The sequence below is a fragment of the Ferrovibrio sp. genome, assembly GCF_029255545.1.
Classification (GTDB): Bacteria; Pseudomonadota; Alphaproteobacteria; order Ferrovibrionales; family Ferrovibrionaceae; genus Ferrovibrio.
On record NZ_JANLJJ010000016.1, the window covers coordinates 30,313 to 78,929 of the forward strand.

Genomic DNA, 48,617 nt, shown 5'->3' on the forward strand with positions numbered 1-48,617 from the left:
TCAGTTCACCATCGACCGGCAATGGCTTATAGACTTCCAGCCACTGCTCGCCATGCAGGACCTTCTTCCAATCGATGCCTGTGCGTGGGTCGCGCAGCCAGAAACCGGGATAGCCAAGTGTCACGGCCATCGACGGAACGGCCATCAGCCCGTCTTCGTAGACATAGGCGAGTTCCTTTTCGTCCAGGGGATCCTCGCCAAAGCCCAGAGCGAGCGCATATAGCATGGTATCGCGCTTGGTAAGGGTCTGCCTGACGTCTTCGAATTTCCAGTTCGCGAGAGCCTCATAATTGAGCGGCATCGCCTTGCCTTCCCTGTCGTTTCATAACGTGTTCTCCGAGCCCAGAATCGCGGTGATCTGGCTCGATAGCGTGCCGCCGTTGCCATGGGCGAGCGCCAGATCGACATTTGCGATCTGAAGCCCCGGCGCATCGCCCCGGATCTGGCGGGCGGCCTCGATAACCGTGAAGATGCCGTACATGCCCGGATGGACGCAGGACAGTCCACCGCCATTGGTGTTGACCGGCAAGTCACCCCCTGGCGCGATCCGCCCGCCCTCCGCGAATGCCCCGCCCTCGCCCTTCTTGCAAAAACCCAGGTCCTCCAGAAAAAGGATCGTATTAATGGTGAAAGCATCGTAAAGCTCGACCACGTCGATGTCGGACGGAGATACCCCTGCTGCGGCGAAGGCGCGCGCACCCGATTCCCTGGCCGCGGTGACGGTGAAATCCGGCATCTGGGAAATCTGTCGATGCGTACTCTCGGCGCCGCAACCCAGGACGTAAACGGGCGGTTTGGGGAAATCCCGCGCCCGCTCGGACCGCACCATCACGAGCGCCCCGCCACCATCGGTGACGAGGCAGCAATCGCACACAGTCAGTGGATCGCTAACCATGCGGGAGGCGAGCACATCCTCACGTGTCAGATCGCCGCGCGCGAAAGCCTCGGGATTGTGCTGCGCCCAGGCCCGCGCGGCGACCGCCACGTCGGCGAGCTGCTGGCGCGTGGTCCCGAATTCGTGCATGTGCCGCGCCGCCGCAAGAGCATAGGCGGAGATCGGATAGCGCGGCTGATACACCTGTTCATAAGGCGGCGGTCGCGAAGCCGTAACGAGCTTGCCCGACCCACTGCGCTGGTTCGAGCCGTAGACGATCAGCGCCACATCGCACAGCCTCGCCTCGAGCGCCATCGTCGCTGCGGCAACGTAGTTGACGAAGGAAGAGCCGCCGGTCATCGTGCCCTCGACGAAACGCGGGCGGATGCCAAGATATTCCGCCGCCATCAGCGCCGGCATGCTATCTTCCATCATCGTGCAGAAGAGCCCGTCCACATCGGACAGTTTCAGCTCCGCGTCCGCCAGTGCCGCCAGGCCCGCCTGTGCCATGATGTCGTAGGCAGTCAGTCCAGGCGCCTCGCCGAAGCCGGCGTGTCCGGTGCCAACGATCGCCGATTTGCCGCGCAGCCGGTTCTCCATATCTTTAACTCCCTTCCGGCCTGCACAGCACGGCGGGTGTGCCGTCGATCTCTCCCGCGTAGGCGATCACCGGCATGGCGATTTCCACGTCAGGAGGCGGAACGCCCTCAACGCGGCTCATCATCCGAACCCCTTCCTCCAGTTCGACAATGCAGACGTTGTAATCGCCACCCTGATTGGTCGAGCGCCGGACCACGGTTGTGGTATGGATCTCGCCCTTGCCGGAAGCCTCGCGCCACGTGAACAAGGTTCCGTAACAATGCGGGCAGACTACGCGCGGGAAAAAGTGGAAGCGCCTGCAAGCGTCGCACTTAGGAAGAACGATTCGCCCTTCTGACAGACCCTTTCGAAACGCTAGATCCGGGCCTTCATGCATCCTGAACTACCTCGCCTCGCTTCGGCACCCGGCGATATTTCTAACAGATGTTCGATTTTCAGCAAGCCCGAATTCGAGCGTCGAGGAGAATACGACTGCGGCAAAAAGGGTCTACTGCGAGACTGCTTGGCTGGAACCGGCGGTCACCGTGCCATTTTGCGCGTCGGCCGTCCAAACGGGGAGGCCCGGGTTATCAAGATGGAGCACAATGAATTTGCTCGCCGCACCGATAAGCTCCGGGAGCGATCACGCGCCGTTAGCTGCTGCTGGCGGTTCTTCGCAAGGCTTTAGAACGATACCGAAACTGCGCCTCAGAGCTTCTCAATCAGCTCGGGCACGGCCTTGAACAGATCGGCTACGAGGCCGTAATCCGCGATCTGGAAGATCGGGGCGTCCGGATCCTTGTTGATCGCGACAATGATCTTGGAATCCTTCATACCTGCAAGGTGCTGGATCGCCCCGGAGATGCCCACGGCAAGGTAGAGTTCGGGCGCTACGACTTTGCCTGTCTGGCCGACCTGCCAGTCGTTCGGCGCAAAGCCAGCGTCGACTGCGGCCCGAGAGGCGCCCACTGCCGCGCCGAGCTTGTCGGCCAAGTTTACGACCAACGCGAAATCTTCTTCCGAGCCGACACCGCGCCCGCCAGAGACGACGATGCCCGCCGAGGTCAGTTCGGGGCGGTTGCTTTCGGCCACCATGTCCTCAACCCATTCCGATAGGCCCGGATCGCCAGCAATTTCTACCGCCTCCACTTTAGCCGAACCACCCATGGCCGCAGCCTTAAAAGCCGAGGTTCGAAGGGTTACGATCTTCTTGGCGTCTTTTGATCTCACCGTCTGGATAGCATTACCAGCATAGATCGGGCGCTCGAACGTATCCGTATCGATAATGCCCGAGACGTCGGATATCACCATCACGTCAAGTAGCGCGGCCACCCGAGGCATCACGTTCTTGGCCTCTGAAGTGGCCGGAGCCATGATATGCGAATAGCCAGCAGCAAGGCTAGCGATCAAAGCCGCAGTCGGTTCGGCAAGGCGATGGCTCAGCGCCGGGTGCTCGGCCACCAGAACCTTCGCCACGCCCTCAATGTTCGCGGCGGTCGCACCGGCAGTCGCAGCCGAAGCCCCGGCGCAGAGCACGGTGACCTCGCCGAGCGCCTTGGCGGCATTCACCGCCTTGGCGGTGGGATCCAGTACCAGTTCGCCGTCATTCATTTCGCCCAGCAGAAGAACAGACATCACACCGCCCCCCTCTCTTTGAGTTTCGCAACGAGCGTATCGACATCGGGCACGACTTCTCCGGCCCGCCGAGCTTCCGGTTCGGCCGTCTTCACCAGTTCAAGCCGAGGGCTAACATCGATGCCGTAGTCCGCTGCTGTTTTCTGGTCGAGCGGCTTCTTCTTGGCCTTCATGATGTTCGGCAGCGAAGCGTAGCGGGGTTCATTGAGGCGCAGATCGACAGTCACGATCGCCGGAAGTTTGACCTTGATTGTCTGCAGCCCGCTGTCGATCTCGCGGGTGACGACCGCATGGTCGCCTTTTATCTCCAGCTTGGAGGCGAACGTCGCCTGGCTCCAGCCCAGCAGCGCCGAAAGCATCTGCCCAGTAGCATTCATATCGTTGTCAATCGCCTGCTTTCCGGCGAGCACCAGGTTGGGCTCCTCCTCCTCGATCACCGCTTTCAGAATCTTCGCGACCGCCAGAGGCTCGATGTCCTGATGCACATCTGCGGTCGCCACAATCAATATTGCCCGGTCCGCCCCCATGGCCAGGGCGGTCTGCAGCGTTTCCTGCGCCTGCTTAACTCCGATCGAAACGGCTACGACTTCGTCCGCCGCACCCGCTTCCTTCAGGCGAATCGCCTGCTCAACCGCAATTTCGTCGAAAGGGTTCATCGACATCTTCACATTCGAGAGATCGACACCGCTGCCGTCCGCCTTCACGCGAACCTTCACGTTATAGTCGACCACGCGTTTGACGGGCACGAGCACCTTCACAGGCGTTTCTCCTATCGCTGTTTGGCGGGTTGTTTTGCCGGATTCAGCAGTCCTTGAACCGAGGCGGCCGCTTTTCCTGGAAAGCCGTCATCGCCTCGGGAAAGTCGTGGGCGCAAAGGAGCACAGTCTGCGAGTCGCGCTCAATCTCCAGCGCCTGAAGGTAGGAGCATCCGGCAGCAGCCCGCATGACGCGCTTGGCAGTCTGAATACCGAATGCGGGGTGGGCGGCAACCTCTCGCGCGATCTCAATGGCCCGGTTCTCGACCTCGCCGGGCGGCACGCATTCCTCCACAATACGGAGCTCGCGGGCCGCGCGACCGTCGATCTCTCGGCCGGTAAGCACCAACATCCGGGCTATCCCGGCGCCGGCGCGCTGCTGCAGGAGCCAACTCGAACCGGTATCCGGACATCCGCCTATCCTGGCAAAGACCTCGCACAGGCGGGCATCCTCAGCTGCGACGATAATATCGGCAGATAGTGCAAGGCTCAGCCCCGCGCCATAGGCGATTCCACACACCGCGGCGATCAGCGGTTTTCTGAATTGATAAGCGGCACGACCGCCTTCGTGGACCATGTCGACCATCTGCAATGTGGTACGGGCGCCCTTGGCGATCTCGGCGCGGAAGCCGATAAGATCACCGCCGCTGCTGAAATGCTCGCCACCGGTCATCACCACGGCACGAATCGCTTCGTCCTTCTCGGCCAGCCGCAGATTGGCGACAAGGGCCTCCACGAAGGCGAGGCTGTAGGGGTTGCGCCGTTCTGGGCAAAGAAAACGGAGAACGGCAACCGGCCCGTCAAGGTCGAGCCGCATCAAATCGCCCATTCCTGTCTCTCCCTTACCGACCTCGCCAGACGGGCGCTCGTTTTTCAGCAAAGGCCCGCGGGCCTTCGATGGCGTCCTGGCTGGCATAGACAAACTGATGCAGGCGCTTACCCTCTTCCAGCCCGCCGGCGCAGCCCAGATTCATAGTTGCGCGCACGCTGCCCTTCGCCGCGAGTACCGAAAGCGGTGCGGCAGTGGCGATCCGACGTGCGAGATCGCGGGCCCGTTCGCGAACCAGGTCGGGCGTGTCTTCAAGATAATTGGTGAAACCGAAATCGTGCAGCCGCTCGATCGACATGAGATCGCCGGTCAGAACGATTTCCATCAGGATCGGCTGCGGCAGCATCCACAGCGCCGGCGCGACCCAGGGCGAGCCGCGCCCAAGCTTAACTTCGGTGATCCCTACCTTGGTTCCCTTAAGGCCAACCCGCAGATCGCAGTTCAACGCCAGCATCATCCCGCCAGCCATCAGCGAGCCGGTCATCGCGGCAATGATCGGTTTGCGACAGCCGCGCATCGTTTCGTTAAAGGGATCGCGCATTTTGCCCAGGATGTCCTCGCCGTCGGTTCGCGCGATTTCGGCCGCTTCCTTCAGATCGAGCCCGGCGCTGAATATGCCGCAGTCGGCCGAGGTCAAGATCGAAACCCTGACCGTTTCGTCGGCCTCGATCCGCTCCCATGCATCGACCAATCCGTTAGCGGCGGCGACCGACAGCGCGTTCTTGCGTTCGGGCCGATTGATAAACACAGTGGCCACACCAGCGTCGACGGACACTTCGATCGGGCTGCTTTCCATTGTTCGATCCCCTGGAGAATGCCCTTGCATACTGATGGAACGGTTCATGCCTGCGGGTCAGAGTGACCCGCAGGCGCGCCGTCAAGTTACTTGACAGTGAATTTAGACGAGCTTTCCTTGATCACCTTCCATACCACGTCAGTATAGTCAGCGCTCCAATCCGTAAGCGGCACCCAAGTCGAGCCATTCCACTGCTCGACACGGGTTTTTCCGCCTCCGCCATGGTCCTCAGGAGTAACGGTCACCGGGGCCATAAGGCCATTGGCATCGAAGTCCTTAATCGATTCAAAGCCAGTTTTCATGCTTTCGGGGGTTAGCGGCGAGCCGTTCTTCTTGATAGCGAGGCGGGCGGCCTCTATTCCCACCGAATAGATCGCCAAGCCGGTATTGTAATAGACATCGCGGACAAGCGATTCCGGTCCGCTGCCTTTGCCCTTCGCGTAGAAGGTCTCGAGCATGGTCTTGACGAGAGGCACTTGCTGGCCGCCGGCCACGTTGGTGCCACGCAGGATTCCCTTGGCCGCCTGTGCACCGATATTGTTGATATCGACCTCGTTCAGCCAGTTGACCGCCAGATAGCGATCGATCGGAAAGCCGTTGCGCTTCATCTCCTTCGAGGCCACGACGTGACCGCCGGCCAGAATCCAACTGATCACATAATCCGGTTTGTCCCGGCGGATCTGGGTCCAAGCACTTGCTTGGTCGCTTCCGGGAAGCGGCACTGGATAGAGCTTGAGTTCAAAACCCTCCTTCTCAGAGAGTGTCTTCAGGATCTCGATCGGCTCCTGACCGAAAGGATAGTCGAGATAGATGAAGCCAATCTTGGCTTTGCCAAGATTGCCCCCCATCTTCTTCTTAATGAAAGCAACGTCATTGGCGGCCTGCTGCCAGTAGGTTGGACCAACCGGGAAAATCCAGTCGAATACCTTGCCGTCGACCGCGTCGCCCCGGCCGACGAAGGATTGCAGCACGATGTTGCCATCTTTCATGGCGCGTGGCAGAACGGCGTTCGTTACAGGCGTCGAAAGGAAATTGAACAGGAAAACGCCCTCGCGTTTTAGCTGTTCGTAGCATTCGACACCGCGCTGGGGCTCGTTGCCGTGGTCGCGCACGATCACCTCGACTGGATTGCCTGCTATCCCGCCGTTGTCGTTTGTGTATTTGGCAAGATCCTGCGCAGCCTGCGCGACCTGCGGCGAGATGAAGGTGTAAGATTTACTCAGGTCAAAGCAAAGGCCGAAGCGGATCGGCTTTTTGTCCTGTGCAGCGGCCATTTGCGTTGCCAGCCCCAGCACCGCGACCAGTACAGCGGGAATCACTCTATTGAAGATAGTCATGTTGAACCTCCTGTTGCATATCGCTTCCTTATCGATGGCCATTTCGCCGGCCTGGGCATCTAAGCCGCTGATGCGGCCCCCCATCTCCTCGCTTTACTTACCGTCGAACTTCGAGGAGCTCTGCTTCACAACCTTCCAGACAACATCCTGATAGGCCGCGATCCAGTCTGTCTGCGGTACCCATGTGGCCCCGTCCCACATCTCTATGCGCGTGCGACCGCCGCCGCCATGGTCACTCGCCGTCACGGTGATCGGCGCCATGAGACCGTTTGCGTCGAAATTCATGATCGCTTCCAGCCCGGCCTTGTAGGTCTCAGCGGTGATCGGATGGCCATGCAACGAAACCGCCTGACGGGCCGCTTCAAACACGATCGAGTACATCGCAAGGCCGGTGTTATAGAAAACGTCCCGCGTCTTCTCGACCGGGCCACTGCCTTGGCCCTTCTGGTAAAGTTCGGCCACGATCTCCTTGTAGAGTGGAATGTCCTGGCCGCCGACGACATTCGTGCCGCGCTTGATTCCCTTCGCTGCATCCGCGCCGATGTTGGAGATATCCACCTCGTTGAGCCAGTTGACCGAAATGTATTTCTCCACCGGAATGCCGTTGCGCTTCATTTCCTTTGATGCGACCACATGCGCACCGCCGAGCATCCAGCTGATGATGTGGTCGGGTTTGTCCCGGCGCACTTTGGACCAGGCGCTCGCCTGGTCGCTGCCAGGGAGTGGAACCGGATAGAGGATCAGTTCAAACCCTTCCTTCTCCGAAAGCGTCTTGAGAATCTCAATGGGCTCCTGCCCGAAGGGGTAATCGAAGTAGACAAAGCCAACCTTCACATCCGAGAGATTTCCGCCATGCAGTTTCTTGATATAGGCAATGTCGTTGGCTGCCTGGCCCCAATAGGTCGGTCCAACCGGATAGATCCAGCTGAACACTGTGCCGTCAACGGCGTCGCCTCGCCCAACAAGCGATTGCATCAGAATTCGCTTATCCTTCAAGGCGCGCGGTAAGATCGCCAGCGAAACAGGCGTGGAAAGCGTGTCGAAAACGAACACGCCGTCGCGGCTGAGCTTGCTGTAGCATTCGACGCCGCGCTGCGGCTCATTGCCGTGGTCGCGAACGATCACTTCCACCTGCGTCCCACCGATCCCACCTTTCATATTGACGAGGGCGGCAAGATCCAGCGCCGCTTGCGACACCTGCGGCGTAGCGAAGGTGTATGCTTTGCTTAGATCGTAGCAAACGCCAACCCTGAATGGCTTGGGATCTGCCGCCTTGGCAGATGCCGAGAGGAGGCCTGCGGCGAGCAAGGCAAAAGATAATGCCCTTCCAATCGGTCGCATTTTATCCTCCCAGTCTCATTAAATATCGGTCAGCTCAGCCAGCGTTTCCGCCGACTGTAGTGTTTGATCTCGTGGAAATTGGTGGCGGAGCCTCCTCCGAGGTAGAACTCCTGAATGTCGGAGTTCGACTTGAGCGCTTGCGCCGTGTCGTGCATGACGACGCGGCCATTCTCGATCAAATATCCATCGGACACGATCTCCAATGCCGCCAGGGCATTCTGCTCGACCAGTAAAACCGACAATCCCTGTTCCTTATTGATCCTCCTGATGATGCCGAATATTTCGGTGACCAGGAAAGGGGCCAAGCCGAGACTCGGTTCATCGAGCATCAGAAGACGGGGCTGTGTCATCAGTGCGCGACCGATCGCCAGCATCTGCTGCTCGCCACCTGAGAGATAGCCCGCCTGGGAGTTCTTCCGTTCAGCGAGGCGCGGGAAGTACTCGTAGATCCTCTGCTTTTCGGCTTTCAGCGTGGCCCGGTTCATCGAAACCGGCGCGGCCGCTTCCAGGTTCTCGTCTGGGGTCAGGTGTTCGAAGACACGACGACCTTCGATCACATGGCAAATCCCCATCTCTACGCGCTGCTGCGCTGGCAGACCGGTGATCACCGAGCCGTCGAAGCTGATCTCGCCGCGACTGATGCGACCCCGCTCGACCTTCAGAAGGCCGCTGATTGCCTTCAACGTCGTGCTCTTCCCGGCTCCGTTCGACCCGAGTAGCGCCACCATTCCTCCTCTTGGAACCTGAATGGAAACCCCTTTAATTGCCAGCATGACATTGTCGTAGAGGACCTCGATACTGTTCATCGACAGGATGCTAGCTGCTTCTTTTTCCAGAGCCGGGGTCATCTGCGGCCTACCTCTTCAGTTGATCAAAGGGCCACACCATCAGGTAGTCGCGGATGTTGCCATAGAGCTTGCCGAGACCTAGAGGTTCGACCATCAGAATGATGATGATGAGCGCTCCATAGGTGGCCGTTGGAATGTGGGCCAGCGTTTCGACATTCAGCTGAAGCCCTAGTGCTATCGCGCCTTTCGCCACGATTCCGTTGACGACACCGGGGGCCAGCAGGATGAGCGCTACCCCAAAAAAGGTGCCGATTGTGCTGCCGAGGCCGCCAACGATGACCATCGCCAGAACCTGAATCGACACGGTGACGGAAAACTGCTCGGGTGCGGCTAGAAAGAAGAATGTAGCAACGAGGACCGCTCCGCTAACTCCGCCGATAAAGGAGGAGGTCGCGAAGGCAACAATCTTGTAGTAGAAGCTATTCACTCCGAGAATGGCTGCTGCGTAATCCTTCTCACGAACGGCGACTAGCGCACGACCGAGGCCGGTACGGCGCAGGTTCAACATGAAAACAGTTACCAGGAGGCACCAGGAGAAGGCGATATAGTACAGGCCGATGTCCGACGTGATTGGCTGGCCCAGAAGAGCAAATGTAGGCGCCTGCAGCGAAGCATGCGAGCCGCCCGAGATCGCGGGGGAATGGGTCAGCACCCAATCCATGACAAACTGCATGGCCAGCGTGGTCAAAGCCAGATACAGGCCCTTCACCCGCAGGGCCGCGAAGGCAAACAGGCTGCCGACAACGGAGGCGGAGATTCCACCGATAAGGAGCGCAAACTCCCAGGGGATTCCGAACTTGGCCGCGTGAACGGCCGAATATGCACCCACGGCCATCACCGCCGCATAGCCAAGGTGCAGTTGGCCAGCCCAACCCGTCACTAGGTTGAGGCCGAGCGCCGCTGCCGTCCAGACAAGCCAGGGTAACAAATAGCTGTTGAGGTACAGCGACCCGACAAGGAGCGGTGCTACGAGGCCAAGCGCGAGAAAGAAGAGCGCAAGATTTCTGTCGGCTGGAATCCTGTAGAGCCGACTTTCGGATACGTAGCTGTTATGATGAACCCCGGATAGCCTGTAGAACATCGCGTCAAACCCTTTCGATGTCAGTACGGCCAAACAGGCCATGGGGCCGAAGCATGACGGTGAGGATCAGCACCGCTGCCATGATCAGGTCGCGGCTGCCACCGCCCACGAACGGGTCCAGATAAGCGGACCCTACATTCTCGATGATTCCGAGAATGATCCCCGCGAGCACCGCGCCAAATATGCTGTCCAGGCCCCCAAGGACCGCTACGGTCAGACCTTTGAGCAGCAGGAGCGACAGCGATTGGTCGACGCCCTGGATTTCGCCCCATATGATGCCTGCTGACACCGCAACGATCGAAGCCAGTCCCCACGACAGGCCAACGCCCCGTTCGACGGATATGCCGACGGACCATGAGGCCATGTAATCGTCGGCTATCGCGCGCAGACGGATACCCAGCCGGGTGCGGAAGAATAGGACGAAAACCACAAACAACAGGATGGCCACCGCAGCGCCAAGCAAATGGATGCGGCTGACCAATATGTCGCCTACGAAGAGTGGTTCATAACTCACGCCCAGGTCGACCGACCGGGAGGTGCCCCCCCAGATCGCTAATGTCGTGCCGCGCAGAAAGATGTCGATCCCCAGCGTCATCATGAGGATCATCACGACCGGCCTGCCAGCGAGCCGGCGCAGCGCAACCCGCTCGATCCCCATACCGAAAACGAACATGACGACCGCTGCCAGCGGGATCGCGACCCATAGCGGAAGCCCCATATCGTGAGCCAGGGCCAATACCACGTAGGCTCCCGCCATGGTGAGCCCGCCTTGCGATAGGTTTGGCACGGAAGAGGCCTTGTAGATCAGTACTAGGCCGATCGCGAACAGCGAATAGAGCAACCCGGTGAGAACTCCGTTCACCGCTAGTTCGGCCAGGAGAATCAAATCCATCTAAACCTCCCTTATTGGGAGGGTGCGGTCGACCCTTCCCGTATCGCCCGTTTCGTAAGTCACCACAGCGCTGACATGGACGTGCTTTGAGCCGTCATAAAGTGCCGCAATCACCTTCTCGTAGCGGTCTTCGACCACCTTTCGACGCAGTTTGCGGGTGCGCGTGATCTCACCATCGTCGGGGTCGAATTCCTTGTGCAGGCTAACGAACCTCTTGAGCTGTAGAGGTTCCGGGAGGGTTTTGTTGAGTCGCCGAAAAGCCTCTCGCAGGAGCGTAGCCACTTCTTCTCGCTGCGACAGATCGGCATAGGAAACATAGGGCACTCCATTCACTTCGGCCCAGTGGCCCACGGCATCTATATCGATGCAAACCATCGCCGTCAGCTCGTCGCGGTCGGACCCGATCACCGCAGCGTCTTTAATGTATGGGCTGAACTTCAGCCGGTTCTCGATATAATTGGGTACATAGCGTTCACCGGCTTTTGTGTGCATAACTTCTGAGACGCGGCCGAGCACTACGAGATGACCATCGTCTTCGAGATAGCCGGCATCACCGGTATGCAGCCAGCCGTCGATAAGCGTCTCGGCCGAAGCAGCGGGATTTCGATAGTATCCTGCGAAAACGCTGTCCGCCTTCAGGAGAATTTCGCCCTTATCGGCAATTTTCACCTCGACGCCAGGGGCGGGCTTGCCTACGGTGTGGAGGCGCACCTCATCGGGTGCTTGGATCGCGTTGATGGCGCTGTTCTCCGTCTGACCGTAGAGTTGGCGCAGCTTGATCCCGAGCGCTCGATAAAATACGAATGTGTCCTCTCCGATCGCCTCGCCTCCGGTGAAGGCGTTCGTAAGACGACTCATGCCGAACTGATCCTTGATCGGGCCGAAGACGAGCAATTCTCCAAGGAATCGTCCGAGCCACTCGAGAGCGCCGCGGTTCTTGCCGTCGAGCTTCCGCCGCTCGGCAGCGATGGCCCAGTCCATGAAGAAGTGATAGAGGCGCTTCTTCAGCGGCCTGGAATTCTCGATGCCCACTTGAATGGTGGTCAGAATGTTGTCCCAGCTGCGCGGCGCGGCCAGGTAGAAAGTCGGTGCGATTTCGCGCAGATCCCGCAGCACAGTTTCTTGTCGTTCGGGCACATTGACGGTAAAGCGCAACAAAAGCGCGGCGGCTACCGAGATTGCGTAATCGCCTACCCAGGCCATCGGAAGATAGGCCAAAATCTCCTCTTCGAAATCGAAGGCGCCGGCGGCATGGCCGTTCCGTGCCGCCGCTAGGACGTTCTTCTGGCTCAGCACAACGCCCTTGGGCTTGCCAGTCGTGCCCGACGAATGCAGGAACACCGCCGGATCGTCGGGCTTCGCTCGACCAATCAGGTCCTCGCGCAAACCCGGCTCACCATTGAAACGGCGGCTGCCGATCTCGATGAGATCTTCCCAGGACATGAGCCCGGGTAGCTCGGAAAAGCCGAGGCCACGGACATCGTCATAGACGATGTGTTTCAACTGCGTGGCTCCGGCACTACGCAGTTCCAAGATCTTGTCCACCTGCTCCTGGTCCTCGGCAAGAGCGGCCACGACGCTCGTCTCGTCCACGAAAAGCTGGAGCTCTTCCAGCGTGGTGCCCGGAAAGGCCGGCATTGCGTGGACCCCGAGCATGGCCAGTGCCAGCATACCGCAATAGAGGCGAACGCGATTATCGCCGAGAATGAGCACCGCGTCACCCCGCTTCAAGCCGAGCCCATCTAGACCGGCCGCGCAGGTCAGCACTTCTTCGGCATATTGAGACCAGGTGGTTGCCTTCCAGATCCCGCGCTCTTTTTCGCGCAACGCGATGTCGTTGGGGTGCTCGGACGCATTCCTCATTAAAACCGAAGCAATGGTTTCTCCCGCGATCGTCCGGCTTTTTGAGTTCTCAGCCATGCGCGCCCCCGATATACGCGTCAACGACACGGGGATCCTTGACGACCTCCTTGGGAAGCCCACTGGCGATCATCTCGCCATAATTGAGCGCCAGCATCCGGTCACAGATTCCGGTAATGACATCCATGTGGTGTTCGATCAGCAGGACGCTGATGCCCCGTTCGGCTCTCGCATCGAGAATAAAACGGGCCATGTACCCCTTCTCCTCCTGGTTCATGCCCGCCATGGGCTCGTCGAGAATGAGAAGATGAGGTTCGGCGACCAGCGCTCGCGCGAGTTCCACCCGCTTCTTGAGACCGATCGGGATGCCATCCACGAGTTCGTTGCGGATGCTCTCCAGTTGGAGGAACTCGATCACTTCCTCGACGACTTCCCGATTCCTCATCTCTTCTGGTCGCGCCAACCACCAGTACAGTGCGGTGGGAAAAACACCGGGCTTCATGTGGATGTGACGCCCCAAAAGAATGTTCTCAAGAACGCTCATGCCGTTGAACAGAGCGAGGTTCTGGAAAGTTCGGGCAACCCCAAGCGTAGCAACCTTGTGAGGCGCGGTGCCTGTGATGTCCTTGCCATCGAGATATATCGAGCCTTTGTTCGGTGGATAGAATCCGGTGATCGCATTGGTCACCGTCGTCTTTCCGCTCCCGTTTGGGCCGACAAGTCCGAATATCTCGCCTCTGCGAATACTGAGGTCAACACCGGTAACGGCAACGATACCGCCGAACCGACGTTCGATCCCGCAGCACTCCAATACAGGAGGTACTTTGGCGTCTGCTTGACGCCGGTTGTAATTGTTATCCATTTCTTTCATATCGCCGTCGAAGCTCTTGTTAGTATCACGCGACACGGAAATAGTCGGGCCGACCTGTCGGCCAGGGGTCGCCCCATAGCTGCTGGCCCCCGTCCACCGTCAACACTTCGCCAGTAATGAACTTGCCGGAGGGCGCAGCCAAATAGACCACTGCTTCGGCGACATCCCATTCGTCGCCGGCGTGGCGCATCGGGTTCGACTCCTCAAATGTCGCAGCCCCCTCCCTGGGATATCGCGCGAACCCGGTGCTTTCACAGCATCCCGGCGCCACGCAGTTGACACGAATGGTGTGCGGCGCCCACTCAACAGCCACCGATTTCGACAGGTAGATGACGCCCGCGCGCGCGGCGCAGCTATGTGCGATACCGGGCATCCCGCGCCAGATATCGGCGACAATGCTCACGATGGCGCCAGGGCGCCCGGCTTTGACCCAGTTCCGAGCCGCGGACTGCATCATCCACCAGGTCCCATTGAGGTTTGTATCGATAACGGCGTTCCAGCCCTTCGGCGTGTAGTCAAGGGCGGGCTGCGGAAACTGTCCGCCGGCATTGTTCACCAGAATGTCGAACCCGCCGAACTGATCGCTCACAGTATCGATGAAATTCTGCACCTGCTCGGGGTTCCGGATCGTCATGGGATGAGCGAGCACCTGCCCGCCAAAGCCACGCAGGAATTTCGCGGCTTCTGCGAGCTTTTCCTCATTCCGTCCGTTGATGGCAAGATTGGCCCCGAGACGTGCGAATAAGGTGGCGATTGCCAGACCCAGACCGCCCCCCGCGCCGGTCACGACAATGGTTTTTCCCGAAAACAACCCGTTGGCAAACACCGTTTGGTGATTGCGCAGTCGTTCACGGGAAAACCCGTAACCGGCTTCCGGCATGATGCCCCTCCCAAATGCGGACCGGACTGTTGTCCTTGATCTGGCCGAACCTAACGCATGTTAGAAAAACAAGCAACCCCCAATTACAAACGGCCTCGCTCCGGGGTTTTAGGTTTCGTGGACGAAAGGCGGCCATTGTATGATGGCCGCGATTGAGACGGAGACGAGGAAAGAATCCGCCGATTTGTCGTATCAGGTGGCGACGCGGCGCCAGTTCTTCAGCTTGTTGAACATGCGTTCGATGCTGTTGTGCTCTTTGGCGGTCTCGCGGTCGAGGTCGACAGACTGCCTGCGATTGCGGCCTGCCGGAATCACCGGCTCGATCCCGGCTTTGTGCAGTTCCTCGCGGATCGCATCGCTGTCGTATCCCTTGTCGCCACCGCGCGCTTGGATGCGGTCGTCGATCATCCGCAGCAGCGTCATAAAACCCTGCGTATCGTGCGCCTGGCCCGGCGTGAGCGCGAAGCCGAACGGGCAGCCGGGCGTCGCAGCGGACGTGGATTTTGGTCGAGAAGCCACTGCGAGAGCGGCCAAGCGCTTCCTGATTTTGAGTCCCCTTTTTATACCGACCGCGCAGTGATGTGCCCGGATCACGGTGCTGTCCACCCTGTCAGCACGTCGGTCCCGGCTCGCCAGGTCGGTCCGCTTTTCCAGGATGACATCGAACACCCCGGTTATCACCCAGCGGCGGAAGCGACAGAACACACTGTTCCATTTGCTGTACTCATCCGGCAGGGGTCGCCAATGCGAACCGGTCCGGGCCACCCACAGGATGCCCTCGAAAAGCGCTCCAGATATCGGCCCATCCAGTCCGCCGCCGCGCCCGGTCATCAGAATTTTGCGTCCCATGCGGGGCGTGCGCTCGAAGACGCTGACGGCGATGCCGGCGCCGGCGATCAGCTCGGCGGCCATCAGACCGGCCGGGCCGCCGCCGATGATGGCAACATGGCGATCGTTCAGGATTGTGACGATCATGACGTCCGGACAGGGCAGAAAGCGGGAGGGTTATCGCATGGATGACCCTCCGGTGCACCAGCCGGGAAAAACCCGTGTTGCGGCTTAATCCTGCGAGATCACGCCAGCCGCCCGCAGCCGGGCAATGCAGTCCGGCGCGATGTCGAATTCAGACAGCACTTCCGCCGTATGTTCGCCCAGCCGGGGTGCCGGCCGCCGACGTTCGGGCTGCGAATGCGACCATTCGGTGGAAATGCCGGACTCGTAGAGCATGCCCTCGGAGGGATGCTCGTAGCGGCGCACGAAGCCGGTGGCGACTAGATGCTCGTCGGTCAGCAGATCGTCGATGGAATTCATCCGCGCCGCCGGAATGTCGGCATCTTGGAACAGCGCCAGCCATTCGGCCGTAGTGCGGGTCTCGATCAGCTTCACCAGATAGCCGTAGACCTCGTCGATATGTTCAAGCCGCGCGCCCTGCGACGAGAAACGGGCATCGGCGGAGAACTTCCCTGGCTCGCCGACGGCATCGAACAGGCTGCGCCACTGCTTGTCGTTATAGACCATGACGCAGATATAGCCGTCGCTGGTTCGGTAGGGCCGGCGTTCGGCCGACAGGCTGCGCTTGTAGCCGGCCGTGCCGAGCGGCGGATCGAACAGGCGGCCGGAGAGATGCTCGCCCATGGTGATCGAGGCGAGCCCTTCGAACATCGGCACGTCGATGCGCTGGCCTTCGCCGGTGCGCTCGCGGTGATACAGCGCACTGGTGATGGCATTGGCCACCTGCAGGCCGATGATGCGGTCGGCCAGGATCATCGGGGCATAGCGCGGCAGATCCGCGCCGCCCTGCTGCACCAGCCAGGGAATGCCGGCCATGCCCTGGATCAGGTCGTCATAAGCCGGTCGCGCCGCATAGGGGCCGCGCTGGCTGAACCCCATGGCGCCGGCATAGATGATCTTAGGATTGACGGCGCGGATCTCGTCATAGCCAAGACCCAGCCGGCTCATCGCCTGCGGGCGGATGTTGTAGACCAGCACATCGGCGCGCGTGGCCATATGCAGCAGTGTGGCACGGCCTTCCGCCAGCTTGAGGTCTATGACGGCGGAGCGCTTGCTGCTGTTGGTGCTGAGATAAAGATGCCCCATGCGCGGATTGCGCATGGGGCCGGCTAGCCGCATCACATCGCCATCGGGCGGTTCGATCTTGATCACATCGGCGCCATAGTCGCCCAGGATCTGGGTGGCATAGGGGCCCATGACCACGCTGGTCAGGTCGAGGACGCGGATACCCTGTAGCGGACCACTCAAGCGTTATTCCTTCTCGATCTTCGCCGCTTCGATGACCTTGCCCCATTTCTGGTAATCGGTCTTCACGAAATCGGCGAACGCCTTTGGCGGCAGGGTCCATTTGTCATAGGACTGGGTGCGCAGGCGCGCCTCGATCTCCGGCGAGTTCATCGCCTTCACCACGGCGGCGTGCAGCCGGCCGGCGATATCGTCCGGCAGATTCGGCGGCGCGAAGATGCCGAACCAGAGGTCGTTGCCGGCCTGCTCATAGCCCTGCACGCCGGCCTCGCTCATGGTCGGGATATTCGGCGCATAGGGACTGCGCTTCGAGCTGGTGACGGCGAGCGCCCGCACCTTGCCGCTTTCGATTTGCGGCATGGCGGTGACCAGAATATCGAACATGAAGGTCACGTGGCCGGCGATCAGGTCGATCATGGCCGGGCCGCTGCCGCGATAGGGCACATGCACCATCGGCGCATTGGTGATGACCCTCAGCAGTTCCGCCGAAAGCTGGTTCGATGTGCCCTTGCCGCCCGAGGCGAAGGTCACGGTGGTCGGATTGGACTTGGCATAGGCCACCAGTTCGCCCACGGTCTTGACTGGCACGTTGCTGTTGACGACCAGCACATTGACATAGGAGACGATCGGGCTGATCGGCGTGAAGTCCTTGGTCACGTCATAGGGGATGGCGAGCTGGATATGCGGATTGACCGCATGGGTGCCGGTGCCGCCCAGGCCGATGGTGTAACCGTCCGGCGCCGCTTTGACCACCGCCATCATGGCGATGTTGCCGCCGGCGCCGGTGCGGTTCTCGATGACCACCGGCACGCCGAGCTCGTCGGAGAGCTTCGGTGCGATCGCACGCACCAGCGCATCCGACGGTCCGCCGGCCGCATAGGGCAGGATCCAGTGGATCGGCTTGTCCGGCCATTTCTGCGCCTGGACGGGCAGGGCCATCAGGGCCGCGCAGGCGGCTATGCACAAACTCAGTATTTTCATTGTTTCCTCCCGGGTTTCTGCCTTACACGGCAGCGCTTCAACTTGCCTGCTTCAACATCTCCTTGGCGATGACCAGTTGCTGGATCTGGCTGGTGCCTTCAAAAATCCTCAGAAGCCGTGCATCCCGGAACAGACGCTCGACCGGATATTCCTTGATGTAGCCGTAGCCGCCATGGATCTGCAGCACGCGGTCGGCGATGCGGCCGAGCGCTTCGGTGGCGAAATACTTGCAGCAGGCGGATTCCTTGGAGACATGGCGGCCGGCGCTGTATTCCGTCGCCACCTTCTCCACCATGGCCCGTGCTGCCAGCGCTTCTGCCGCGCAGTCGGCCAGCATGGCCTGGATCAACTGGAACTGGCCGATGGTCCTGCCGAACTGCTTGCGCTCGCCGGCATAACGCACGCCCTCATGGATCAGGCGCTCGCACATGCCGACGGCCACGGCGGACATATGCAGACGGGCATGGTCCAGAGACTGCATGGCGGCGATGAAGCCGGTGCCTTCGCTGCCGCCCAGCAGGCTGGAGGCCGGCACGCGCACATCCTCGAAGATCACATCGGCGGTATGCGAACCGCGGAAACCCATCTTGCGATAGGGCTTGGCGACGGTGATGCCGGGCGTGCCGCGCTCGACCAGGAAGGCGGAGATGCCGCGGGATCTCGTTTCGGCCGGCGCGGTGCGGGCAAAGACGGTGAAGATGCCGGCATGCGGCGAATTGGTGGTGAAACGCTTGGTGCCGTTGATGATGTAATGGTCGCCGTCGCGCACCGCCTTGGTGGTCAGGGCCGCGGCATCCGATCCGGCATCGGGCTCGGTCAGGCAGAAGGAGGCGATCAGATCGCCTTTGGCTATGCGCGGCAGATAGCGCCGCCGCTGTTCCTCCGTGCCATGCGAGATGATGCCCAGCGTGCCGACGCCGTTGCTGGTGCCAAAGTAAGAGCGGAAGACCGGCGAAGCATAGGCGACCTCGAAGACGATGCTGACTTCTTCGAACAGCGACAGGCCCAGTCCGCCATATTCCTCCGGGATGGTCATGCCGAAGAGGCCGAGCGATTTGAGCTGCTGGATGATCGGCTCCGGAATCCTGTCATGCTCCTCGACATCTTCTTCCGCCGGAATCAGATCGTCGCGCACGAAGCGCCGTACAGTTTGTTTTAAGAGTTCAAGCGTTTCCAACCGATCAGACATTTCTTCCCTTTACTTGCACTATTTCGGAACCAGTTTCTCATCCTTGCCAAGGCTGCGCGCCAAGGCGGATTCGATGTAATGACGATGCAGCCGCTTCAGATGCCGCTCCATTTCCGTCACGGCGGCATCGGCATCGCGCGCTTTCATATGCTGCAGCAGCCGCGTGCGGGAGCGGATCACATCCATGGCCATGACCGAGCCGATCTGGATGACGAAGGCCTGCAGCACATCCATCAGTGCCTTCATCATCATGACCAGCACCGGATTGTCGGTGGCCTTGGCCAGCAGGATGTGGAATTCGATATTGACCTGGGTCTTCTCGACCATCTTGCCGGCCTTGGTCAGCGCGGCGGCCTGGGCGACATTCTCTTCCATATGGGCCAGGGCTGCGGCATCGGCGCTCAGGCAGGCTTCGCGTACCACCACGGCCTCGATCCACAGCCGGGCCTCGGTGAGCTGCGTCAGCGATATATCGCCGACTTGGAACATGTCGCGCACCACGCTGGCCACCGCATAATGCTGGGCATCGGTGACGAAGGCGCCGCCCTTGGAGCCTTTTTTCAGCCGCACGACGCCACGGCTTTCCAAGTTGCGTAGCGCCTCGCGCACGGCATGGCGGCTGATCTGGAAATGGGCGGCCAGGTCGCGCTCGTTCGGCAGTCGGTCGCCCACCCGCAATGCGCCGCTCTGCATCTGGGCGTGGATCTGGTCCGCGACGACTTCGAACACCCGCCGGGTCTTAACCGGGGCGAAGTCCTTGGTCGGGGCTTCCACTATTGGTCCAATCATTGTGCCATCCTACGAAGAGTGAAACACTAGCGCAAGCGCGATCTGCGCCAGCATTGAAAACAATGGAAATACTAAAGGATATCAGGGGTTAATGTGAGGTTCCGCCCGGCGGAAGTGGCAGAGGCGTGTCATATACCATAATATGCGGCACGCCTCTGGGTGATCTGGGCAGGGAGGACGGGTATTTTAGCGGCGCGGCATAGAATTTTGCCGTGCCGGTCGTGCCATGGCTGCGCGTTTCGGTGCTGGCCGTAATGAGTTGCATCTGCCGTACTTCACCCGTTTCATCGCTTCAGCCATCACGCCGGTCTCCGGAGGCCCACTGATAGACGAAGTCATTGTGAACGGCGCGGCCAGCCGCTCGTCGATATACTTGTCGGCCGCTGCGCGCGTCGGGGCCTGCTTCTGCTTCGCCAGTGTGCCGCTAGCCGGTGGCGAAGATCAGGTTGGCGATCTCCGTGACTTCGGCTGGCTGGTGTAATTGCCGTCATATAGTCCGGATCGTTTTTCACCGTTTCGGCCAGCAGGCGGGGCATCATCCAGTTGCGGCTCGACATCTCGGTCGGCTGCGATGCCATCGGCACCAGCACATCCATCATGTCCAGGTATTTCACGCCCTAGTGGATTGGTTCCAACGTTTGGAACCCTCGGTTTCGGCCCATCCTGCCCGTAGCCCGCAATATGACCAGATCGGCGTTCCATTCATTTAGAACCTCCGGCCCAATCCCCGCCCGGTCGAGCACGCTGGAGCGGAAATTCTCCACCAGAACATCAGCATTTTCAATCAGCTTTGCGAGGACCTCGCGCCCCGCGTTGGTTTTCCAATCGAGCGTGAGAATTCGTTTGTTCCGGGCAAGCGTCTTCCAACAGACACCAATCCCGTCCCGCCCCTTAGGCCCCAGATCGCGCAACATATCGCCTCGGTCGGGGGCTTTGACCTTGATCACCTCGGCACCGAAATCCGAGAGAAGTGCTGCTGCCAGCGGCCCCACGATCACATCGCCAAGTTCAACGATCCGCACATCACATAGCGGCATCGCCATGGCTGATCCTCCCCGACTATTCACGACTGCCAGAGTTTATTCTAACATTTGTTAGATTGACAAAAAGGGGTCTGAGCGAAGGCCGCACGAAGAATCGCCAAGCGGGCATGTAGCACCGCGCGTTTCCTCCACGGGTCAGTTCGCCGGCAGGATGAAGCCCTTGTGCCAGCATTCGGTCACATGGTCACGAGCCGAAAGCCGTTCTCCTTGGCGAACATCGCTTACGATGTCCACGTCGCTCGCGAGCAAGAAGAAGCAACTCGTTATTTCTTACTGGTCTCTTTTCCCGAGACATGGCCGAATCGTGGAAGGATCACGGATCCGGCAATATAGAGCAGACCGGCAATCGTCGATTTGAGCAGGTCACCCAACAGAAATGGATATAACCCGGTCGAGAGAAGACCCTCGCCATAGCCGGTGAAAACACCCAGCCACGCAAGCCCTGGAACGTAGATCATCACACTTGCGGCAATGGCAATGGTGACAGCCCCAAAGATTGACTTCGCATATCCTCTTCTTGCCAGCCATCCCGCCACATAGGCCGATATCGCAAAGCCCGCAAGATAGCCGCCCGTCGGGCCGGCAACATATGCCAGCCCTGAAGGCGTCGGCGGTGTGCCCGCGAAGACCGGAAAGCCCGCCAGCCCCTGCAGGATATAGGCAATGATCACGCCGGAACCGCGGACAGGCCCGAGGAACAGGCCAAGCGCGACAACGACCAGGGTCTGCGTCGTCATCGGAACCGGATAGTACGGAACCTGTACTTTCGCTGATGCCGTCAGAAGCATCGTACCAGCAAGCAGTATAAGTGCCTCGCCGAACAACGTCGCGAAGGCATTGCGCTCCAAGAATGCCCTTTTGATGTACATCCTTTCCGCTCCAGTCATGCGTTTGGTTGGCATTTTTATAGATCTTTTCAGCAGTGGGACTCAACATTCCCATTCACATGCGTTTGGCGACTTCCTCCAGCATCACCTCGGTCGCCCCTCCGCCGATTGCCTGCACCCGAGCATCCCGCGACATGCGCTCGACCGGATTTTCGCGCATGTAACCCATGCCGCCCTGGAACTGGACGCAATCGTAGAGCACGCTGTTGACCAGTTCGCCGCAATACGCCTTCACCATCGAGACCTCGCGGACGCAGTCAACACCAGCGGCGTCGAGGCGCGTCGCGTGGTACACGAGCTGCCGACCCGCCTCGATCCGCGTCAGGCAGCCCGCAAGTCGCTGGCGAACGGCTTGGTTGTTCCATAACACGCCGCCAAATGCGCTGCGCTGCTTGACATAGGCTATGGTCATGTCGAGCGCAGTCTGCGCCTCGGCGCAGGCCAGCGCGCCCAGAACGATGCGTTCGTTCTGGAAGTTTTTCATCACCGCATAGAAGCCCCTGTTGACTTCGCCAAGCACGTTCTCAGCCGGCACCCGCACCTCGTCGAAAATCAGCTCAGCTGTGTCGGAGCAGAGCCAGCCGGTCTTGCTCAACGCGCGGCCCACCGAAAGGCCCTTTGTCCCCTTCTCGACCGCGAAGATAGTGATCCCGCGCGAGCCCTTGGCGTCAGGATCGGTCCTGGCGGCGACGAAGTAGAGATCGGCATGGACGCCGTTAGTGATGAACATCTTAGTGCCGTTCAGCTTCCAGTCGGAGCCATCCCGTGTTGCGCGGGTGCGCATGCCGGCCACATCCGAGCCAGCGCCAGGTTCGGTCACGGCGACGGCAGTGATCGTCTCGCCCGAGGTGATGGCAGGCATCCAGCGCGCCTTCTGCTCGGGTGTACCGGCGTTCTCCAGATGCGGCGAGGCCATGTCGGTATGCACCAGCACCGTGGCTGAAAAACCACCGAAGGTGGACCGGCCGACTTCCTCGGCCAGCATCACACTCGACGTGACGCCCAGTCCGGCGCCGCCATACTGTTCGTCATAGCGCATGCCGAGAAACCCGAGCGCGCCCATTTTACGCAGCACCTCGCGGGGTACCACGCCCTTCTCTTCCCAGGCTTCGCCCATGGGCTTCACCTCGGCCTCAATGAAGCGCCGCAGCTGGGCTCGGATTATTCGAATATCCTCGCCGAACGGGCCTGTGGCCGCGTCGATGGTCTCGTGTCTGGTCATGTCCTGTCCTCCGGATCGAGTCTCATCAGGGGTGCGCCGCCGGCTACCGTGTCGCCCGGCGCGCAGTAGATTTCGGCCACCAAGCCCGCGACCGGCGCGGACAGACTCTGCAAGAGTTTCATTGCCTCCAGCACAACGAGCGTTTCACCCTTGCTCACCTGCTCGCCCGGCGCCACGCGAACCTCGACCACCGCGCCGGGCATTGGGGCGGTAAGCGTGTCGGCGCCGCTGGCGGCGCCCGAAGCACGCTGCAGGTGCCGGCCCTTGAGCGTACAAAGCGACACGATCACCATGCCATCTGGCGCAGAAACATGCACCTGCCATCGCTCGCCGTGCCGCAGAACGTGCACGCGGCGAGCGAAGGGTGCTTCGTTCATCCAACCTGTCAGGCTTTCTGCGGACAGGCGCGCGCCTTCGACGCCAAGATCAGGACCGTCGGGCAATATCACCTTGACGCGCGCGCCCCGCCCCACGACCCTGATCGGCGCATCGGCGTCATCGCTCCAGTAGCAGGCTGCGCCCGGCTGCCCCGCAGCCTCCGTTAGCCGCCAAGCGCCAAGACTGTGCCAAGGAGTATTCGGCATGGGCGAAAGGTGCAGATGCAGGCAGAGCGCGGCCAGGGCGCGGGATTCGCCGTCGGGTACGGGGGCGGTCCAGCCGCACGGGAACATCTCGGCCAGCCCCCCGGTGTGGTGGTTCAGGGAGGCAAAGTCAGAATGGGTGAGAAGCGCCCGTTGATACGCGAGATTGACGCGGACTCCGCCCACTGCGAAGGAATCGAGGGCCTTGACCGTCCTCCGGATGGCCTCTGCGCGACCCGGGGCATGGACGATGAGTTTGGCGAGCATCGAATCGTAGAAATGCCCCACCACCGACCCTTCTTCCACTCCGCTGTCGAGCCGCACAGTTCGCGGTGGCGCCCATAACGTGATCGTGCCGGTTTCGGGGCGGAAATTCTCGGCCGGGTTCTCCGCGGCGACGCGGACCTCTATGGCGTGGCCACCAAGCGTAACGTCCTCCTGCGCAAACCCCAGTGCCTCGCCACGCGCGATGCGCAACTGCCACTCAACCAGGTCGATACCGGTGATGGCTTCGGTCACGGGATGCTCTACCTGAAGTCTGGTGTTCATCTCCAAGAAATAGAATTCGGCCCGCGCGGGATCGTACAGATATTCCACCGTTCCCGCCGAGCGGTAGCAAATGGCCCGCGCCAGTTGGACGGCAGCGCCATGCATGGCTGAGCGCAAAGCGTCGGGGATGCCTGGGGCGGGCGCTTCCTCGATCAGCTTCTGATGGTTGCGCTGAAGCGAACAGTCGCGATCGCCCAAATGCAGCACATTGCCATACGCGTCGCCCAGGACCTGCACCTCGATGTGGCGCACGCGCGGTGCATAGCGCTCCAAGAATATGGCCGGATCGCCAAAGACGCTTTTTGCCTCGGCTCGTGCTGAGGCGATGGCCTCGCCTGCCGCACGCATACTGGTGACGAGCCGCATTCCCCGCCCGCCGCCGCCGGCGCTGGCCTTGACCATGAAGGGCACGCCGAGCGTCTGTGCCTCCATGAAAAGCCGGTCATCGGACTGGTCCGCGCCGCTGTAGCCAGGCAGCACCGGTACGCCGGCCGCCTGGGCTGCGGCCTTGGCGTCTATCTTCGAGCCCATGCGCGCGATCGCCTGGGGTGAAGGTCCAATGAACGCCAATCCCGCTTCTTCCACGCGCGTCGCGAATTCGGCGTTTTCGGACAGGAAGCCGTAGCCTGGGTGAATCGCGGCCGCGCCGGTGCCCCGCGCCGCCCCAAGGATAGCGTCGATGTTCAGATAGCTTTCCGCTGCGGCAGCCGGACCGATGCAAACGGCGTGATCGGCCTCGGCCACGAAGGGCGCGTCTCGGTCAACTTCGGAGAAAACAGCCACGCTTTCCAGCCCCAGCTTCCGGCAGGCGCGCTGGATCCGGCGGGCGATCTCGCCCCGGTTGGCGATAAGGACGCGGGCGAAGCTCAAGTCACCCGCCATGAGGGCGTACCCTTGTTCAGGAAGCTATTGATCCCCTCAATGCCTTCTTCGGTTTCCCAAGCGTCGGCCAAGCGGTCCGCGGTATAGATCATGCTGTCTTCGATCCCATGGCCTGCTACATAGGCGATCAGCCGCTTGGTATCGGCAACTGCTCCGGGCGCGGCCTGCAGATGGGCGCTGACAACGCGTTCCACCGCAGCGTCCAGCGCATCCGGCGCGGCCACCTCCGTCAGCAATCCGATCCGCTCGGCCCGCTCGGTGCCGAACAGTGCACCGGAGAGCATCGTCTCGCGTGATGCAGCCTCGCCGATGCGCGCCACCACGTAAGGCGAGATGTTGGCGGGCAGGAGGCCGAGCCGCACCTCAGTCAGGCCGAACGTTGCGCCTTCGGCGCCGATGGCGTAGTCGCACACCGATATCAGGCCTACGCCGCCGCCATAGGCCGCCCCGTTGATTCTTCCGATCAGCGGCTTGGGCAATGTGTCGAGCCGGCGCAAGAGCCGAGCGAGCGTAGCACTCTGTTCCACCCGTTCCGCGCGGCTCTTTTGCACGTTCGAGGCGAACCAGTTGAAGTCGCCCCCAGCGCAGAAGCTCTTGCCGGCGCCGGTCAGCACCACGAGGCGCACCGCCTTGTCCTCAGCAAGCGCCGCCGCCGTTGCGCCGAGTTCCGAGATCAGCGCCGCGTTGAGCGAGTTGTGCTTGTCGGGACGATTGAGGATGACGGTGGCGACGCCGCGTGAGTCCACGTCGACCTGCAACGTTTCATGGCGATCATAAACCATTGTCTGTCCTTACATTCTGAAAACGGGTGTATGACGCCCCGTATCCGGAACCGAGGTCACTATCGCCAGGCACAGGCCCAGGATGTCGCGGGTCTGGCCAGGCTCGATCAGGCCGTCGTCCCACAGCCTCGAGGTCGCGTAATAGGGGTCGGACTGTTTGGCATATTGCGTACGCACCTCGGCCTCGATCCGTGCCAGATCGGCCTGCATATTAGCAGGGTCTCCGCCCTTCCCGCGCCGCAGCTCCAACATGACATTCGAGGCAATGTCGGCCGACATGGTTGCCAACTCCGCTGTGGGCCAGGCGAAGAGAAAGCATGGCGCGAACCCTCGGCCGCACATGCCGTAGTTGCCGGCGCCGTAGGAGCCGCCCACAATTACCGACAGCCGGGGCACCTTAGCCACGGACATGGCGTAGACCAGCTTGGCGCTATTCTTGGCGATGCCGCCGCGCTCGGCCTCGGTGCCGACCATGAAGCCGGAAATGTTGTGCAGGAATAGAAGCGGAATGTCGCGCTGGTCGCACATCGACACGAACTGCGCACCTTTCAGCGAGCTGTCGGAGAGCAGCGCGCCGTTGTTGCCGAGGATTCCGACGCGATAGCCGTGGATGCGGGCGGTTCCGCAGACGAGCGTCTCGCCCCAGCTCGGCTTGAATTCGCGGAACTCGCCTGCGTCGATCATGCGCAGCAGAAGCTCTCGTACATCATAGGGCTGCTTGCGATCGGCGCTGATAATCCCTAACAGCTCTTCGGGATCGTGCAGGGGTGCGGCGGTGGGTATATCCGGCGCCATCGGCCGCGTGAGGCCCAGGCTGGCCACAATGTCGCGCATCAGCGCCAGCGCGTGATATTCGTCTTCAGCCAGATGGTCGCTGACCCCCGAGACGCGGGTATGCATCTCTGCGCCGCCCAGCGTTTCGCCGTCCACCTCCTCATTGATCGCCACCTTGACGATCGAGGGCCCCCCAAGATGGATGCGCGCATTGCCGCGCACCATGATGACCTCGTCCGAGAGCGCCGGAATGTAGGCGCCTCCCGCCGTGCAACCGCCGAACACCGCCGAAATCTGCGGCAGACCGGATGCCGACATGTTGGTCTGGCGGAAGAAAGAATTGCCGAAATGCCGGGCATCGGGGAAGACCCGGTCCTGCTCGGGCAAGTAGGCTCCGCCGCAATCAACGAGGTAAAGACAGGGCAGACGGTTTTCCGCCGCGATCTCCTGCGCACGAATATGCTTCTTAACGGTTTCGTGGTAAAATGAACCACCTTTGACCGTGGCATCGTTGGCGATAACCATACAGGGCAGTCCGTGCACGATGCCAACGCCCGTCACTATCCCGGCGCCGGGCACATCTCCGCCGTATTGTCCGTAGGCCGCCAGCGAAGAAAGCTCCATGAACGCGGCACCGGGATCCACCAGCAGGTCGATTCGTTCGCGGACCAGAAGCTTGCCGCGGCTGCGGTGGCGTTCGACCATGTCGGCGCGACCGCCTGCGGTCGCTACGGCGATCCGCCCACGCAGTGTCTCGACACGCGCTTTTTGTGCTACGTGATTGCACCTGAAGGTTTCCGAGCCGATCAATACGGCCGATGTGAGTTCAACCATGAATTAAGCTTCTCGCTGTTCGAGCATTCCATTGAGAAGGATGTCGGCATATGCCGCGGCCAGCGTCTCGACGCTGCCGCGTTCGGGGTCGAACCATTCCAAGGTTGCATTCAGCGCGCCAATAAGCATCAGACGCAGACGACGGATATCGACGTTGCGCCGCACGGCTCCGACCTTCTGAAGGCGGGTCAGCAAGGCGTCCCACTCGGCCTCGTAGGCCCGGCGCGTAGGCAGATTGGCATCGCGGACGGATTGCGGCACCTGCCCGAAAATCCGCACATTGGCCGATGAGTAGTCACTGACGTCCAACAACGCGCGCAGGTGCGCCCTTATCGCTGCCCGAAGAATGGCGGCAGCGGGGCCGTCGGGATGTGTTAAAACAGCTCGGCGCATCTTCTCGTGGACGGCTAAGATACCCGCATCCAGAATGGCCACGACGATCTCGTCCTTTGAGCCGAAATGATAATAGATGCTCCCTGCCTTGATCCCCGCCGCCTCGGCGATCTTCCTCAGCGATACCGGGCCATAGCCCTGTTCGCGGAAAAGCCGCGCCGCAACATTCAGTATGCCGTCGCGCCCGACTGGGTTGCGAGTGGTAGCGGCTAACACTTTTTTCGCGACCACGGAGGTATCCAGCAGAGGCTCGTTGCATAACTAACATTTGTTAGCTTGGTTCCGCCGAAATGTCAACTATGCTTCAGCGGGTTTCACGCTTTAGGGATCGACCGGTTGCCTACCGCCGGTACCCAGACCCTTAAGGGCTCGCGACCGCATGGGTCAGATGGTGAAGCCACCTCCGCAGATCACGTATTGGCCCGAGATGAAGTTCGATTCGGGCAGGCAGAAAAGATAGACGGCACCAGCCGCCTCTTCGGGCGTGCCGACGCGTCCCAGCGGGATCATCCGCTCCATCTGGCTCAGCAGGTCTGGGTTGACTCCGACTTTGATCTCTCTGTTCCCGACGGTGATCTTGTTTGCGCCGCCGGCGCTGCCCTCGGTCAGACGGGTGCGGATCGGTCCAAAAGCCACGGCGTTTACGTTCACTTTGTAGCGCCCCCATTCCTTCGCCATGGTCCGAGTCAGGCCCAGGATTCCGGCCTTGGCGGCAGAATAGTTGATCTGGCCGGCATTGCCTCCGGTGCCGGCAATCGAAGAGATGTTCACTACTTTTCGGAATACCTCCTTACCGGCAGCAGCCTCTTCCTTGGCCCTGGCTGCGATCACCGGCTGTGCAGCGCGCAGGATCTTGAATGGGGCGGTCAGGTGCACGTCAATGATCGCCTGCCACTGCTCGTCTGTCATCTTCTGGACCACACTGTCCCAAGTGTAGCCCGCGTTATTCACGATGATGTCGAGCCCACCGAAGCTGTCGACTCCGGTCTGCACGAAACGTTCAGCGAAGCCCGTCTCTGTCACGCTGCCCGCGCAAACAACCGCCCGGCCACCGCTGGCGCGGATTGCGTCAGCGGTTTCGCTGGCCGGGTCGACGTCAAGATCGTTCACCACGACCCGCGCGCCTTCCGACGCCAGCTTCAGCGCGATCTCGCGCCCGATGCCACGGCCCGAACCCGAAACCAGAGCCACGCGGCCTTCAAGTTTCCCCGCCATGTCGTCTCCTCCGTTCGCCCGCCTCAGGCTTTCTCGTAAAGGGTTACCACACAAGCACCACCCAGTCCCAGATTGTGTTGAAGCGCCAGACGTGCGCCCTCGACTTGGCGCGCCCCGCTCGTTCCACGCAACTGCTGCACGAGTTCCGCACACTGCGCCAGGCCTGTCGCACCCAGCGGATGGCCCTTTGAGAGAAGCCCGCCTGAGGGGTTGGTGACATACTTGCCGCCATAGGTGTTATCGCCATCCTCAACGAGCTTCGCCGCCTCGCCGCGATTGCAGAGCCCAAGCGCCTCATATGTAATGAGCTCGTTGTGGGCGAAACAATCGTGCAGCTCGATTACATCCAGATCGCCGGGGCCGAAGCCGGCTGCCTCGTAGACCTGTTCAGCGGCCCGCCGCGCCATAGACCAACCGACGACCTCCCGCATGTCATGGGCGCTGAAGGTTTCGGGGCCGTCGGTCGTCATTGCCTGTGCGGCGATTCGCACAGATCTGTCGAGGCCGTTCTTTTCCGCAAATTCCTTCGAGCAGATTATCGCGGCCGCCGCGCCGCAGGTGGGCGGGCAGGCCATCAGCTTCGTCATGACGCCCGGCCAGACCACTTGCGCCTGCAGTACCTCTTCGGGCGTCACCTCCTGACGAAACAGCGCAACCGGGTTCTTCGCCGCGTGACGGCTGGCCTTGGCACGGATCCTGGCAAAGGTCTCAAGTGTTGTCCCGAATTCATCCATATGTGCCTTGCCCGCACCCCCGAAATACCGCAGCGCGAGGGGTACCTCAGCATTTCCGACTAGCCTGTCGGTCTCCGCGTCGAACGACACGAAAGGGCTGACGCGGTCGGTGAACATCGCGCCGATCGCGCCGGGCTTCATCTGCTCGAAGCCCACAGCGAGAGCACAATCGACAGCGCCGCTTTCCACCGCTTGGCGCGCGAGGAATAGTGCAGTCGAGCCTGTCGAGCAGTTGTTATTGACGTTGACCACCGGGATGCCGGTCATCCCCACTTGGTATAGCGCGCGCTGGCCGCAGGTACTGTCGCCGTAGACATAACCTGCGTAGGCCTGCTGTACCTTGTTATAGTCGAGGCCCGCGTCTTCCAGCGCGATGCGCGTGGCTGTACCGGCCATCACGTCGTAGCTCTCAGACTTCCCGGGCTTCTGAAACGGCACCATTCCGACACCTACGACATAGGCGTTGTCTTTCATTTAACGTTCTCCCATAATTGATTGTCGGGCTGAGCAACAATTTCCAGCAACGGAAGCGAGAGACAGCTTCCTTCGGCGTTCCGGGGCCTTTGCGGTCGCACCGTTACATCCTGAAAACGCCGTAATGAGGATCGCCGATCGGGGCGTTGAGGGCCGCAGAGATCGATATCGCCAAAGCGTTTCGGGTATCGACTGGATCGAGAATGCCGTCATCCCATATCTCTGAGGTCGAGGTATAGGCCTCTACGTCGCGCTTGTAGCGCTCCAGCACCGGGTCTCGGATCGCGGCGATCTCCGCGTCGGTGAGTTCTTTGCCCTCTCGCTGCAACTGGCGAATCTTCACGTCAGCCATAGTATTGGCCGCCTGTTCGGCGCCCATGACGCCGATCTCCGCCTGCGGCCACATGAACAGCGTCCGCCCGTCCCAGGCCCGGCCGCACATGCCGTAATTGCCGGCCCCGTAAGAAGCGTTGGCGATCACCGTGAACTTGGGCACCGCCGAGCCGCCTTGCGCCATCAGCATTTTCGCTCCGTCCTTGGTGATCCCGCGTTCCTCGTATTGACGGCCGACCATGAAGCCGGTGATGTTCTGGAAGAAGACCAGCGGGGTACGGTTCTGATTACAAAGCTGGATGAAATGCGCTGCCTTGAGCGAACTATCGTTGAACAGCACCCCATTGTTGGCGAGAATCCCGACCTTGAAACCCCAAATGTGGGCGAAACCGCAGACCAGGCTAGTGCCGTAATCGGGCTGGTATTCGTGGAATCGGGATCCGTCCACAATGCGCGCGATCACCTCACGCATGTCAAACTGGGTTTTGCGGTCCTTCGGAATGATGCCATAAAGCTCTCGAGGGTCGTAGAAAGGCTCTTCGATCGGCGCAGTCGCGATCACCGCTTTTTGAGGCTGCTTCCACTGACTCACGACTTCGCGAGCGAGCGCGAAGGCATGTGTCTCGCTGGCAGCGCGGTAATCGCCGGTGCCCGACACACTGGTGTGCATGATCGCGCCGCCCAGTTCCTGGACGCCAACTTCCTCTCCGGTCGCCGCCTTCACGAGAGGCGGACCGCCGAGAAAGATCGCACCACTGCCTTCGATGATAATGTTGTAGTCGCTCAATGCCGGGACATAAGCACCGCCGGCCGTACAATGCCCGCCGACGATGGCCAGTTGAGGCACGTTCATTCGGCTGAGGATCGTCTGATTGCGGAATACCCGCCCGCCGAGATAGCGGTCGGGAAAGACGCCATGCTGGAGCGGCAGAAATCCGCCCGCGCTATCACAGATGTGCACGACCGGCAGGCGGTTCTCGATGGCGATATCCAGAAGCCGCACGATCTTCTTGACGGTCAGCGGATACCAGGCCCCACCCTTGACACTTGCGTCATTGGCGTGGATAGCGACCTCGCGCCCCTGCACAATTCCGATGCCCGTCACAACACCAGCACCTGGTACCGTGCGGTCATATGCCCGGCATGCGGCGAGAGTGGAAAACTCCAGAAATGGTGTCCCGGGGTCGAGCAGCAACTCGAGCCGCTCGCGTACGGATAGCTTGTTCTGCCGCGCCAGACGGTCGAGGTCGCGCCGCGGGCGTTCGTAGCGGGCAGCGTGCTGGTGCGCATGAAATTCTTTCAGGCGTCTGGTCATGGCGACGTAATTTTCCCTGTACTCGCCGGCCGTGACATCGATACGGCTCTGGATCTGGCGCATCTTATTCCTCCTCGGGCGCAAGGCGCGCCAGAACGTCCTTGAGGCCGAAGCCCTCGCCGGGAGCAAACGGAACTTCGGCTACCACGCCGTCGCGGGGCGCGCTTAGCGTGGTTTCGAGTTTCATGCTCTCGATCACGAGGATCGTCTGGCCCTTTCCGACCCGGTCGCCGGGTCCAGCCGCGACCGAGACAACGACCCCCGGCATCGGGGCCAGGATCTTGTCCTGACCGGTACCTGTGCCACCTTCAACCTGCTGGTCGGCCGGATCGGTGCGCCCTATCTCGTAGGCACGCCCATACAGGTGGATGAATGTCGCCGTCTTGCTCACCGTTAGACGCAGCGGGATGCTCCGCCCATCGAGTTCCAGCAAGAAAGCGCCCTTGCCATGCGAGCGGGTCAGGGAACAGTGCACGGCCCGACCCCGTGCGTGCACGACATATCCCTTGCCGGTATGGGCCAGCCAGATTGGAAATTCCTCGCCGCGAATCTCGAGTAACCGCCGCATCAGTTTCTCCACGCACCCATCAGCCGGTGCATCTCCGGTATCTCGTCGACTGCTCGGACAAGCCGGACGTCTGACAGAGCCGCCGCGGCCAGCAGTATATCAGTCACGTCGTCACCGGGGGCGGTCAGCACCGGCGCCTCCTCGGCGAGAAACCCCGTTGAGACGTCGCCTGCGAGGAAGCGCGGATGTGCCAAAATTGCATCGAGGTAGCCGGTGTTCGTGGTAACACCCAGGATGACGTAATCCTGTACCGCAGCCCGCGCACGCGCGATCGCAGCGGCGCGGTCAGGGCCATGAACAATGAGCTTGGCAAGCATCGGATCGAAATCGGTCGTCACCTTGCTGCCTTCCAGAATGCCGCTATCCACCCGAACGCCCGGGCCCTGCGGCTCTTCCATCAGAAGCACCTCGCCAATGGCCGGCCGGAAATCGGCGGACGCATCCTCCGCACAGATGCGCAACTCGATGGCGTGACCGGTCTGCCGAATTTCGGCTTGGGCGTGGCTAAGTCCTCCACCGGCAGCGATGCGTAGCTGTTCAGCCACCAGGTCTATGCCGGTCACCATTTCCGTCACCGGATGTTCGACCTGCAATCGTGTATTCATCTCAAGAAAATAGAATGCCCCGTCGGGCGCATAGATGAACTCCACCGTACCTGCGCCGCGATAGTTCACCGCGCGCGCGATACCGGCAGCGGTCTTGCAAATTTCCGCCCGCTGCTCAGGATTCAGTGCCGGCGAGGGTGTTTCCTCGATGATCTTCTGGAACCGGCGCTGTATCGAGCATTCGCGCTCCCAGCAGTGGACGACATTGCCGCGGCCGTCACCCACCACTTGCACTTCAATGTGCCGCGGACGCTCGATATAGCGCTCGGCGAACAGCCGTCCATCGCCGAAATACCGCTTTCCCTCGCGCCTTGCGGTCTCGATCTCCGCCTCCAGTGACGCGTCCTCGCGCACCACACGCATTCCTTTGCCGCCGCCGCCGGCGGAGGGCTTGATCAGGAGCGGGAAGCCGACAACACGGGCGCGCTCGACGAAATTTGTAGGATCGTCGTCCTCGATCGCTGCAGGCGCGACCGGAAAACCGCGTTCCGCGACGAAGGCGCGGGCGCGCACCTTGTCGCCCATCAGGTCGATGACGTCCTCGGTGGGCCCGACAAACATGATGCCGGCGGCGTCCAAGGCACGCACAAAGGCGGCGTTTTCGGCGAGAAAGCCATAGCCGGGATGCACGGCATCCGCACAGACCCGTCGGGCTGCCGCAACGATCTGATCGATATCGAGATAGGCTGCGACCGGGGTGGGCCCTTCGACCTCAACCACTTCGTCGGCGATCAAATGCGCGCTACCTGTCAGTTCGTTCCGGTGCCGCAACACCGCGACAGCCAAACCCCGCGCCCGGGCAGTGCGCACGATGCGTGCCGCGATTTCCCCCCGGTTTGCCACGAGAAGCTTATGGATCGGCATGGCTGGTTCGCACCTCATGCCGCGTACTGCGCCGACAAGCCGTCGCGCGCGGCAAGCTCGGCCGGAACGGACACTCCGATATCCAGCAGGATCTGACCGTAACCCTTGCCTTGTGGATCGATGCGGACGGAGGCGATTCCACCGCCACCGAGGGAGTCGTGCAGCATGAAGTTCAATGCGTGGATTCCGGGCAGTTCGTATCCCTCAACGGGCCCCTCGCAGACATGCGCGAAATAGTTCCTCACCCGCTCTTCGGTGAGCGCAGTGCGGATATAGGGCAGATATTCGGGCTTCCGCGCGATCACCCCGATGTTGGCGATGTTGCCCTTGTCGCCCGAGCGCGCCCAGGCCAACGCAACCAGCGGTACCGTCACGGCGTCCGCGCCCGGATCGCCCGCTTCGCCGCGATACGGCTTGGGCACGGGAAGGGTCACCGCCTCCCCCGCTACCTGAACCGGCGCCGGCTTGCCGCCCACCTCCACCGTGACGGGTGTATCGGTCTTCGGGTGCAGGAACGAGAAAAGCCGCACGACCGGCTGCACCTTCGGCCGCCCTGCGAAGAAGCCGGTCAGCCCTTGCGCCGAGGAAACCGCCATCGGCGCGATCTCGCCGGCGAAGATATTCAGTGCGTCGCGATCGTCATGAACCGCGCCGATCTTCAGAACCACCTCACGGGTCCGGGCGCGGGCGTTCGCCCCATAGGCGGCCTCCGCGCCCAGCACTTCCACACTGACCTGCCGGAAGTCGCCGAGATTGCGCCCGCGAAAAATGCGGCGGCAGCGCGTGAGGATCGCCTCGGCCACGCGTTCCGCCTTGGCCGGCGCATCAATCGCGGCCAGCGTCAGCGTGGTGACCGCCCGCCAGCTATCAGCATAAGTGGCCGAAACCTTGTAGCTGTCGGTGCGCCCCAGTCCCCGCGCGCCCTTCACCAGCACCCGGTTGGACCCCACCTGCTCCAACCTCACCTGCGACCATTCGCAGATCACGTCGGGAAGTATATAGCGCTGTGGATCGCCAATCTCGTAGAGCATTTGCTCGCCGACCGAGGCCGGCGCCACCAGCCCTCCCGTACCGGCCGTCTTGGTCATGATGAAGCCGCCATCAGCGGAGACCTCGACGATCGGCATTCCCATATCGTCCCAGCCGGGCACCTCCCGCCAGTCGGTGAAGTTGCCGCCTGTGCCCTGCGGGCCACATTCAATCAGATGGCCCGCGAGCGAACCCTGGGAGAGCCGGTCCCAGTCCTCGTCGCCCCAGCCGAACTCATGCATCAGCGGCCCAAGCGCCACGGCGCTATCAGCGCAACGGCCAGTCACCACGATATCGGCACCCGCGTCGAGGGCGGCCGCAATCGGTCGTGCACCGAGATACGCGTTCATGCTCATCAGCTTGCCGGGAAAGGGCGCGCTCGAAAACATCTCGGTAACGCCACGATCGCGCAGTTCGTCCGACCTGTCCAGCAGGTCATCGCCCAGTACCGCCCCGATGCTGATGTTGACCCCGGCCGTCTCCGCCGCCTTGGCCAGGGCATCACGGCAGCCGCGCGGATTGACCCCACCGGCGTTGGCGACAACCTTGATCCCCCTGCGCTTGAGCTCAGGCAAGAAGGGCGCAACTGCCTGGACAAAGTCTGGGGCATAGCCCGCTTCCGGCGACTTCGTCCGCGCCCGAGCAAGCAGCGACATCGTGATCTCGGCAAGATAGTCGAAAACAAGATAATTGATGCGGCCCCTCGTCACCAATTGGCCGATCGCCTCGGGCGTGTCGCCCCAGAATCCCGAGGCGCAGCCGATGCGCACAGTTCGACCAGTCATCGCAACCTCCCCTGTCGACCGTTGGATCGGGCCGACGCCGATGGAAAGCTTCTGCCTTTCCTCCAAGCCTGTGCCTAAAACCAAGCATGCAGCTCGACACTACTTGAAACGTTTTCTAACATATGTTTGATTCCAATCAATAGGCAAGTCGCCCAGTCATTGGGAGGATCAAAGATGAATGTCCAGGCCGGGCCAGACATAGCCGCGCTCGAGGCCATAAAGGCCAACTATTCGCTTACGCCCGAACAACGGCAGATCGTTGACCACGTGGATCGGGTTGCGCGCGAGATTCTTCATCCTTTGCAAGGTAAAATGGATGCGGAAGAATGGTGGCCCGACGATTTGTTTCGGCAGATGGGCGAGATCGGACTGCTCGGCATTACTGCGCCCGAGGAGCTGGGCGGCAGCGGCCAGAATGAATTTACCCAGGCCCTAGTGTCAGAGACCATCTCGAAATGGAACCCGGCCGTCGGACTTTCGCACGGCGCGCACGACAACTTGTGCCTTAACAATATCCTCAGGAACGGCTCGGAAGAGCAGGTGCAGAAATACGTTCCCGGCCTGTGCTCGGGGAAGCTGGTCGGCGCACTCGGGCTCACCGAACCCGGCGCGGGCTCGGATGCGCTGGGCTCGATGGCCACGAGGGCCGTACGCGACGGCAACGACTATGTGATTAACGGCTCCAAAATCTACATTACCAATGGTCCGATTGCGGATGTCATCCTGGTTTATGCAAAGACTGATAAATCAAAGGGCGCCAAGGGAATATCCGCCTTTATCGTCGAGACCGACAATCCTGGCTTCAAGGTGGCGCAGAAACTCGACAAGATGGGATTCCGCGGCTCACCCACAGGCGAGCTGGTCTTCGAGGATTGCCGCGTGCCCGCGTCGGCCATGATCGGGGTCGAGAACAGCGGCGTATCGGTAGTGATGAGCGGGCTCGACTTGGAGCGCGCGATGGTCGCTTCGATTTGCGTAGGGATGGCCGAAAGGGCCCTGGAGCTTGCGCTCGATTACGCCAAGATCCGCGAACAGTTCGGCAGACCGATCTCCAGCTTCCAGATGGTTCAGTCAAAGCTCGCGGAAATCTATATTGAAGTCGAAACGGCACGCGCCTTCGGCTATCGGGCGCTCGCGGCCTGCGTCGGCCTGCCTAAAGGCGCCGGCGGACGCGGCGAGATCCATAAGCTTACCGCCGCCGCCTGCCTATACGCGGGTGAAGCTTTCAACAAGGCTGTCACCGAAGCGTGCCATATCCATGGCGGTTCGGGCTACATGCAGGATACCGAGATCAACCGGCTGTTCCGTGCCAACAAGCTGCTGGAAATCGGTGCGGGCACCAGCGAGGTGCGAAAGATCATCATTGCCGAAGAACTTCTGCGCGTCTGAAAAACGGGATAAACATGAGCCAGCAATTGCGCAATGCCCCCGGCCTTCCCACCTACTTCCTGAGCGACGAGCAGCAGGCGCTGGCCGATCAGGCATCTCGCTTTTTCTTTTCCGAGTTTCACCACCTGAACGCCGAGATGGACGACACCGACGACCTGTCGCCCTCCGTCTTTCCCAAGCTGGGGGAGATGGGCTATTTGGGACTGAACGTCTCGCCGGAATATGGCGGCGCAGGGCTCGACTTCACGTCGGCCTGCGTCATCACCGAAGAGCTGTCGCGCGCCTCGGCGGCGATCGGTCTGAGCCATGTTGCCCACGACAATCTTTGCGTCAACAACATCTACCGCAACGCCAATGAGGATCTGCGGCGAAAGTATCTGCCGGGCCTCTGCGATGGCTCGCTGATTGGCGCCCTGGGCCTGACCGAACCCGGCGCAGGATCGGACGCGCTCGGTTCGATGCGGACGACCGCCCGAAAGGACGGCGACCAGTACGTGCTCAACGGATCAAAGATCTACATCACCAATGGCCCAATCGCCGATATCGTGCTGGTCTACGCCAAGACCTCGCCCGAGAAGGGCGCCAAGGGAATTTCTGCCTTCATCGTGGAAACCGACACTCCAGGCTTCAAAGTGGCGCAAAAGCTAAACAAGATGGGGTTCCGGGGCTCGCCGACAGGCGAGTTGGTGTTTGAGGATTGCCGGGTGCCGGCTGCAAACATGGTGGGCAGACTGGATGGTGGTGTGGCGGTGACAATGTCGGGACTCGATCTTGAACGCGCCATCGTCTGCTTCAACGCGGTGGGCATCGCGCGGCGGGCATTGGAGATATCCATCGACTATGCCAAAACGCGCCAGCAGTTCGGAAAGCCGATCGCCAATTTCCAGATGGTGCAGTCCATGCTGGCCGAGATGTATACCGAGATCGAGGCGGCGCGCAGCCTGTCGCTGCGCACCGCCGCCATGTGCGAGGGTCTGGAGGAAGGGCAAGGCGGGCGTGGCGAGATCCACAAGCTGACGGCTGCTGCGATCTTCAAGGCTGCGGCAGCGACCTCCTTCGTGCTGGATCGCGCCGTGCAGATACACGGCGGATCAGGCTACATGCGCGACACCGAGGTGAACCGCCTCTATCGGACTGGGCGGGTGCTCGAGGTAGGAGCCGGCACGCAGGAGGTCCGCAAGCTCATTATCTCCGGCGAACTGCTGAAGAACTGAGGCCCGGCACATGCGAGAAAAGCAGGTTCAGCGCCGCTTCGCCGCCAACCTCATGTTAGGGCAGGTTGCGCTCGTGACCGGCTCGGGCTCCGGCATGGGTCGCGCCACAGCGCTTGAAATGGCCTCCTGCGGAGCCAGCCTGGCGCTTCTCGCCCGTCGTGAGGAGCCGCTTGAGGAAACCGCCGAGATGATCCGCGCTATGGGCGGCGAAGCCTTCGTTGTGCCGGGCGACACCCGCGACGAGAAGAGCGTCGAGGCGGCGATGCTGAAGATCAAGCACCACTACGGTCGGCTCGATGTGCTTGTGAACAATGCCGGCGGTCAGTATATCGCCGCCGCCCGCGATATCACCAATAAAGGGTTCGAGGCGGTTATCCGCAATAATCTGATCGGCTCATGGCAGATGACGCGAGCCGCCGCCGACCACTTCATGTTTGAAAATGGTGGCTCGATCATATTCGTAACCGCAATCTCGGCCCGCACCGCACTAACGGGCTTCGCTCATACCGTTGCCGCGCGAGCGGGCGTCACAGGCTTGATGAAGACGCTCGCCGCCGAATGGGGTGAATACGGCATCCGCCTGAACTGCGTCGCTCCCGGTACGATCAAGACGGAGGCGCTCGGTCGCTACCCGATCCCGCCGGAAAAATGGCAGGAACTAAACCGATCTGTCCTGAACCGCATGGGCGCGGCGGAAGACGTCGCCGGGACCATAATATTTCTTGCCTCCAAGCTCGGTTCCTTCATCACCGGCGAAGATGTCTATGTTGACGGGGGAGAAACCCTGCATTTGGGCCACGACGCCCGTGACATGATCCATCCGGGCATGTTTCAGGAGCGTCAGCGGGGGGACGGGAAACATGAGTGAACCCGTCGTCCTGATCGAGGTTGCGAATCGCATCGCGACAGTGACGCTCAACGAGCCAGGGAGACGCAATCCCGTCACCGGCAATGGGATGATCTCGGGGCTGCTCGACGCTTTTGACCAGGCGCAGCGCAATGCTGAAGTGAGCGTTATGATCCTGACCGGCGCAGACCCGGCCTTCTGTGCGGGCGGCGACATCAAGGAAATGGCCGACCGTGAGAGCGTGTTCCGTAAAGATCCGCTGGCCGTGGCGGACAGCTACACCAACGGCATTCAGCGGGTGCCGCTCGCGCTCTACAATCTCGACATACCGACGATCGCGGCTGTCAATGGCCCCGCCGTGGGCGCGGGCTGCGACTTGGCGATGATGTGCGACATGCGTGTCGCGTCGGAGAGAGCGAAGTTCGGCGAGGTGTTTTTGAACCTCGGAATCATTCCTGGCGACGCTGGCAGCTGGTTCCTTCTGCGGCGCCTCGGTTACCAGAAAGCAGCCGAGTTGACATTCACGGGGCGGATGGTCGGGTCCGAGGAGGCATTGGAGCTTGGAATGGTACTTGAGGTCGTGCCGCACGGCGATCTCATGGCGCGGGCGCGGGAGCGTGCGGCCGTGATTGCGGCCAAGCCGCCCCGCGCGGTGCGCGTCGCCAAGAGGCTGATGCGAAATGCCGAACGGATGGATCTGCCGGATTTCCTGAACACCGCGGCTGCCTATCAGGCGCTGATGCACCATACCAAGGACCATCACGAAGCTCTTGCCGCATTCCTCGAGAAACGAAATCCCATGTTCCTTGGCAACTGACAGACCGAGTTTGCTGATGACCCAACCAGACCAGAAGAAACTTGATCAGATCGCCAGGATGTGGAGCCATCGTGGACGTGGTTTGATTACGGAAATGGACCTGAAGATCGAAAAGGTCGCGATCGACGGCGTTCTGGTCAGGATGCCGTTCAACCCGTCGTTCTGCGCCGACGAGGAGAAAACCCTGCTGCATGGCGGGGTGCTGACGGCTCTTCTCGACAGTGTGTTCGGGCTTGCGAATTTCGTCGCGATCGACGGGATCAGCAGCATGGCCACAATCGATCTTCGCGTCGATTACCTGCGTCCGGCCAGATCGCAGGCCGATATCATGGTGCGCGCTGAATGCTTCCGTCAGACCCGGCATATCGCCTTCGATTCGGGCAGTGTCTGGTTCGATGAGTCGGATCAGGCCGAAGTGGCCCGTGGCACTGCGACTTTCGCGCTCACGCGGGGCGAGGTCAGCATTTTCGACGCGATGACGCAAAGTAGGGTCTCCAAATGACGCCGGATCGTGCAACTCAGCAGCTCAGGAAAGTACCGTTCTTCCAGTTTCTCGATTTCGCGATCACCGGGCTTGATGAAACGCATGCGGTCGCGACGATGCCGTTCGCCGAGCGACTAGTCGGAAATCCCATCATGGAATATTACCATGGCGGGATAATCGCTAGCTTCATGGAGGCGGTCGCCGCGATCTGTGTTAGCCATGGCCCCGATCTGCAGCCGCCGAAACCGATCAATCTGACGGTTGACTACCTGCGCCCAGCTGTCAAAGGGCCACTGATGACGGAAGCCACCGTGAGTCGGAAAGGCAAACGCATGGCAAGCGTGCGGACAACCTGCTGGCAGGATGACACCTCCCGGCCGGTAGCCGAAGGAGTGTATCACTTCCTGATGGTTTGAAGCCTGCTTCTCCGGGCGCTCGCCTATGTGATCTCCGGGGCTGAGTCGTTGGCCGAAATGCCGTCAAGAAGCAATTTGATAATCAGATCCGTGAAAGCTGGAAGCGTGTAATATCCGCGTCGGTTACACTTTCCAGGATCGAACCATTCGACCGTCCAATTCAGCGCGCCCAGCATTGCCTGGCGTAGCGGAACCACCTTGATGTCGGAGCGCAAGGCTCCGCCCGCCTGCGCCTCGCGCAACAGCTGATCCCAGACCTTTGCGTATTCGTGTCGAATAGCCCGGTGGCGCGAGCGAATCTCTTCCGGCAACATTCCATAGATGCGGATGTTGGCGGAGGTAAATTCGCTTGCACGGAACAAATAGACCATGTGGGTGGCGATCGCTGTCGCGATGCGGTTTACATGATCCTCCTTGTCCGGCCATGCGGTGATCGCATGGTTGACGCCTTTTAGGAGATCACGCAGGCCCAGGTCGAGCACCTCGTCGAGAACTTCCTCTTTTGAGCCGAAATGGTAATACACGCTACCTGCCTCGAGGCCCGCTTCCGATGCGACCCGGCGCATAGTTGCGGCCTTGTACCCGCTCTCTCGCAAGATTCGCGCGGCCGCGCGAAGAATTTGATCGCGGGTTCGTTCGGCCTTCCCTTTCGGCTCGAGTCCATCCGCTGGGCCAATGGATTCGACCGACACACTGGCCGCTCCGACACGGTTTGTGCACATGCCGTCGAGCAGCAGTTTCGATAAGCGTTCCGACAGCACACTTACCGGATATCGTTTGCTGTCATACCATTCCGCTGTCCAGTTCATAGCTCCGAGGACGAACTGGCTGACCAGGACGGCCGGGATATCACTGCGCAGATCGCCAGCGTCCTGATGCCGCTGCAAAAACGATCGCCAGAGTTGCGCATAGGCCTGGCGCAACGGCCGATGCGCTCTGCGGCGCTTGTCAGAAAGCATAGGGAAGTTCCTGATATTTGCCGAAGTGAAATCGCTTTCTTTCAGAAGGAAACGAAGATGGGCATCGACAAGTTGCGCGAATGTCGTCCGGAGCGGGTCACCTTCCGCCCGCGCCCGTTCGACGATCTCCCGAATTTGCTCGTAGAGCTGCCTGACCCCCATATCGAGGACATCATCCAGGATCTGGTCCTTTGACTTGAAGTGATAATAGATACTGCCAGCTTCCAGCTTCGCAGCCTCTGCGATCCGCCGCATGGTTGTTGCGTTGTATCCCTCATTGCTGAAGAGCTTCGCCGCCGCCAGGAGGATGGCCTGACGCGTCTGCACCGATCTGCTGTACGGCTCGTCATCGGGGCTATGGACAAGGACTTTTTCCATGAAACTCTCTTTAAACACTGGACATCAGTTTATCGGTTGCGGTATTTCGAACAAGTGTTAGAATACGGCCGGTCGGATGTGGCGACGACTCTGGCATAGGGAGAAAGCGGGAATGCGCGGACTGAAGGGCAAGAGGGTAATCGTCACGGGTGGCGGAAGCGGAATCGGGCGAGCAGTTTGCTCAAGGTTTGCAGAGGAAGGAGCCGAAGTTGCAGTCTTCGACCTCAATGAAGAAGGAGGCCGGAAAACCGTCAGCTCGATCAAGGATGCAGGCGGCAAGGCGTACGCATACACTGTCGATATTACCGACCGCAAGGCCGTGGATGCCGCAGTCGCTGATTTCGAAGCGAGCCGTCCGATCGACGTTCTGGTCAACAATGCCGGCTGGGACGCGATCAAACCGTTCCTCGATACCGACCGGGCGCTTTGGGACAAGGTCATCGACATCAATCTGTATGGGCCGCTCAACATGCATCATGCCGTGTTGCCCGGCATGGTCAAGAACCGCTCTGGCCGCGTGGTCAACATCGCTTCCGATGCTGGCCGCGTCGGTTCGTCGGGCGAGGCCGTCTATTCGGCCTGCAAGGGCGGCATAATATCTTTCACCAAGACGCTCGCGCGTGAACTGGCGCGGCATGGCATCCAGCTCAATGCCGTCGCGCCGGGGCCGACTGATACGCCGCTATTCGCGCAGGTAGCCCAGGGCGAGACCGGCGCAAAAATAGCTGAAGGCCTGAAGCGGGCCATCCCGATGAAGCGGCTGGCTCAGCCAAGCGACTTCCCGGGCATCATCTGTTTCCTTGCATCGGAGGACGCCGGCTTCATCACCGGCCAAGTGATCTCGGTCTCCGGTGGGTTGTCGATGCACGGTTGATCGTCCGTGACAGCACCGCGGAGTTAGTAGCGTCGAGATCTGTTTTGAGTTCCCTCCCCAACTGGCCGTGCTACTGGCGCGGCCTTTTTTTCTTCGAGAGAAGTGGAAAAGTTCCAGATAGAATGCGACAGCCGCAGTGTAAGGACGCTGAAGGCGTTCCTCCGGAACTGCGACGGGAGCAGCTATGGAGGAAATCGCCGACCGCGCCGGCGCCTGTGCTGAGCGGTTCTGGCGAAGACCTCAGTCGCGCAGCTGTCCGTTTCAGCAGGCTCTCATCTGAATCGGGCGTGGCTCCAATTCAATCCAACTACCCGCCTGATTCCAAGAATTTTCCGGATTATTCGGGCGTGGGCCTCGCTGGAAACTGCGGGCCAGCTGCAGCCGCCCTGTTTCAGGCGGTCAGAGTGCACCGAGACCGGTGAGGTTACGTCCGATCACCAACGTCTGTATCTCGGTGGTGCCATCGGGATTGGCATGACTTTGGCGTTGCGGAAGTGCAGTTCCACCGGGAATCCCTTGGTGATCGCGTTACCGCCGTGGATCTGCGCCGCATTACTGGATCTCGACAGCCATCCCGGTGGCGTACCACTTTGCCATCGAGGTCTGAGTGTCGCAGCGAACGCCAAGCCCAAGAAGCTGCGACCCGCGCTGGCAGAGAAGCCGGGCCGTATCGAGTTGGGTAGCCATGTCAGCCAGGTTCGCACGTCAGTCAGCGTCAGGAGTAAGCATCAGTTCGGCTCGGCCTCAATCCAGGTTTCCAGGACGTGTCGCTGAATTTTGCCGCTGGTCGAGCGCGGGAAATCCCCAGAAGCGATGAAGCGGATCTCACGCGGTCGCTTATAGCCGGCCAGCTGCTCGCGGCAAAGCCGCATCAGTTCGTCGGCATCGGGGCCGTCGGCGTGCCGTGCGACGAAGGCCACCGGGCGTTCGCCCCAGCGCTGGTCCTTGACCTTCACCACGGCGGCGTCGATTACCTGCGGATGAGTCAGCAGTACCCGCTCGATCTCGGCCGGATAGACGTTCTCCCCACCCGACTTGATGAGGTATTTGGCGCGGTCCACGAAGTCGATGGTGCCGTCCGCATTGCGGCGGAAAACGTCGCCCATGTGGAAAAAGCCGCCGCGGAAGTCGTGGGCGTTGGCCTCATCGGCATTCCAGTACCCGGAAAACAGAGTGGGTCCGCGCACGGCCATTTCTCCGGGCGTTCCCTCCGCCACCTCACGCCCCTCCGGATCGACGAGCCGCACCTCGCAGAAGGCGCTGGCGCGCTTGGAGAGACGTTTCGGTGCGGCGCCCACCGGAATCAGCTCGGCGGTGGCCGGCGGCAGCCCCGTTTCGGTCGCGCCGAAGGAGTTGAGATAGGGCGCGCCGATCAGCGACGTGAGTTCTGCAATCTGATGCGGTGGCACCAGATCGGCCATGGCGCCGCAGACCCTGACGCCTCTGATCGGCAGGGGATTGGCGTGACGTTCTGCGATGAAGGTCTCGATCGCACCGGGCATCATAACGAACCAGCCGACCTTATGGCGGCTCAGCCCCTCATTGATAACGGCCAGTTGCAGGCCGTCTACGATCACCACGGGGCCACCCCGCAAGACCGTGGCGAGCGCATGGTCGGTCGAAGCCATATGGAACATCGGCGCCCAGGCGATGAAGGCGTCATCAGGTTCGAGCCCGAGTTGCGCCGCAAAGACCAGGGAACGCGCGATATGGGCGCGATGACTGATGAGCGCGCCCTTGGGCAACCCCGTGGTGCCGGAGGTGTAGAGAATGGTCAGGCCCGACTCAACGTCATTGACCAGCGCGCCAATGCGCGGGTCGGACACTGCTCCCGCCAGTGCAGTCTCCCAGTCCGGACCGATTTCCAGAACCGGCAGGTTCGAGACAGCGTCTAAGGCCGCGCGCAATTCAGGCTCTACTACGGCCAGAACCGGTTCGACCAGGTCGATGCAGTGCTTCAGCTCAGGTGCGGCCAGTCTCCAGTTCAGGCAGGCGACAATGGCACCGATTCCCGCAGCGGCCAGTTGCAGCTCCAGATACTCGCTGCGGTTATGCGATAGGATCGCCACCCGGTCCCCCGGCCTCACACCCCGCGCCAGAAGCACCGCCGCGAGACGGTCCACACGGTCCAGAAGGGTGCCGTAGCTGAGCCTTTTTTCTCCGTCCTCGAGTGCAAGCGCCCCTTCTTGCACGCGCGCTCTCGTGCGAAACATTGAATAGACATCGGCCTGCCCCGCTCGGTCCACCTCCGGCACCATGATGCTTCTCCCAGGTGTTCGATCCCGATTCTCACAAAGACTGGGCCAGCCGCACCCCTTCATCAATGGCACGCAGCGCATCGAGTTCAGCCGCCTCAGCCGCACCGCCGACCATCGAGGCGGAAATTCCCCGTGCCGTCAGCATATCGTACAGCGTCCGATCCGGTTCCTGTCCAGTACAGAGGACAATCGTGTCCGCGGCGACAACCCTTACCTCGCCGTTCAACACAATATGGAGCCCTTTGTCGTCGATCCGCTCATAGACCACACCTGCCAAGGTCTCGACTCCATGTTTGCGCAACGCGTTCCGAAGGATCCAGCCGGTCGAAACTCCAAGTCCCTGCCCCTGCTTGCTCGTCTTGCGTTGAAGCATCACTACTTTGCGCTTCGCAGGCAACTCAGCCAGCGGATCGCCCGCCAGCGCGCCGTCTTTCCTGAACTGTCCGTCCACACCCCATCTTTCGAAAAAGGCTGCGTTCTCGTTGGCCTCAGCCGATTGGGTAACAAGGAACTCGGCTACGTCATGGCCGATCCCGCCCGCGCCCATGATGGCCACGGTCTGTCCTGCCTCCCGTGCGCCGGAGAGGATCTCGGCATATGTCGCGACCTTGACATGATCGACGCCCGGAACGCCCGGGATGCGAGGGGTCACGCCGGTGGCGATCACCACATGATCAAACCCGGCAAGATCGTCCGCAGTTGCGCGACAGCCCAGCCGGAGGGTGACACCGTGCTTGCACATCTGAGCAGTGTAATAACGTAACGTTTCGTCGAACTCGCGCTTGCCCGGGACCGCACGCGCCAGTTGGAGCTGTCCGCCTAGCCGGTCCTCGGCCTCGAAAAGCGTGACCGCGTGGCCAAGCCGCGCAGCCTCGGCCGCGGTGGCCATACCCGCCGCCCCGCCGCCGACGATCGCCAATTTCTTTGGGGTCTCGCTCGGCGTGTCACGGAATTCCGCCTCGCGGCCGGCGCGCGGATTGACCAGGCAGCTTACCGGACGATCCGAGAAGATGAAATCTAGGCATGCCTGATTGCAGGCGATGCAGGTGTTGATCTCATGGGCTCGACCTTCGCGCACCTTCCTCACGAAATGAGGATCGGCGAGGAAGGGCCGCGCCATCGAGACCATGTCGGCATCTCCAGAGGCCAGGATGTCCTCGGCGACCTCAGGGGTGTTGATCCGGTTCGAGGCTATTACCGGGATTGAGACCGCCGCCTTCACGTTCGCCGCCGCCTGCCGCCAGGCGCCACGCGGCACCGGATAAGCGATCGTCGGCACGCGCGCCTCATGCCAGCCAATTCCGGTGTTCAGGATATCTGCGCCGGCGATCTCGATCTTGCGTGCGAGCATGGCAATCTCTTCTGCGGGCGCGCCGCTATCGACAAGATCGGCTGCCGAGATTCGGTATATTACCAGAAACTCCGGTCCGCAGCGGTCGCGCACCGCGCGCACGATTTCCACAGGAAATCGGTGCCGGTTATCGGCGCTGCCGCCCCAGCCGTCTTGACGTTTGTTGGTGTGGGTCACGGTGAATTCATTGATGAGATAACCTTCCGAACCCATGATCTCGACCCCGTCGAAACCTGCAGCCTGCGCGTTTGCCGCGGCAGTTGCGAAATCGTCTATGGTCCGTCGGATATCCGCAGCGGTCATCTCGCGCGGGGAATAGCGGTTGATCGGCGCCCGGATCGGCGAGGGTGCCACGCAACCTTCGAACTTAGCATAACGCCCCGCGTGGCAGATCTGCGCGCAAATCAAGCTCCCTTCTTGATGGACTGCATCGCAAATCGGCTTGAGGCTCAGCGCCTGCCGCGGATCGTCGAGCCGCGGACCTTCCGGATCGAACATGCCTTCGGCGTTGGGCGCAAAGCCGCCAGTTACGATGACCGCCGCTTCGCCCCGAGCGCGTTCACGATAGAACGCGAGCTGTCTTTCGATACCGTCGGGTTCGCCTTCAAGCCGCGTGTGCATCGAGCCCATAAGGACCCGGTTTCGCAGGTTGTGGGCACCTGCCCGGATCGGAGACAGCAATTTCTCGAACGTCCTGTCGTTCCTGCTGGACATATTCACATTCCTCACCTTTAACATCTTGCCAGATATTCTAACGTCTGTTAGGTTTTAAGAAAAGCGAGATTTACAGGCTCGGGAGGCCGCACGTGCAGTTTCAACCGACAGATGACCAACAGGCGTTTCGACGGACAGCACAGCGTTTCGCGCGTGAGAAACTCGCCCAGAGTTATCAGAAGCGAGCCACCGAGCACGTGATGGATCGCGCACTGGTCACGGAGATGGGGGCGCTTGGTCTGATCGGTGCCGATCTGCCCCAGGAGTTCGGCGGGTTGGGCGAAAGCTCGGTTACCGCGGGGTTGATCGTCGAGGAAATCGCGCGGGCCGATTTCAATGTCAGCTACATTCAACTTCTGGGATCGCTAATGGGCGGCATGGTCGCGCAACACGCCTCCACGGAAATCGCCAAGTATTGGGTGTCCCGTGTCACGGCGGGTACGGCGGTGATCGGGCTGGGATTGACCGAGCCGCGCGGCGGGTCCGATGCGGCGAACCTGCAACTTAGGGCTACCAAGTCCGGTAACGGCTGGCGACTGAATGGCGAGAAGACCTCGATGAGCTTTGCTGCGCAGGCTGATGCGGCGGTGGTCTTTGCCCGTACGGGTGATCCCGAGAGCGGTTCGCGGGGGGTCAGTGCGTTTTTTGTGGACCTGAACGAAAAGGGCGTCAAAAGAACCCATTTCGACGATATCGGCACCAAGCCCGTTGGGCGCGGGTCGGTCTTCTTTGACGATGTCTTCGTCCCTTCGCAGTGCCTCATGGCCGAGCAAGATCGTGCCTTCGGCACGATCATGGCAGGCTTCGACTATTCCAGAGCGCTGATTGGGCTGCAATGTCTGGGCGCGGCGCAGGCCTCCGTGGACGAAACTTGGGCATATGTGCAGGAACGCGAAGCTTTCGGCGCGCCGCTGGCGCAATATCAGGGTGTCAGCTTTCCGCTGGCCGAAGCCGAAACCCAACTCACCATGATGCGCCAGCTTTGCTACTACACGCTCGATTTGCGCGACCGTGGCCTCCCGCACACCAAAGAAGCGGCCATGTGCAAATGGTACGTGCCGAAGGCCGCTTGTGAAATCATCCATCAGTGCCTCATCCTGCACGGTCACTACGGATATACTGCCGACCTGCCCTACCATCAGCGCTACAACGACGTGCTGGGTCTGCAGATCGGCGATGGAACGGCACAAATCCAGAAGCTCGTTATTGCGCGGGAAAAAGTCGGCCGCATGGCGTTGCAATACGACAAGAAGG

General features: G+C 61.0%; 45 protein-coding genes and 3 pseudogenes. 9 read left to right on the plus strand and 39 right to left on the minus strand.

What is annotated here, in order from left to right:
• From Q1J79_RS01965 to Q1J79_RS02065, 22 genes and pseudogenes are all read right to left on the minus strand, one after another.
• Positions 1 to 301, minus strand: a pseudogene (locus Q1J79_RS01965) (3-alpha,7-alpha,12-alpha-trihydroxy-5-beta-cholest-24-enoyl-CoA hydratase); the annotation flags it as partial.
• Between the two features lie 21 nt (positions 302 to 322).
• Positions 323 to 1,474 carry a thiolase gene (locus Q1J79_RS01970; protein ID WP_300295757.1) on the minus strand — a complete coding sequence of 384 codons (1,152 nt, stop codon included), beginning with the start codon at positions 1,472 to 1,474 and terminating at the stop codon, positions 323 to 325.
• A gap of 4 nt (positions 1,475 to 1,478) precedes the next feature.
• Entirely contained in the window at positions 1,479 to 1,721 is a 243-nt protein-coding gene (locus Q1J79_RS01975; protein ID WP_300295760.1) for an OB-fold domain-containing protein, read from the minus strand.
• A gap of 12 nt (positions 1,722 to 1,733) precedes the next feature.
• A pseudogene (locus tag Q1J79_RS21085) lies at positions 1,734 to 1,850 on the minus strand (zinc ribbon domain-containing protein); the annotation flags it as partial.
• Positions 1,851 to 2,161: 311 nt separating this feature from the next.
• A complete protein-coding gene (locus Q1J79_RS01980; RefSeq protein WP_300295762.1) occupies positions 2,162 to 3,088 on the minus strand; it encodes an FAD-binding protein in 927 nt (308 codons plus the stop codon).
• On the minus strand, positions 3,088 to 3,846 hold the full coding sequence (locus Q1J79_RS01985) for an electron transfer flavoprotein subunit beta/FixA family protein (protein WP_300295765.1): 759 nt from the start codon (positions 3,844 to 3,846) through the stop codon (positions 3,088 to 3,090). Before Q1J79_RS01985 ends, Q1J79_RS01980 begins: the two co-directional genes overlap by 1 nt.
• Positions 3,847 to 3,889: 43 nt before the next feature.
• The gene (locus tag Q1J79_RS01990) at positions 3,890 to 4,672 is read right to left on the minus strand and encodes an enoyl-CoA hydratase-related protein (protein WP_300295768.1); all 783 of its coding nucleotides are present in this window, start codon (positions 4,670 to 4,672) and stop codon (positions 3,890 to 3,892) included.
• Positions 4,673 to 4,685: 13 nt separating this feature from the next.
• The gene (locus Q1J79_RS01995; protein ID WP_300295771.1) at positions 4,686 to 5,468 is read right to left on the minus strand and encodes an enoyl-CoA hydratase-related protein; all 783 of its coding nucleotides are present in this window, start codon (positions 5,466 to 5,468) and stop codon (positions 4,686 to 4,688) included.
• Positions 5,469 to 5,554: 86 nt separating this feature from the next.
• Positions 5,555 to 6,805: an ABC transporter substrate-binding protein gene (locus tag Q1J79_RS02000; protein WP_300295773.1), complete on the minus strand. Its 1,251-nt coding sequence runs from the start codon at positions 6,803 to 6,805 to the stop codon at positions 5,555 to 5,557.
• Between the two features lie 93 nt (positions 6,806 to 6,898).
• Positions 6,899 to 8,146 (minus strand): ABC transporter substrate-binding protein, encoded by a 1,248-nt coding sequence (locus Q1J79_RS02005; RefSeq protein WP_300295776.1) that lies wholly within the window; start codon positions 8,144 to 8,146, stop codon positions 6,899 to 6,901.
• 29 nt (positions 8,147 to 8,175) lie between these two features.
• Positions 8,176 to 8,994 carry an ABC transporter ATP-binding protein gene (locus tag Q1J79_RS02010; protein ID WP_300295779.1) on the minus strand — a complete coding sequence of 273 codons (819 nt, stop codon included), beginning with the start codon at positions 8,992 to 8,994 and terminating at the stop codon, positions 8,176 to 8,178.
• A gap of 7 nt (positions 8,995 to 9,001) precedes the next feature.
• On the minus strand, positions 9,002 to 10,117 hold the full coding sequence (locus tag Q1J79_RS02015) for a branched-chain amino acid ABC transporter permease (RefSeq protein WP_300295782.1): 1,116 nt from the start codon (positions 10,115 to 10,117) through the stop codon (positions 9,002 to 9,004).
• Complete coding sequence (locus Q1J79_RS02020) at positions 10,080 to 10,967, minus strand: branched-chain amino acid ABC transporter permease (protein ID WP_300295785.1); 888 nt, start codon at positions 10,965 to 10,967, stop codon at positions 10,080 to 10,082. The genes Q1J79_RS02015 and Q1J79_RS02020 overlap by 38 nt, the downstream gene beginning before the upstream one ends.
• Entirely contained in the window at positions 10,968 to 12,887 is a 1,920-nt protein-coding gene (locus Q1J79_RS02025; RefSeq protein ID WP_300295788.1) for a long-chain fatty acid--CoA ligase, read from the minus strand.
• Complete coding sequence (locus Q1J79_RS02030; RefSeq protein ID WP_300295791.1) at positions 12,880 to 13,734, minus strand: ABC transporter ATP-binding protein; 855 nt, start codon at positions 13,732 to 13,734, stop codon at positions 12,880 to 12,882. Before Q1J79_RS02030 ends, Q1J79_RS02025 begins: the two co-directional genes overlap by 8 nt.
• Positions 13,724 to 14,578, minus strand: a complete 855-nt coding sequence (locus Q1J79_RS02035; protein WP_300295794.1) for an SDR family oxidoreductase — start codon at positions 14,576 to 14,578, stop codon at positions 13,724 to 13,726. Before Q1J79_RS02035 ends, Q1J79_RS02030 begins: the two co-directional genes overlap by 11 nt.
• Before the next feature lie 192 nt (positions 14,579 to 14,770).
• Complete coding sequence (locus tag Q1J79_RS02040; RefSeq protein ID WP_300295884.1) at positions 14,771 to 15,409, minus strand: IS5 family transposase; 639 nt, start codon at positions 15,407 to 15,409, stop codon at positions 14,771 to 14,773.
• Positions 15,392 to 15,553: pseudogene (locus tag Q1J79_RS02045) on the minus strand (NAD(P)/FAD-dependent oxidoreductase); the annotation flags it as partial. The gene Q1J79_RS02040 and the pseudogene Q1J79_RS02045, both read right to left, overlap by 18 nt.
• Before the next feature lie 84 nt (positions 15,554 to 15,637).
• Positions 15,638 to 16,837 carry a CoA transferase gene (locus Q1J79_RS02050; protein WP_300295797.1) on the minus strand — a complete coding sequence of 400 codons (1,200 nt, stop codon included), beginning with the start codon at positions 16,835 to 16,837 and terminating at the stop codon, positions 15,638 to 15,640.
• Positions 16,838 to 16,840: 3 nt separating this feature from the next.
• Positions 16,841 to 17,815 (minus strand): tripartite tricarboxylate transporter substrate binding protein, encoded by a 975-nt coding sequence (locus Q1J79_RS02055; RefSeq protein WP_300295800.1) that lies wholly within the window; start codon positions 17,813 to 17,815, stop codon positions 16,841 to 16,843.
• A 37-nt stretch (positions 17,816 to 17,852) separates the two neighbouring features.
• Positions 17,853 to 19,004, minus strand: coding sequence for an acyl-CoA dehydrogenase family protein (locus tag Q1J79_RS02060; RefSeq protein WP_300295802.1), 1,152 nt, complete (start codon positions 19,002 to 19,004; stop codon positions 17,853 to 17,855).
• Positions 19,005 to 19,022: 18 nt separating this feature from the next.
• Entirely contained in the window at positions 19,023 to 19,793 is a 771-nt protein-coding gene (locus Q1J79_RS02065) for a FadR/GntR family transcriptional regulator (RefSeq protein ID WP_300295805.1), read from the minus strand.
• 226 nt (positions 19,794 to 20,019) lie between these two features.
• On the opposite strand from Q1J79_RS02065, the gene Q1J79_RS02070 reads away from it, so the two are divergent.
• Complete coding sequence (locus tag Q1J79_RS02070; RefSeq protein ID WP_300295808.1) at positions 20,020 to 20,274, plus strand: hypothetical protein; 255 nt, start codon at positions 20,020 to 20,022, stop codon at positions 20,272 to 20,274.
• Between the two features lie 136 nt (positions 20,275 to 20,410).
• On the opposite strand, the gene Q1J79_RS02075 is transcribed toward Q1J79_RS02070, so the two are convergent.
• The 13 genes from Q1J79_RS02075 to Q1J79_RS02135 all read right to left on the minus strand — a co-directional run bounded on the left by Q1J79_RS02075 (position 20,411) and on the right by Q1J79_RS02135 (position 35,662).
• Positions 20,411 to 20,836 carry a CoA transferase gene (locus tag Q1J79_RS02075; RefSeq protein ID WP_300295811.1) on the minus strand — a complete coding sequence of 142 codons (426 nt, stop codon included), beginning with the start codon at positions 20,834 to 20,836 and terminating at the stop codon, positions 20,411 to 20,413.
• 263 nt (positions 20,837 to 21,099) lie between these two features.
• On the minus strand, positions 21,100 to 21,738 hold the full coding sequence (locus tag Q1J79_RS02080; protein ID WP_300295814.1) for a biotin transporter BioY: 639 nt from the start codon (positions 21,736 to 21,738) through the stop codon (positions 21,100 to 21,102).
• Positions 21,739 to 21,778: 40 nt separating this feature from the next.
• Entirely contained in the window at positions 21,779 to 22,945 is a 1,167-nt protein-coding gene (locus Q1J79_RS02085; protein WP_300295816.1) for an acyl-CoA dehydrogenase family protein, read from the minus strand.
• The gene (locus Q1J79_RS02090; RefSeq protein ID WP_300295819.1) at positions 22,942 to 24,957 is read right to left on the minus strand and encodes a biotin carboxylase N-terminal domain-containing protein; all 2,016 of its coding nucleotides are present in this window, start codon (positions 24,955 to 24,957) and stop codon (positions 22,942 to 22,944) included. The genes Q1J79_RS02085 and Q1J79_RS02090 overlap by 4 nt, the downstream gene beginning before the upstream one ends.
• The gene (locus Q1J79_RS02095; protein WP_300295822.1) at positions 24,942 to 25,739 is read right to left on the minus strand and encodes a crotonase/enoyl-CoA hydratase family protein; all 798 of its coding nucleotides are present in this window, start codon (positions 25,737 to 25,739) and stop codon (positions 24,942 to 24,944) included. The genes Q1J79_RS02090 and Q1J79_RS02095 overlap by 16 nt, the downstream gene beginning before the upstream one ends.
• A 9-nt stretch (positions 25,740 to 25,748) precedes the next feature.
• On the minus strand, positions 25,749 to 27,347 hold the full coding sequence (locus Q1J79_RS02100) for an acyl-CoA carboxylase subunit beta (RefSeq protein WP_300295825.1): 1,599 nt from the start codon (positions 27,345 to 27,347) through the stop codon (positions 25,749 to 25,751).
• 3 nt (positions 27,348 to 27,350) lie between these two features.
• Positions 27,351 to 27,971: a TetR/AcrR family transcriptional regulator gene (locus Q1J79_RS02105; protein WP_300295828.1), complete on the minus strand. Its 621-nt coding sequence runs from the start codon at positions 27,969 to 27,971 to the stop codon at positions 27,351 to 27,353.
• A 153-nt stretch (positions 27,972 to 28,124) separates the two neighbouring features.
• Positions 28,125 to 28,955: an SDR family oxidoreductase gene (locus tag Q1J79_RS02110; protein WP_300295831.1), complete on the minus strand. Its 831-nt coding sequence runs from the start codon at positions 28,953 to 28,955 to the stop codon at positions 28,125 to 28,127.
• A 23-nt stretch (positions 28,956 to 28,978) separates the two neighbouring features.
• Positions 28,979 to 30,163, minus strand: a complete 1,185-nt coding sequence (locus Q1J79_RS02115; RefSeq protein ID WP_300295833.1) for a lipid-transfer protein — start codon at positions 30,161 to 30,163, stop codon at positions 28,979 to 28,981.
• Between the two features lie 103 nt (positions 30,164 to 30,266).
• Complete coding sequence (locus Q1J79_RS02120; protein ID WP_300295836.1) at positions 30,267 to 31,874, minus strand: acyl-CoA carboxylase subunit beta; 1,608 nt, start codon at positions 31,872 to 31,874, stop codon at positions 30,267 to 30,269.
• A gap of 1 nt (position 31,875) precedes the next feature.
• Positions 31,876 to 32,391: a biotin/lipoyl-containing protein gene (locus Q1J79_RS02125; RefSeq protein ID WP_300295839.1), complete on the minus strand. Its 516-nt coding sequence runs from the start codon at positions 32,389 to 32,391 to the stop codon at positions 31,876 to 31,878.
• A complete protein-coding gene (locus tag Q1J79_RS02130; RefSeq protein ID WP_300295842.1) occupies positions 32,379 to 33,848 on the minus strand; it encodes a biotin carboxylase N-terminal domain-containing protein in 1,470 nt (489 codons plus the stop codon). Before Q1J79_RS02130 ends, Q1J79_RS02125 begins: the two co-directional genes overlap by 13 nt.
• A gap of 14 nt (positions 33,849 to 33,862) precedes the next feature.
• Entirely contained in the window at positions 33,863 to 35,662 is a 1,800-nt protein-coding gene (locus Q1J79_RS02135) for an acyclic terpene utilization AtuA family protein (RefSeq protein WP_300295845.1), read from the minus strand.
• A gap of 174 nt (positions 35,663 to 35,836) precedes the next feature.
• On the opposite strand from Q1J79_RS02135, the gene Q1J79_RS02140 reads away from it, so the two are divergent.
• The 6 genes from Q1J79_RS02140 to Q1J79_RS02165 are packed head-to-tail and all read left to right on the plus strand — an operon-like array spanning position 35,837 to position 40,829.
• On the plus strand, positions 35,837 to 37,051 hold the full coding sequence (locus tag Q1J79_RS02140; protein WP_300295848.1) for an acyl-CoA dehydrogenase family protein: 1,215 nt from the start codon (positions 35,837 to 35,839) through the stop codon (positions 37,049 to 37,051).
• A gap of 14 nt (positions 37,052 to 37,065) precedes the next feature.
• Positions 37,066 to 38,265, plus strand: a complete 1,200-nt coding sequence (locus tag Q1J79_RS02145) for an acyl-CoA dehydrogenase family protein (protein WP_300295851.1) — start codon at positions 37,066 to 37,068, stop codon at positions 38,263 to 38,265.
• A 10-nt stretch (positions 38,266 to 38,275) separates the two neighbouring features.
• Complete coding sequence (locus Q1J79_RS02150; RefSeq protein WP_300295854.1) at positions 38,276 to 39,133, plus strand: SDR family oxidoreductase; 858 nt, start codon at positions 38,276 to 38,278, stop codon at positions 39,131 to 39,133.
• A complete protein-coding gene (locus tag Q1J79_RS02155) occupies positions 39,126 to 39,929 on the plus strand; it encodes an enoyl-CoA hydratase-related protein (RefSeq protein WP_300295857.1) in 804 nt (267 codons plus the stop codon). Before Q1J79_RS02150 ends, Q1J79_RS02155 begins: the two co-directional genes overlap by 8 nt.
• A 16-nt stretch (positions 39,930 to 39,945) precedes the next feature.
• Positions 39,946 to 40,431, plus strand: a complete 486-nt coding sequence (locus tag Q1J79_RS02160; protein WP_300295860.1) for a PaaI family thioesterase — start codon at positions 39,946 to 39,948, stop codon at positions 40,429 to 40,431.
• A complete protein-coding gene (locus Q1J79_RS02165) occupies positions 40,428 to 40,829 on the plus strand; it encodes a PaaI family thioesterase (RefSeq protein ID WP_300295863.1) in 402 nt (133 codons plus the stop codon). The genes Q1J79_RS02160 and Q1J79_RS02165 overlap by 4 nt, the downstream gene beginning before the upstream one ends.
• 23 nt (positions 40,830 to 40,852) lie before the next feature.
• Here Q1J79_RS02165 and Q1J79_RS02170 read toward each other — a convergent pair whose 3' ends face one another.
• Positions 40,853 to 42,166 carry a TetR/AcrR family transcriptional regulator gene (locus Q1J79_RS02170; protein ID WP_300295866.1) on the minus strand — a complete coding sequence of 438 codons (1,314 nt, stop codon included), beginning with the start codon at positions 42,164 to 42,166 and terminating at the stop codon, positions 40,853 to 40,855.
• 112 nt (positions 42,167 to 42,278) lie between these two features.
• Between Q1J79_RS02170 and Q1J79_RS02175 the strand changes: the two genes are divergently transcribed.
• Positions 42,279 to 43,040 (plus strand): glucose 1-dehydrogenase, encoded by a 762-nt coding sequence (locus Q1J79_RS02175; RefSeq protein WP_300295869.1) that lies wholly within the window; start codon positions 42,279 to 42,281, stop codon positions 43,038 to 43,040.
• A gap of 552 nt (positions 43,041 to 43,592) precedes the next feature.
• On the opposite strand, the gene Q1J79_RS21090 is transcribed toward Q1J79_RS02175, so the two are convergent.
• The 3 genes from Q1J79_RS21090 to Q1J79_RS02185 are packed head-to-tail and all read right to left on the minus strand — an operon-like array spanning position 43,593 to position 47,363.
• The gene (locus tag Q1J79_RS21090) at positions 43,593 to 43,736 is read right to left on the minus strand and encodes an acyl-CoA dehydrogenase family protein (RefSeq protein ID WP_367182951.1); all 144 of its coding nucleotides are present in this window, start codon (positions 43,734 to 43,736) and stop codon (positions 43,593 to 43,595) included.
• A gap of 32 nt (positions 43,737 to 43,768) precedes the next feature.
• Positions 43,769 to 45,298: a class I adenylate-forming enzyme family protein gene (locus Q1J79_RS02180; protein WP_300295872.1), complete on the minus strand. Its 1,530-nt coding sequence runs from the start codon at positions 45,296 to 45,298 to the stop codon at positions 43,769 to 43,771.
• 31 nt (positions 45,299 to 45,329) lie between these two features.
• The gene (locus Q1J79_RS02185; protein ID WP_300295874.1) at positions 45,330 to 47,363 is read right to left on the minus strand and encodes an FAD-dependent oxidoreductase; all 2,034 of its coding nucleotides are present in this window, start codon (positions 47,361 to 47,363) and stop codon (positions 45,330 to 45,332) included.
• 92 nt (positions 47,364 to 47,455) lie between these two features.
• On the opposite strand from Q1J79_RS02185, the gene Q1J79_RS02190 reads away from it, so the two are divergent.
• Positions 47,456 to 48,617 (plus strand): acyl-CoA dehydrogenase family protein (locus Q1J79_RS02190; protein ID WP_300295877.1); only part of this gene is annotated, 1,162 nt, incomplete at its 3' end.

Coding starts and splice junctions, on each gene's coding strand:
- Q1J79_RS01970 (WP_300295757.1), bottom strand. CDS start 1,474: ATGGAGAACCGGCTGCGCGGCAAATCGGCGATCGTTGGCACCGGACAC.
- Q1J79_RS01980 (WP_300295762.1), bottom strand. CDS start 3,088: ATGTCTGTTCTTCTGCTGGGCGAAATGAATGACGGCGAACTGGTACTG.
- Q1J79_RS01990 (WP_300295768.1), bottom strand. CDS start 4,672: ATGGGCGATTTGATGCGGCTCGACCTTGACGGGCCGGTTGCCGTTCTC.
- Q1J79_RS01995 (WP_300295771.1), bottom strand. CDS start 5,468: ATGGAAAGCAGCCCGATCGAAGTGTCCGTCGACGCTGGTGTGGCCACT.
- Q1J79_RS02000 (WP_300295773.1), bottom strand. CDS start 6,805: ATGACTATCTTCAATAGAGTGATTCCCGCTGTACTGGTCGCGGTGCTG.
- Q1J79_RS02005 (WP_300295776.1), bottom strand. CDS start 8,146: ATGCGACCGATTGGAAGGGCATTATCTTTTGCCTTGCTCGCCGCAGGC.
- Q1J79_RS02010 (WP_300295779.1), bottom strand. CDS start 8,994: ATGACCCCGGCTCTGGAAAAAGAAGCAGCTAGCATCCTGTCGATGAAC.
- Q1J79_RS02015 (WP_300295782.1), bottom strand. CDS start 10,117: ATGGCCTGTTTGGCCGTACTGACATCGAAAGGGTTTGACGCGATGTTC.
- Q1J79_RS02020 (WP_300295785.1), bottom strand. CDS start 10,967: ATGGATTTGATTCTCCTGGCCGAACTAGCGGTGAACGGAGTTCTCACC.
- Q1J79_RS02025 (WP_300295788.1), bottom strand. CDS start 12,887: ATGGCTGAGAACTCAAAAAGCCGGACGATCGCGGGAGAAACCATTGCT.
- Q1J79_RS02035 (WP_300295794.1), bottom strand. CDS start 14,578: ATGCCGGAAGCCGGTTACGGGTTTTCCCGTGAACGACTGCGCAATCAC.
- Q1J79_RS02040 (WP_300295884.1), bottom strand. CDS start 15,409: ATGACCGGGCGCGGCGGCGGACTGGATGGGCCGATATCTGGAGCGCTT.
- Q1J79_RS02055 (WP_300295800.1), bottom strand. CDS start 17,815: ATGAAAATACTGAGTTTGTGCATAGCCGCCTGCGCGGCCCTGATGGCC.
- Q1J79_RS02060 (WP_300295802.1), bottom strand. CDS start 19,004: ATGTCTGATCGGTTGGAAACGCTTGAACTCTTAAAACAAACTGTACGG.
- Q1J79_RS02065 (WP_300295805.1), bottom strand. CDS start 19,793: ATGATTGGACCAATAGTGGAAGCCCCGACCAAGGACTTCGCCCCGGTT.
- Q1J79_RS02070 (WP_300295808.1), top strand. CDS start 20,020: ATGGCTGCGCGTTTCGGTGCTGGCCGTAATGAGTTGCATCTGCCGTAC.
- Q1J79_RS02075 (WP_300295811.1), bottom strand. CDS start 20,836: ATGGCGATGCCGCTATGTGATGTGCGGATCGTTGAACTTGGCGATGTG.
- Q1J79_RS02080 (WP_300295814.1), bottom strand. CDS start 21,738: ATGCCAACCAAACGCATGACTGGAGCGGAAAGGATGTACATCAAAAGG.
- Q1J79_RS02085 (WP_300295816.1), bottom strand. CDS start 22,945: ATGACCAGACACGAGACCATCGACGCGGCCACAGGCCCGTTCGGCGAG.
- Q1J79_RS02090 (WP_300295819.1), bottom strand. CDS start 24,957: ATGGCGGGTGACTTGAGCTTCGCCCGCGTCCTTATCGCCAACCGGGGC.
- Q1J79_RS02095 (WP_300295822.1), bottom strand. CDS start 25,739: ATGGTTTATGATCGCCATGAAACGTTGCAGGTCGACGTGGACTCACGC.
- Q1J79_RS02100 (WP_300295825.1), bottom strand. CDS start 27,347: ATGGTTGAACTCACATCGGCCGTATTGATCGGCTCGGAAACCTTCAGG.
- Q1J79_RS02110 (WP_300295831.1), bottom strand. CDS start 28,955: ATGGCGGGGAAACTTGAAGGCCGCGTGGCTCTGGTTTCGGGTTCGGGC.
- Q1J79_RS02115 (WP_300295833.1), bottom strand. CDS start 30,163: ATGAAAGACAACGCCTATGTCGTAGGTGTCGGAATGGTGCCGTTTCAG.
- Q1J79_RS02120 (WP_300295836.1), bottom strand. CDS start 31,874: ATGCGCCAGATCCAGAGCCGTATCGATGTCACGGCCGGCGAGTACAGG.
- Q1J79_RS02130 (WP_300295842.1), bottom strand. CDS start 33,848: ATGCCGATCCATAAGCTTCTCGTGGCAAACCGGGGGGAAATCGCGGCA.
- Q1J79_RS02135 (WP_300295845.1), bottom strand. CDS start 35,662: ATGACTGGTCGAACTGTGCGCATCGGCTGCGCCTCGGGATTCTGGGGC.
- Q1J79_RS02140 (WP_300295848.1), top strand. CDS start 35,837: ATGAATGTCCAGGCCGGGCCAGACATAGCCGCGCTCGAGGCCATAAAG.
- Q1J79_RS02145 (WP_300295851.1), top strand. CDS start 37,066: ATGAGCCAGCAATTGCGCAATGCCCCCGGCCTTCCCACCTACTTCCTG.
- Q1J79_RS02150 (WP_300295854.1), top strand. CDS start 38,276: ATGCGAGAAAAGCAGGTTCAGCGCCGCTTCGCCGCCAACCTCATGTTA.
- Q1J79_RS02155 (WP_300295857.1), top strand. CDS start 39,126: ATGAGTGAACCCGTCGTCCTGATCGAGGTTGCGAATCGCATCGCGACA.
- Q1J79_RS02160 (WP_300295860.1), top strand. CDS start 39,946: ATGACCCAACCAGACCAGAAGAAACTTGATCAGATCGCCAGGATGTGG.
- Q1J79_RS02165 (WP_300295863.1), top strand. CDS start 40,428: ATGACGCCGGATCGTGCAACTCAGCAGCTCAGGAAAGTACCGTTCTTC.
- Q1J79_RS02170 (WP_300295866.1), bottom strand. CDS start 42,166: ATGGAAAAAGTCCTTGTCCATAGCCCCGATGACGAGCCGTACAGCAGA.
- Q1J79_RS02175 (WP_300295869.1), top strand. CDS start 42,279: ATGCGCGGACTGAAGGGCAAGAGGGTAATCGTCACGGGTGGCGGAAGC.
- Q1J79_RS02180 (WP_300295872.1), bottom strand. CDS start 45,298: ATGGTGCCGGAGGTGGACCGAGCGGGGCAGGCCGATGTCTATTCAATG.
- Q1J79_RS02185 (WP_300295874.1), bottom strand. CDS start 47,363: ATGTCCAGCAGGAACGACAGGACGTTCGAGAAATTGCTGTCTCCGATC.